Origin of the sequence: uncultured Bradyrhizobium sp. (assembly GCF_936943645.1) — a bacterium.
In the GTDB taxonomy this organism is placed as follows: domain Bacteria; phylum Pseudomonadota; class Alphaproteobacteria; order Rhizobiales; family Xanthobacteraceae; genus Bradyrhizobium.
In genome coordinates, this window is sequence record NZ_CAKZJO010000053.1 from 1 (window position 1) to 57,077 (window position 57,077).

The 57,077-nt window shown below is 65.6% G+C and carries 53 protein-coding genes and 2 pseudogenes; 24 read left to right on the forward strand and 31 right to left on the reverse strand.

Annotated elements, in window-relative coordinates:
• From Q0743_RS11970 to Q0743_RS12050, 17 genes and pseudogenes are all read left to right on the forward strand, one after another.
• Positions 1–218: pseudogene (locus tag Q0743_RS11970) on the forward strand (ABC transporter substrate-binding protein); the annotation flags it as partial.
• An 81-nt stretch (positions 219–299) separates the two neighbouring features.
• Positions 300–1,085, forward strand: coding sequence for an ABC transporter ATP-binding protein (locus Q0743_RS11975; RefSeq protein ID WP_298241733.1), 786 nt, complete (start codon positions 300–302; stop codon positions 1,083–1,085).
• Positions 1,078–3,288 carry an ABC transporter permease gene (locus tag Q0743_RS11980; RefSeq protein WP_298241734.1) on the forward strand — a complete coding sequence of 737 codons (2,211 nt, stop codon included), beginning with the start codon at positions 1,078–1,080 and terminating at the stop codon, positions 3,286–3,288. Before Q0743_RS11975 ends, Q0743_RS11980 begins: the two co-directional genes overlap by 8 nt.
• A gap of 3 nt (positions 3,289–3,291) precedes the next feature.
• Positions 3,292–4,125: a phosphoenolpyruvate hydrolase family protein gene (locus tag Q0743_RS11985; RefSeq protein WP_298241735.1), complete on the forward strand. Its 834-nt coding sequence runs from the start codon at positions 3,292–3,294 to the stop codon at positions 4,123–4,125.
• Positions 4,126–4,152: 27 nt separating this feature from the next.
• Positions 4,153–7,065, forward strand: a complete 2,913-nt coding sequence (locus tag Q0743_RS11990; RefSeq protein WP_298241736.1) for a flotillin family protein — start codon at positions 4,153–4,155, stop codon at positions 7,063–7,065.
• A gap of 10 nt (positions 7,066–7,075) precedes the next feature.
• Entirely contained in the window at positions 7,076–7,513 is a 438-nt protein-coding gene (locus tag Q0743_RS11995; RefSeq protein WP_018643039.1) for an SRPBCC family protein, read from the forward strand.
• A gap of 2 nt (positions 7,514–7,515) precedes the next feature.
• A complete protein-coding gene (locus tag Q0743_RS12000) occupies positions 7,516–7,971 on the forward strand; it encodes an SRPBCC family protein (RefSeq protein ID WP_298241737.1) in 456 nt (151 codons plus the stop codon).
• Positions 7,962–8,780 carry an FAD binding domain-containing protein gene (locus tag Q0743_RS12005; protein WP_298241738.1) on the forward strand — a complete coding sequence of 273 codons (819 nt, stop codon included), beginning with the start codon at positions 7,962–7,964 and terminating at the stop codon, positions 8,778–8,780. The genes Q0743_RS12000 and Q0743_RS12005 overlap by 10 nt, the downstream gene beginning before the upstream one ends.
• A gap of 5 nt (positions 8,781–8,785) precedes the next feature.
• On the forward strand, positions 8,786–9,262 hold the full coding sequence (locus Q0743_RS12010; protein WP_298241739.1) for a (2Fe-2S)-binding protein: 477 nt from the start codon (positions 8,786–8,788) through the stop codon (positions 9,260–9,262).
• A gap of 12 nt (positions 9,263–9,274) precedes the next feature.
• On the forward strand, positions 9,275–10,870 hold the full coding sequence (locus Q0743_RS12015; RefSeq protein ID WP_298241740.1) for a molybdopterin cofactor-binding domain-containing protein: 1,596 nt from the start codon (positions 9,275–9,277) through the stop codon (positions 10,868–10,870).
• Between the two features lies 1 nt (position 10,871).
• Complete coding sequence (locus Q0743_RS12020; RefSeq protein ID WP_298241741.1) at positions 10,872–11,894, forward strand: molybdopterin cofactor-binding domain-containing protein; 1,023 nt, start codon at positions 10,872–10,874, stop codon at positions 11,892–11,894.
• A 10-nt stretch (positions 11,895–11,904) separates the two neighbouring features.
• A complete protein-coding gene (locus Q0743_RS12025) occupies positions 11,905–12,786 on the forward strand; it encodes a MoxR family ATPase (RefSeq protein ID WP_298241742.1) in 882 nt (293 codons plus the stop codon).
• Positions 12,783–13,904, forward strand: a complete 1,122-nt coding sequence (locus Q0743_RS12030) for a VWA domain-containing protein (RefSeq protein WP_298241743.1) — start codon at positions 12,783–12,785, stop codon at positions 13,902–13,904. Before Q0743_RS12025 ends, Q0743_RS12030 begins: the two co-directional genes overlap by 4 nt.
• Positions 13,901–14,785, forward strand: a complete 885-nt coding sequence (locus Q0743_RS12035) for an amidohydrolase (protein ID WP_298241744.1) — start codon at positions 13,901–13,903, stop codon at positions 14,783–14,785. The genes Q0743_RS12030 and Q0743_RS12035 overlap by 4 nt, the downstream gene beginning before the upstream one ends.
• Before the next feature lie 33 nt (positions 14,786–14,818).
• A complete protein-coding gene (locus Q0743_RS12040) occupies positions 14,819–15,667 on the forward strand; it encodes an N-acyl homoserine lactonase family protein (RefSeq protein WP_298241745.1) in 849 nt (282 codons plus the stop codon).
• A 20-nt stretch (positions 15,668–15,687) separates the two neighbouring features.
• Positions 15,688–17,262, forward strand: coding sequence for an isochorismatase family protein (locus Q0743_RS12045; protein ID WP_298241746.1), 1,575 nt, complete (start codon positions 15,688–15,690; stop codon positions 17,260–17,262).
• A gap of 3 nt (positions 17,263–17,265) precedes the next feature.
• Positions 17,266–17,892 (forward strand): FMN-dependent NADH-azoreductase, encoded by a 627-nt coding sequence (locus tag Q0743_RS12050; protein ID WP_298241747.1) that lies wholly within the window; start codon positions 17,266–17,268, stop codon positions 17,890–17,892.
• An 87-nt stretch (positions 17,893–17,979) separates the two neighbouring features.
• Here Q0743_RS12050 and Q0743_RS12055 read toward each other — a convergent pair whose 3' ends face one another.
• The 10 genes from Q0743_RS12055 to Q0743_RS12100 all read right to left on the reverse strand — a co-directional run bounded on the left by Q0743_RS12055 (position 17,980) and on the right by Q0743_RS12100 (position 28,853).
• Complete coding sequence (locus Q0743_RS12055) at positions 17,980–19,479, reverse strand: tripartite tricarboxylate transporter permease (RefSeq protein ID WP_298241748.1); 1,500 nt, start codon at positions 19,477–19,479, stop codon at positions 17,980–17,982.
• A 12-nt stretch (positions 19,480–19,491) separates the two neighbouring features.
• Positions 19,492–19,959: a tripartite tricarboxylate transporter TctB family protein gene (locus Q0743_RS12060; protein WP_298241749.1), complete on the reverse strand. Its 468-nt coding sequence runs from the start codon at positions 19,957–19,959 to the stop codon at positions 19,492–19,494.
• The gene (locus Q0743_RS12065) at positions 19,956–20,750 is read right to left on the reverse strand and encodes a carboxymuconolactone decarboxylase family protein (protein WP_298241750.1); all 795 of its coding nucleotides are present in this window, start codon (positions 20,748–20,750) and stop codon (positions 19,956–19,958) included. The genes Q0743_RS12060 and Q0743_RS12065 overlap by 4 nt, the downstream gene beginning before the upstream one ends.
• A 13-nt stretch (positions 20,751–20,763) precedes the next feature.
• Positions 20,764–21,537, reverse strand: coding sequence for an SDR family NAD(P)-dependent oxidoreductase (locus Q0743_RS12070; RefSeq protein WP_298241751.1), 774 nt, complete (start codon positions 21,535–21,537; stop codon positions 20,764–20,766).
• A 56-nt stretch (positions 21,538–21,593) separates the two neighbouring features.
• On the reverse strand, positions 21,594–22,619 hold the full coding sequence (locus tag Q0743_RS12075; RefSeq protein WP_298241752.1) for an acyl-CoA dehydrogenase family protein: 1,026 nt from the start codon (positions 22,617–22,619) through the stop codon (positions 21,594–21,596).
• Between the two features lie 32 nt (positions 22,620–22,651).
• Positions 22,652–23,428, reverse strand: coding sequence for an SDR family NAD(P)-dependent oxidoreductase (locus tag Q0743_RS12080; RefSeq protein WP_298241753.1), 777 nt, complete (start codon positions 23,426–23,428; stop codon positions 22,652–22,654).
• Positions 23,428–24,639 carry an acyl-CoA dehydrogenase gene (locus tag Q0743_RS12085; protein ID WP_298241754.1) on the reverse strand — a complete coding sequence of 404 codons (1,212 nt, stop codon included), beginning with the start codon at positions 24,637–24,639 and terminating at the stop codon, positions 23,428–23,430. Before Q0743_RS12085 ends, Q0743_RS12080 begins: the two co-directional genes overlap by 1 nt.
• A 33-nt stretch (positions 24,640–24,672) precedes the next feature.
• Positions 24,673–25,890, reverse strand: a complete 1,218-nt coding sequence (locus tag Q0743_RS12090; protein ID WP_298241755.1) for an ABC transporter substrate-binding protein — start codon at positions 25,888–25,890, stop codon at positions 24,673–24,675.
• A gap of 61 nt (positions 25,891–25,951) precedes the next feature.
• Entirely contained in the window at positions 25,952–28,081 is a 2,130-nt protein-coding gene (locus Q0743_RS12095; protein WP_298241756.1) for an acetate--CoA ligase family protein, read from the reverse strand.
• 1 nt (position 28,082) lies between these two features.
• A complete protein-coding gene (locus Q0743_RS12100; RefSeq protein ID WP_298241757.1) occupies positions 28,083–28,853 on the reverse strand; it encodes an enoyl-CoA hydratase/isomerase family protein in 771 nt (256 codons plus the stop codon).
• A gap of 188 nt (positions 28,854–29,041) precedes the next feature.
• Between Q0743_RS12100 and Q0743_RS12105 the strand changes: the two genes are divergently transcribed.
• Entirely contained in the window at positions 29,042–30,019 is a 978-nt protein-coding gene (locus Q0743_RS12105) for a tripartite tricarboxylate transporter substrate binding protein (protein ID WP_298241758.1), read from the forward strand.
• A gap of 21 nt (positions 30,020–30,040) precedes the next feature.
• Here the strand turns inward: Q0743_RS12105 and Q0743_RS12110 are convergent, their stop codons facing one another.
• Positions 30,041–30,715, reverse strand: coding sequence for a TetR/AcrR family transcriptional regulator (locus Q0743_RS12110; RefSeq protein WP_298241759.1), 675 nt, complete (start codon positions 30,713–30,715; stop codon positions 30,041–30,043).
• Positions 30,716–30,814: 99 nt separating this feature from the next.
• On the opposite strand from Q0743_RS12110, the gene Q0743_RS12115 reads away from it, so the two are divergent.
• Complete coding sequence (locus Q0743_RS12115) at positions 30,815–31,699, forward strand: SMP-30/gluconolactonase/LRE family protein (protein WP_298241760.1); 885 nt, start codon at positions 30,815–30,817, stop codon at positions 31,697–31,699.
• Between the two features lie 7 nt (positions 31,700–31,706).
• Here the strand turns inward: Q0743_RS12115 and Q0743_RS12120 are convergent, their stop codons facing one another.
• Entirely contained in the window at positions 31,707–32,624 is a 918-nt protein-coding gene (locus Q0743_RS12120; protein ID WP_298241761.1) for a LysR family transcriptional regulator, read from the reverse strand.
• Positions 32,625–32,744: 120 nt separating this feature from the next.
• Here Q0743_RS12120 and Q0743_RS12125 point away from each other — a divergent pair, with 120 nt between their 5' ends.
• The 4 genes from Q0743_RS12125 to Q0743_RS12140 all read left to right on the forward strand — a co-directional run bounded on the left by Q0743_RS12125 (position 32,745) and on the right by Q0743_RS12140 (position 35,738).
• Complete coding sequence (locus Q0743_RS12125; protein ID WP_298241762.1) at positions 32,745–33,824, forward strand: LLM class flavin-dependent oxidoreductase; 1,080 nt, start codon at positions 32,745–32,747, stop codon at positions 33,822–33,824.
• 42 nt (positions 33,825–33,866) lie between these two features.
• Complete coding sequence (locus Q0743_RS12130; protein ID WP_298241763.1) at positions 33,867–34,370, forward strand: flavin reductase family protein; 504 nt, start codon at positions 33,867–33,869, stop codon at positions 34,368–34,370.
• A 67-nt stretch (positions 34,371–34,437) separates the two neighbouring features.
• Entirely contained in the window at positions 34,438–34,731 is a 294-nt protein-coding gene (locus Q0743_RS12135; RefSeq protein ID WP_298241764.1) for a hypothetical protein, read from the forward strand.
• Between the two features lie 182 nt (positions 34,732–34,913).
• A complete protein-coding gene (locus Q0743_RS12140) occupies positions 34,914–35,738 on the forward strand; it encodes a metallophosphoesterase (protein WP_298241765.1) in 825 nt (274 codons plus the stop codon).
• Positions 35,739–35,783: 45 nt separating this feature from the next.
• Here the strand turns inward: Q0743_RS12140 and Q0743_RS12145 are convergent, their stop codons facing one another.
• The 17 genes and pseudogenes from Q0743_RS12145 to dctA all read right to left on the reverse strand — a co-directional run bounded on the left by Q0743_RS12145 (position 35,784) and on the right by dctA (position 53,655).
• Positions 35,784–36,161 carry an NUDIX hydrolase gene (locus Q0743_RS12145; protein WP_298241766.1) on the reverse strand — a complete coding sequence of 126 codons (378 nt, stop codon included), beginning with the start codon at positions 36,159–36,161 and terminating at the stop codon, positions 35,784–35,786.
• 3 nt (positions 36,162–36,164) lie between these two features.
• The gene (locus Q0743_RS12150; RefSeq protein WP_298241767.1) at positions 36,165–37,184 is read right to left on the reverse strand and encodes an alcohol dehydrogenase catalytic domain-containing protein; all 1,020 of its coding nucleotides are present in this window, start codon (positions 37,182–37,184) and stop codon (positions 36,165–36,167) included.
• Between the two features lie 149 nt (positions 37,185–37,333).
• Positions 37,334–38,281, reverse strand: coding sequence for a sugar-binding transcriptional regulator (locus Q0743_RS12155; RefSeq protein WP_298241768.1), 948 nt, complete (start codon positions 38,279–38,281; stop codon positions 37,334–37,336).
• A gap of 97 nt (positions 38,282–38,378) precedes the next feature.
• Positions 38,379–39,908: an alkaline phosphatase D family protein gene (locus tag Q0743_RS12160; RefSeq protein WP_298241769.1), complete on the reverse strand. Its 1,530-nt coding sequence runs from the start codon at positions 39,906–39,908 to the stop codon at positions 38,379–38,381.
• Positions 39,905–40,666 carry a glycerophosphodiester phosphodiesterase family protein gene (locus Q0743_RS12165; protein WP_298241770.1) on the reverse strand — a complete coding sequence of 254 codons (762 nt, stop codon included), beginning with the start codon at positions 40,664–40,666 and terminating at the stop codon, positions 39,905–39,907. The genes Q0743_RS12160 and Q0743_RS12165 overlap by 4 nt, the downstream gene beginning before the upstream one ends.
• Positions 40,667–40,675: 9 nt before the next feature.
• On the reverse strand, positions 40,676–41,596 hold the full coding sequence (locus Q0743_RS12170) for an ABC transporter permease subunit (protein ID WP_298241771.1): 921 nt from the start codon (positions 41,594–41,596) through the stop codon (positions 40,676–40,678).
• Positions 41,597–41,600: 4 nt separating this feature from the next.
• On the reverse strand, positions 41,601–42,641 hold the full coding sequence (locus Q0743_RS12175) for an ABC transporter permease subunit (RefSeq protein ID WP_298241772.1): 1,041 nt from the start codon (positions 42,639–42,641) through the stop codon (positions 41,601–41,603).
• Positions 42,638–43,921 carry an extracellular solute-binding protein gene (locus Q0743_RS12180; RefSeq protein WP_298241986.1) on the reverse strand — a complete coding sequence of 428 codons (1,284 nt, stop codon included), beginning with the start codon at positions 43,919–43,921 and terminating at the stop codon, positions 42,638–42,640. Before Q0743_RS12180 ends, Q0743_RS12175 begins: the two co-directional genes overlap by 4 nt.
• 151 nt (positions 43,922–44,072) lie before the next feature.
• Positions 44,073–45,692, reverse strand: coding sequence for an FGGY-family carbohydrate kinase (locus tag Q0743_RS12185; protein ID WP_298241773.1), 1,620 nt, complete (start codon positions 45,690–45,692; stop codon positions 44,073–44,075).
• Positions 45,693–45,714: 22 nt separating this feature from the next.
• Entirely contained in the window at positions 45,715–46,443 is a 729-nt protein-coding gene (locus Q0743_RS12190; protein WP_298241774.1) for an SDR family oxidoreductase, read from the reverse strand.
• A gap of 28 nt (positions 46,444–46,471) precedes the next feature.
• Positions 46,472–47,728 (reverse strand): sugar ABC transporter permease, encoded by a 1,257-nt coding sequence (locus Q0743_RS12195; protein WP_298241775.1) that lies wholly within the window; start codon positions 47,726–47,728, stop codon positions 46,472–46,474.
• A pseudogene (locus Q0743_RS12200) lies at positions 47,725–48,536 on the reverse strand (ATP-binding cassette domain-containing protein). Before Q0743_RS12200 ends, Q0743_RS12195 begins: the two are co-directional and overlap by 4 nt.
• A gap of 60 nt (positions 48,537–48,596) precedes the next feature.
• Positions 48,597–49,670 carry a sugar ABC transporter substrate-binding protein gene (locus Q0743_RS12205; protein WP_298241776.1) on the reverse strand — a complete coding sequence of 358 codons (1,074 nt, stop codon included), beginning with the start codon at positions 49,668–49,670 and terminating at the stop codon, positions 48,597–48,599.
• Between the two features lie 176 nt (positions 49,671–49,846).
• Positions 49,847–50,731, reverse strand: a complete 885-nt coding sequence (locus Q0743_RS12210; RefSeq protein WP_298241777.1) for an AraC family transcriptional regulator — start codon at positions 50,729–50,731, stop codon at positions 49,847–49,849.
• A 186-nt stretch (positions 50,732–50,917) separates the two neighbouring features.
• Positions 50,918–51,757 carry a bifunctional allantoicase/(S)-ureidoglycine aminohydrolase gene (locus Q0743_RS12215; protein WP_298241987.1) on the reverse strand — a complete coding sequence of 280 codons (840 nt, stop codon included), beginning with the start codon at positions 51,755–51,757 and terminating at the stop codon, positions 50,918–50,920.
• 34 nt (positions 51,758–51,791) lie between these two features.
• Positions 51,792–52,292 (reverse strand): ureidoglycolate lyase, encoded by a 501-nt coding sequence (locus Q0743_RS12220; protein WP_298241988.1) that lies wholly within the window; start codon positions 52,290–52,292, stop codon positions 51,792–51,794.
• A gap of 28 nt (positions 52,293–52,320) precedes the next feature.
• Positions 52,321–53,655 (reverse strand): C4-dicarboxylate transporter DctA, encoded by a 1,335-nt coding sequence (dctA, locus tag Q0743_RS12225; protein ID WP_298241989.1) that lies wholly within the window; start codon positions 53,653–53,655, stop codon positions 52,321–52,323.
• A gap of 215 nt (positions 53,656–53,870) precedes the next feature.
• On the opposite strand from dctA, the gene Q0743_RS12230 reads away from it, so the two are divergent.
• Complete coding sequence (locus Q0743_RS12230) at positions 53,871–54,767, forward strand: LysR substrate-binding domain-containing protein (protein WP_298241778.1); 897 nt, start codon at positions 53,871–53,873, stop codon at positions 54,765–54,767.
• Positions 54,768–55,770: 1,003 nt separating this feature from the next.
• Here Q0743_RS12230 and Q0743_RS12235 read toward each other — a convergent pair.
• Both Q0743_RS12235 and Q0743_RS12240 read right to left on the reverse strand, forming a co-directional pair.
• Complete coding sequence (locus tag Q0743_RS12235; protein ID WP_298241779.1) at positions 55,771–56,313, reverse strand: cytochrome c; 543 nt, start codon at positions 56,311–56,313, stop codon at positions 55,771–55,773.
• A 133-nt stretch (positions 56,314–56,446) separates the two neighbouring features.
• Positions 56,447–57,049: a Crp/Fnr family transcriptional regulator gene (locus Q0743_RS12240; protein ID WP_298241780.1), complete on the reverse strand. Its 603-nt coding sequence runs from the start codon at positions 57,047–57,049 to the stop codon at positions 56,447–56,449.
• Positions 57,050–57,077 lie beyond the last annotated feature (28 nt).

Sequence of the window (57,077 nt, forward strand, 5' to 3'; positions counted from 1 at the left end):
GCCTCTCCTTCGACACGCCGACCGGCAAGGTCTCGCTCGACAAGAACCGCGAGGCGATTGCCGATATCTTCCTCACCGAAGTCAGTGCGGCTCCGGACGGCACGCTGCTCAACAAGCTCGTCAAGGTCGTGCCACAGGTCAACCAGACGCTCGGCATTCCCGAAAAGGATTTCCTGGCGCTCGGCACGGTCGGCCGCGACAATCCGAGCTGCCCGTAATCCGCATAAGCAATTCCAGGAAAAGTGCGTAGCGGTATTCCGTCCGGAATTGCGTCAACAAGGAAGCCAAGGACGTCGCCAGTGGTCGAAAGCAATATTGTACCGCGTTTGCAGGATACCGGCGCCTATGCGCTGGAACTCAGCGACATCGCGCGTCATTTCGGGGCACTGGTGGCGCTCTCGGGCATCAATATGAGGATCGCGGCTGGCGAGCGGCGCGCGGTCCTCGGCTCAAACGGCGCGGGCAAGACCACGCTGTTCAACGCCATTACCGGCGATTTCCTGCCGACCCGAGGCTCGATCCGCTTCTTCGGCGAGGATATCACCGACATGCCGCCGCATGAGCGCATCCGCCGGGGCCTGCGCCGCACCTACCAGATCTCGCAGCTGTTCGGCGGTCTCACCGTGCTGGAAAACATCTTTCTTTCCTGCCGCGGCGTCTCGCGCAAGCGCTTCGCGCTGACCCGGCCGGGCGAGCGCGACGTCAACATGGCGCAGGCGATATCCATCCTGCATGCCGTGCATCTCGAACCCTATGGCGACACGCTGGTGCGCGAACTCAGCCACGGCCAGCAGCGCCAGCTCGAAATCGCCATGGCGCTGGCCGGCGCGCCGCGCTTCATCCTGTTCGACGAGCCCGCCGCCGGCCTGTCGCCCACTGAGCGCCGCGACCTGATCGCCATCCTCAATGCACTGCCGAAACATATCGGCTATATCATCATCGAGCACGATCTCGACGTCGCGCTGCGCGTCTCCGAATATGTGTCGATGATGCACAATGGCCGTCTCTTCAAGGAAGGCACGCCGCGCGAGATCGAGAACGACCCTGAAGTGCAGGAAATCTATCTCGGGGGCAAGCATGGCTGAGCGCGGTGCCAAACATGTGCTCCGTATCGACGACCTGCAGGTCTATTATGGCGAAAGCCATGCGCTGCAGGGCGTGTCGCTTTCGCTCGAAGCCGGCGTGCTTTCGGTCGTCGGCCGCAACGGCATGGGCAAGACCACGCTCTGCAACACGATCACCGGCCTGAAGCGCGCCCGCGGCGGCTCGATCCGCTTCAATGGCCGCGAGATTTCCAGCCTCGAGCCGCACGAAATCCATCGCCTCGGCGTGGCCTATGTGCCGCAGGGCCGCCGGCTCTGGCGCTCGCTCAGCGTCGACGAGCATTTGCGGCTGGCCGGCGGAATGCGCAGCGGAGCCTGGACGGCCGAGCGCATCTACGACACCTTCCCGCGCCTTGCCGAGCGCAAGGATCATGGCGGCGGCCAGCTCTCCGGCGGCGAGCAGCAGATGCTGGCGATCTCGCGCGCGCTGCTCACCAATCCGAATCTGTTGATCATGGACGAGCCGACCGAGGGCCTCGCGCCCGTCATCGTGGCGCAGGTCGAGGAGATGCTGCTGCGACTCGGCGAGGACGAGGACATGTCCGTGCTCGTGATCGAGCAGAACATCGGTGTCGCCACCGCGGTCTCTCGCAACGTCGCGATCATGGTGAACGGCCGCATCAACCGCATCATCGACTCCGCCCGCCTCGCCGCCGACCGCGACCTGCAGCAGCGCCTGCTCGGCGTCGGCCTTCACGCCGAGCTCGAGCCTGACATCGGCGCCGCCGAGTCCGGCCCGGAGACAAGAAAGCCCGCGCCGGCGCCGCGCCGCGACGGCCCGATCCGCATTTACGTCTCCAACCCGACGCTCCCGACAAGGTGGTCGCAGCCGGTGCCGATCGCCCGCATCGAGGCCGCAGCCCGCACTCTATCGACGCAGGTCTCGCGGCTCGACGAGACGGCCCGGCGCAAGCGCGAGCCGGCCGCGGCGCAGCCCGCCGGCCCGCCCGTCGTGCTGGTCGTCGGCACGCTCGACACCAAGGGCCTCGAGCTGCGCTTCATCCGCGACATCATCGCCGAAAGCGGCCTGCGCACCCGGTTGGTCGACGTCTCGACCAGCGGCAAGCATTCCAGCTGCGATGTCTCCGCGCAGGAGATCGCGCTGAACCACGGTCGCGGCGGCTCCGCCGTGTTCGGCCCCGATCGCGGCGTCGCGGTGACGGCGATGGCCGATGCGTTCGCCAGCTGGTTGCGGCGCCAGGGCAATGTCGCCGGCGTGATCTCGGCGGGCGGCTCGGGCGCGGCGTCGCTGGTTGCCCCGGGGATGCGCACCCTCCCCGTCGGCGTGCCCAAGCTGATCGTCTCCTCCGTCGCCTCCGGCGACGTCGGGCCCTATGTCGGCCCTGCCGACATCACGATGATGCACTCCGTCACCGACGTGCAGGGCCTGAACTCGATCTCGCGCGCTGTGCTGGCCAACGGCGCCAATGCGCTGGCCGGCATGGTCAAGGCGCGGCTCGATGCCCGTGCCGCGACGGCGCGCGAGGCCGACGGCCTGCCTGCGGTCGGGATCACCATGTTCGGCGTGACGACACCCGCCGTGCAGAACATCGCCGCCGACCTGCGCGACGATTTCGAATGCCTGGTCTTCCACGCCACCGGCGTCGGTGGCCGTTCCATGGAAAAACTCGTCGAGTCCGGCCAGCTCGCCGGAATCATAGACCTCACCACGACAGAGGTCTGCGATCTCCTGATGGGTGGCGTGTTTCCGGCGACGGAGGACCGCTTCGGTGCGATCATCCGCACGCGCATCCCCTATGTCGGCTCGGTCGGCGCCCTCGACATGGTCAATTTCGGCGCGCCCGAGACCATTCCCGAGCGCTACCGAGGCCGCAAATTCCACGTCCACAATCCGCAGGTGACGTTGATGCGGACCACCGTGGAAGAGAACGAGCGCATGGGCCGCTGGATTGGCGAGCGGCTCAACCAGATGGACGGCCCGGTGCGCTTCTTCCTGCCCGAGGGCGGCGTCTCCGCACTCGACGCGCGGGGCCAGCCGTTCTGGGACCCGGATGCCGACGCCGCGCTGTTCCGCACGCTGGAGCGCACCGTGCGGCAGACCGGCAACCGCCAGCTCATCCGCACCCCCAAGAACATCAACGATCCCGACTTCGCCGCCGCCATCGTCAGTGCATTCCGAACCCTGCTCGGCCGCACCGGCGCGCGGCGGAGACAAGCGAGGTGACCGATGGCCAGGTTTGAACGCGCAGCCCTCCTGAAGAAGTTCCGCGACATGGCGCGGCGCGGCGAGCCGATCGTCGGCGGCGGCGCCGGCACGGGCCTGTCGGCCAAATGCGAGGAGGCCGGCGGCGTCGATCTCATCGTGATCTACAATTCCGGTCGCTATCGGATGGCCGGCCGCGGCTCGCTCGCGGGCCTGATGGCTTACGGCGATGCCAACGCCATCGTGCTCGAGATGGCGAACGAAGTATTGCCCGTGGTGGCCCGGACCCCGGTGCTTGCGGGCGTCAACGGCACCGATCCGTTTCGGGACATGGACGTGTTTCTCGACCAGCTCAAAGCGCTGGGTTTCGCAGGCGTGCAGAACTTCCCGACCGTCGGGCTCATCGACGGCATCTTCCGCGCCAATCTGGAAGAGACCGGCATGTCCTACGCGCTGGAGATCGACATGATCGCCAAGGCGCACGACAAGGACATGCTGACGACACCCTACGTCTTCAGCGAGAAGGAGGCCGCCGCGATGGCGATCGCCGGCGCCGATATCATCGTCTGTCACATGGGCCTGACGACAGGTGGATCGATCGGCGCGCAGACCGCGCCGAAGCTGAAGGACTGTCCGGCGCGGATCGACACATGGGCTTCGGCTGCGCTCAGCGTCAATCCTGAGATCCTGGTGCTGGCGCATGGCGGCCCGATCGCGGATCCCACCGATGCCGATTTCATCATGAAGAACACCCGCCATTGCCACGGCTTCTACGGCGCGTCCTCGATGGAGCGGCTTCCCGTGGAGCGGGCGCTGACTGAACAGGTACGTCAATTCAAGGCGATCGGCGCGCGATAACGCCTGATAGGTTCGAGGGAGGGAAAGATGTCAGGGATGCTGGTCGGTGAATTGATCCTCTGGCTGATCGTCGCGATCGTCGTGATCGTCGTCGGCGTCTACATCGTGAACTGGCTCTATCATCGCTCCTCCAAGGAGACGTCGTTCGTCCGGACCGGCTTCCTCGGCGAGCGCGTGGTGATCAATGGCGGCGCCTTCGTGCTGCCGTTCATCCACGACTACACGCCGGTCAACATGAACGTGCTGCCCATGGGCATCGTGCGCTCCAGGCAGGACGCCGTGATCACCCGCGACCGCATGCGCGTCGACATCGAGGCCGACTTCTACGTCCGGGTGCAGCCGACCCGTGAGGCCGTCTCGATCGCGGCAGCGACGCTCGGCCGCCGCACCATGGAGCCCGGTCAGCTCCATGCGCTGCTGGCAGGCAAGTTCATCTCCGCGATCCGCTCGGTCGCCTCCGAGATGACCATGGAGGAGATGCACGAGCGCCGCGGCGACTATGTCGCGCGGGTCAAGACCAATGCGGCGGAGGCACTTGCGCAGAACGGCCTCGAGCTCGAATCCGTCGCGATCACCGATCTCGACCAGACCGACCTCGAGTTCTTCAATCCCTCGAACCGCTTCGACGCCGAAGGCCTGACCCAATTGATGCAGGACATCGAGGCCAAGCGGAAATTGCGCAATGACATCGAGCAGGACTCGATGATCAAGATCCGCACCCGCAACCTGGAAGCCGAGCGGCAGGCGCTCGAGATCGAGCGCGAGAGCGAGACCGCGCGCCTGGAGCAGGAGCGCGACATCGAGATGCGCCGCGCCCTCCAGCGGACGGAAGTCGCCCGCGAGCGCGCCCTGCGCGAGACCGAGGCCGAGCAGGCGCAGATCTCCGCCCGCGAGGCGATCGAGCGCGCCCGCATCGCCAATGACCAGGCGATCGCCGAAGCCCGCATCGCCTCGGAGCGCGAGACCCGCCAGAAGGAGATCGAGCGCACCCGCACCATTGAGGAGAAGGAGCTGCTGGCGCGCGAGGAGATCGAAAAAACAAGGATCGCCAACCAGCGTTCGATCGACACCACGCGGATTGCGTCCGAACGGGAGGTGCGCCAGCGCGAGATCGAGCGGATGCGCACCGTCGAGGAAGCCGAGATCGCCGCCCGCGAGGCGATCGAAAAGGCCCGGATCCAGCAGGACCGCGTCGTCACCGACGCGCGCATCGCCAACGAAGAGGAGACGCGGCGCCGCGAGATCGAGCGCACGCGCGCCGTGGACGAGGCCGAGATCGCCGCGCGCGAGGCGACCGAAAAGGCCCGCATCGCCCAGACGCTGATTGTCAACGTTGAACGCATCTCCTCCGACGAGCGCACCCGCGCGCTGGAGATCCAGCAGGTCCGCACCATCCAGGAGGCGGAGATCGAGGCGCAGCGCGCGGTCGAGGCCGCCCGCATCGGCCGCGAGCGAACGCTCGCCGCCGAGCGCATCGCCGCCGAACAGAACACGCGGCAACTGGAGATCGAGCGCAACCAGACGCTTGATGTCGCCGGCATCGCCGCGCGCGAGACCACGGAGGCCAGCCGCATCGCCCAGGAGGAGCGCGTGCGCTCGCTGGAAATCGCCCGCAACCGCGCCGTCGAGGAAGCCGACATCGCCTCCCGCGAGGCCATCGAGGCGGCACGTATCGCCCAGGAGAGAGCGGTCGCAGCCGAGCGGATCCAGGCTGAACGCGATACGCGTTCGCTGGAAATCGAACGCACTGGCATTCTGGAAGCGGCGGAGTTGAAGCGACGCGACGCCATCGAACGCCAGCGCATCGTGGTCGATCTGGCCCTCGAAGCCGAGCGGATCAATTCGTCCAAGAAGCGCGAGGTGCTCAATATCGAGCAGAAGAAGGCGATCGAGATCGCCGATGAAGACCGCGTCATCGCGTTGTCGACCAAGAAGTCCGAGCGGATCGATGCCGACCGCCAGGTCCGGCAGGCCGAGATCGTCGCGCGCAAGGAGGTCGAGACCACCGACGTCTCGCGTGAGCAGGCACTGGAGGCCGCCCGGATCGAGCGGCGGCGTGCCATCGAACAGCTCGAGGTTGCTCGTGTCCAGTCGCTGCAGGAGGCCGAGATCGCCTCCCGCGAGGAGGTCGAGCGCGCGCGCATCGCATCCGACCGCGGGCTCGACGAGGCCCGCATCGGCCGCGAGCGCGAGCTGCGCAAGCTCGAGGTCAACCGCGAGAAGGAGGTCGAGACGGTCCTGATGGAGAAGGCCATCGCCATCCATCAGAAATCGCTGGAGGAGTCCGCCGCCCGCGCCGCCGCTGAGGAAGCCCGGATACGGGCCACGGAGGCGGCCGAACGCGTCGTCACCGCGCGCGAGAGCGAAATTGCAAAACGGCGCAAGACGGTGGAGGTGTTGCTCGCCGAGAAGCAGGCTGAGGAGACCCGGATTGCGGCCGAGGCCGAACGCGTGCGCGCCGCCGTGGAGGCCGAGGCGCAGCGGATGCTCAACGAGGCCGAGAACGTGCTGACCGACCAGGCGCGTTACTCGCTGTTCCGCAGAAAGCTGCTCGACCGGATCGAGGGCATCGTGCGCGAGAGCGTGAAGCCGATGGAGAAGATCGAGGGCATCCGCATCCTCCAGGTCGACGGCCTCAACGGCAACGGGAATGGTGGCAATGGCGGCCGCAGCGCCACGGACGAGGTCATCGACTCCGCCCTGCGTTATCGCGTCCAGGCGCCGCTGATCGACTCCATCCTGTCCGATATCGGCGTCGAAGGCGGCAGCCTCGCCAAGATGCCGGGCCTGATCCGCGAAGCGCGCGACATGCAGGGCATCAAGGACTCCGCGCGTAAGAGCGGAGGTGGCGGAGGTAGCGGCGACAAGCCGGCCGCCTCCCCGCCTGCGGCCGAAGGTGGCGAGCCGCCGGCCGAGCGCGGGCCGCGGAAGAAGAGCTGAGGTCTGAGCCATGGCCCGCGTCTACGTCTCAACCGTCGTCAATGCCCGCAACGACCGCGTCTGGGCGCGCGTGCGCGATTTCAACGGCCTACCGAACTGGCATCCGGCGATCGCCGAAAGCCGCATCGAGGGCGGCGAGCCCTCGGACAAGATCGGCTGTGTCAGGGATTTCCGCCTGCGCAACGGCGACCGCATCCGCGAGAAGCTGTTGGGCCTCTCCGACTACGACATGTTCTGCACCTATTCGATCTTGGAATCCCCTATGGGCGTCGAGAACTATGTCGCAACCTTGCGGCTGACTCCCGTCACCGACGGCGACCAGACCTTCATGGAATGGACTGCCGAATTCGACTGCGCTCCGGAGCGAGAGACCGAATTGGTCAGCAATATCGGCGGCGGCGTATTCCAGGGCGGGTTCGACGCACTGAAACGCGTGTTCGGAGGTTAACCGTGCCGCATATCGTCAAGAGCACGATCCTGGACGCACCGACCGACGCAGTATGGACCGTTCTGCGCGACTTCAACGGGCACGATCGCTGGCATCCGGCTGTTGCGACCTCCTCGATCGAACGCGCGCAGTCTTCCGACAAGATCGGTTGCGTCAGGCGGTTCAAGCTCAACGACGGCGCCGAGCTGCGCGAGCAATTGCTGGCGTTGTCGGACCTGGAACAGTCCTTCAGCTATTGCCTGCTCGATACGCCGGTTCCCATGTTCAACTACGTCGCCCATGTCCGGCTGCTGCCGGTCACCGACGGCGACCGTACCTTCTGGCACTGGGAATCCCGTTTCACCACCAAGCCTGAGGATAGCGACCGCATGACCCACATGGTCGCCGAAGACATCTATCAGGCCGGTTTCGAGGCGATCCGTCGACATCTGAAGGAGGCCGCATCATCATGGCCGTAACAGTCAAGACGTTTGCAAGCGCCAGCGAGGCGGCCGGGGCGTTGTCTTCGGACCGCAGCGCGCGCTATCTCGGCGGCGGCACGCTGGTGATGCGGGCGCTGAACGAGGGTGACGTTACGATTTCGACCGTCGTTCGCGCTCAGGACCAGGCGCTGACCCGGATCGATGCATCGGGGCCCCGCATCACGCTCGGCGCTGGCGTCACCTTCGCACGCGTTCTCGCCGAACGGGAACTCGGCTTCCTGCATGCCCCTGCCCGGTCGATCGGCGGTCCCGCCGTGCGTAACATGGGCACGGTCGGCGGCAACCTCTTCGCGCCCAGTCCCTATGGCGATTTCACCGTGGCGCTGCTGGCGCTCGACGCCACCGTCGCCGTCGCCGGCGGCTTTGGTTCACGCGACATCCCGATCGAGGAGTTCCTGCAGGCGCGCGAACGTCAGGCCGGAACACTCGTGCTGTCGGTGTCCTGCACCAGGCCAGCGAGCAGCGTGGCGTTCCGCTATCGCAAGATCGCTCGGATCAAGCCGAAGGGCGGCTCTGTCATCACCCTTGCGGCGCATCTGCCGATCAGCGGCGGACGGATTGCGGGCGCCCGGATCGCGCTGGGCTCGATGGCCCCGACACAGATCCGCGCCCGCGCCGCCGAACGCGCGCTGGAGGGCCGCTCGCTGGACGCCGCAACCATCGCGGCCGCCGCATCCGCGGCGACTGAGGGGACATCGCCATCCGATAGCGCGCTCGGCAGCGCCTGGTATCGCCGCGAGATCGTCGGCGTCCATCTGCGGCGCCTGCTGTCGGGACAGGAATAGAGCCCATGTCCAAGATACCTCTGCAATTTCGACACAACGGCCGCGACGTCGCGATCTTCGTCGATGGCGGCACCAATCTGCTGGTCGCGCTGCGCGAGCTGATCGGCGACATGACGCCGAAATTCGGCTGCGGCCAGGGCGGCTGCGGCAGTTGCAGCGTGCTTGTTGACGGCGAACTCCACCTCTCCTGCCTGACATTGGCGGAGACTGTCGCCGGCAGGTCCATCGAGACGCTCGACGGCATGAAGCAGGGCCCCAACCTGCACCCGCTACAGCGCGCCTTCGCCGACAATTTTGCCGCCCAGTGCGGCTATTGCACGCCGGGCATGCTGATGGCCGCCAAGGCGCTGCTCGACCGCAACCCCTCGCCGAGCCGCGACGAGGTCATCGAGGCGATCTCCGGCAACATCTGCCGGTGCACCGGCTACGAGCCGATTATCAACGCCATCCTCGCCGCCGCCGGCGGCCAGGTCAGCGCGTAAGGGACCGCGACCATGCTGGAACTGCGCAAGGACATTTTCGCCGACGAGCGCGACGACAATCTGAAGGAGATCGGCAAGGGCACCCAGCGCCAGGACATGCTCGGCCATGTCACGGGCACCTCGAGCTACTTCAACGACCACAAGCTGCAAGGCATGCTGCATCTGAAGGTCGTGCGCTCGACCCAGGCGCATGCAAGGATCCGCCGCATCGATACCACGGAGGCCGAGCGCTCGGCCGGCGTGCGCCGGATCATCCGCGGCACCGACGTGCCGGTCAATCTCAACACGCTGCTCAGCCTGATCAATTTCGGCAAGGACGACGAGCCGTCGCTGGCGGTGGACAAGGTCCACTACAAGGGCGAGCCGATCCTTGCCATCGTCGCCGACAGCGAGCGCGAGGCGTTCGAGGCCATCGCGAAGGTCAAGGTCGACTACGAGCCGCTCCCGGCCGTGTTCGACGTCGAGGACGCGCTGAAGCCCGGCGCGCCCGTGGTCAACGAGACCTATCCGAAGAACGCCTTCATCTATCACGACGTCTACGATCATCAGCGCCTGCGCTTCGGCGACGCCGATGCCGCGCTCGCCGCCGCCGATCACGTTCTCGAACAGCGCTACCAGATGTCGCCGATCGAGCACGCGCCCACGGAGACCAACGGGGCCATTGCAGCGCCCGACACCAACGGCCGCTACGTTGTTTACACCTCGACCCAGGCGTTGTTCTTCTCGGTCGACACCTGCGCCAAGATCTTGGACGTGCCCTCGAACACGTTCCACTTCATCGGCGGTACCGTGGGTGGTGGTTTCGGCGGCAAGGTGGACACGCTGACCGAGCCACTCGCCATCCTCGGCGCGATGCTGACCGGGCGCCCCGTCCGATACGTGTTCGGGCGCGAGGAGGAAATGCAGTACGGCCCGCCGCGTGGCGCCGAGCGCATCTACATCAAGGACGGCGTCATGCGCGATGGCCGCATCGTCGCACGCAAGATCCGCGCCTTTTTCGACAGCGGCGCCTATACGCGGCTGTCGAGCTATGCCGCGGTGAAGTGCGCCGCGCATCTGCCGGGCCCCTACACCATCCCGAACGTCTATGGCGACGTCTATTGCGTCTTCACCAATCGCACACCTGCGACCGCGATGCGCGGCTTCGGCGTCACGGCGATGGATTTTGCCATCGAGTGCCAGATGGACAAGCTCGCCAACCTCGTCGGCATGGACCCGATGGAGTTTCGCATCCTCAACGCCTATCGCGACGGCGACATGAAGGCACACCGGCGCGAGGCCAAGAACACCGCGCTGATCGAATGCGTCCAGGTCGCGGCCGAGAAGGCCAAATGGCCGATCCGCGACGAGTTCAGGCGCGCCTCCTCGCGCAAGGACGGCGGCGGCAGCCGTGCAGTCATCCCGCCAACGCCGGCGGACTCGTCGCGCACGGGGCCGACCGCGCCGGTCCAGCAGCGCACCAGTTACGACCGGCTTCCGCCCACCGTCACCCGTGAACCGCCGCGCGATCCGCCCCCACCCGCGCCGTCGCCTCCCCCGCCACGCCCGGCCGCGCCGTCCCACGGTGCGACGCGGTTCTCTTCCGTGTTCGGGACAAGGAGGCGCTGACATGACCAGGCACCGCGGACGCGGCATGGCATCGATCAACTATCCCATCGGCATGAACCTCGGCGGCGATCCGAGCCAAGCGCTGGTGCATTCCAACCCCAGCGGCAAGTTCACGGTGGCCTTGTCGTCGATCGACCTCGGCCAGGGCATGAAATCGGTGACGCGGCAGATCTGCGCGGAGACGCTGGGCGTTCCGGTCGAGGACGTCTATGTCGACACGGCCGATTCCGACACCGGCCCGCATTGCATGGGCTCATTCGCCTCGCGCGGCACCCACCGCGTCGGCAACGCCGTGATGGCCGCGGCCCGCGAAGCACGCGGCGTGATGATGGAAGCGGCGGCTGAAGAGCTCGAAGTCAACGCCGCCGATCTCGAAACCGACGGCCGCGGCAACATTCACGTCAAGGGCGCGCCGCACCGTTCGATCTCGACCAAGGATGTCGCGATTGCCGCGCAGTTCAAGCAAGGCAAGACCATCTCGGGCCGCGGCATCTTTCTCGTTCCCCTCTCCAACGTCGATCCGGAGACCGGTGAGATGTCGCCGGCAACCTGTTACGCCCATGCCAGCCTCGTTGCCGAAGTCGAGGTTGACGACGAGACCGGCGATGTCGCGATGGTCCGGATGGATTCCGCCTATGAGCTCGGCCGCGCGCTCAACCCGCGGCTGGTCGAGCAGCAGTTGGTCGGCGGCGCCTGGATGGGCGTCAGCCACGCGCTCTACGAGACGCCGGAGCCCTATTATCCCGACCCCGTCCACGGCCCCCGCGACTTCGTCGAATATCTGATGCCCGGCCCCGGCGACATCTGCCCGCACGACATTGCCGTGCTGGAACGCCCTGCGCCTGACGGGCCCTTCGGGGCCAAAGGCCCCGGTGAGATGTGCGCCAACCCGGTGCTACCGGCCGTTGCGAATGCGATCTTCAACGCCGTCGGCGTCCGCATCGACGATCTGCCGATTACGCCGGAAAAAGTGCTGCGCGCGATCAAGGCCCAGGGCGGCGCGCGGCCGCAGGCACGGCGCTAGAGGAACGGAAGTGGCGGTTCGCAGCAACATCGTCGGCATCGACAGCCCGGAGGCGCTGGAGAAGGCGCTGCGCGCGGCCTACTACCTCGCCGACGAAGGCCTTGCGACATCAGCCTATCTCAGCCTCGCGCTCGGCAAGCCCTTGCTGCTGGAGGGCGCGCCCGGCGTCGGCAAGACGGAAGCCGCCAAAGCCATCGCTGCCGTGCTCGGCCGCCGCCTGATCCGCCTGCAATGTTACGAGGGTATCGACGCCTCTGCCGCGCTCTATGAGTGGAACTACCCGCGGCAGATGCTGGCAATTCGCCAGGCGGGCGACGAGAGCATCGACATCTATGGCGAGACCTTCCTGATCGAACGTCCCATGCTGGCCGCGCTCCGCGCGCCCGATTCCACCGTGCTGCTGATCGACGAGATCGACCGCGCCGATCAGGAGTTCGAGGCCTTCCTGCTCGAATTCCTTTCCGACTTCCAGATCTCGATTCCCGAGCGCGGCACGGTTCGCGCGGCCGAACGTCCCGTCGTGGTGCTGACCTCGAACCGGACCCGCGACTTGCACGAGGCCCTGCGCCGCCGCTGCGTCTATCACTGGATCGACTATCCCAGCGCCGAGCGTGAGGCGCGGATCATCATGATGCGCGCATCCAGCGTCGCCGAGGCCACCGCCCGCGCCGTCGTCGCGGCGGTCGAGAAGCTGCGGCGCGAGCCCCTGAGCAAGGCGCCCGGCATCGCCGAGGCCGTCGACTGGGCCGAGGCCGCAACGCTCCTGCACAAGGGCGGCGCACGCTGGCCGGATGCGTTCAAGCGCTCGATCGGCGTTGCGCTGAAGGACGAAGAGGATCTGCACTTCATCTCGCCGCGGCTCGATGCCATGCTCGCGGAGGCGACGGCATGACCATCGAGCCGCAGCTTCCGCGCGCCGCGCGCATTTTCGTTGCCTTCGTTCCCTTGCTGCGCGCGAACGGCTTTGCTGTGGCTCCGGAGCAAACCACGACGTTCCTGGCGGCGATCGAGCTGCTCGGCCCCCGCACGATCGAGCACATCCGGCAGGCCGCGCTGGCGACGCTGGCGCCGCCGCCCGAGCGCCGCGCCACCTTCGACCGACTGTTCGACCTTCATTTTCGCGGCAGCGAGGCGATCGAGCACGCCGAAGATGGAGAGGACGACGAGACGGTCCGTCTCCAGGAGGAAGGCCGCGGCGACGAGGAGCCCCTGCTCTCCGATGACGCCAGCGAGTCCGGCCTCACCGCGACGCGCACCGAGGCGCTGGTCGAGCGCCGCTTCGCCCAGATTTCCACGACCGATGCGCTGCGTCGCCTGGCACGCGAGGCCCCGCGGCGCCTGCCGCGGCGGCGCGGCCATCGCCGCATGCGCGCCCGCCGCGGGCCGTTTGCCGATCTGCGTCGCACCTTGCGTGACAGCGTCCGCAGCGACGGCGAGATGCTGCGGCTCGGCCACATGAAGCGGCGCCAGCGCCCGCGCAAGATGCTGCTGCTGATCGACGTGTCCGGCTCGATGAAGAGCCGCACCGAGGAGAACATGAAGCTCGCGCATGCGCTGGTGCAGGCGGCGCCCAATGTCGAGGTGTTCACCTTCGGCACGCGGCTGACCCGCATCACGCGTCCATTGCGGCTGAAGCGCCGCGAGCAGGCCATGAACGCCGCCGCGCATCTGGTCAGCGACTGGGACGGAGGGACCCGCATCGGCGACGCGCTCCAAGCCTTCCTCGCGGTGCCCCGCTTCGGCGGCTATGCCCGCGGTGCCGCCGTGGTCATCGTGTCCGACGGACTCGAACGCGGCGAGACCGATGCGCTTCGCGACGCCGTCGCGAAACTGTCGCGGCGGGCCTGGCGCCTGAGCTGGCTGACGCCGCTGGCGACAAGCGCCGGATTCCGTCCGCAGACCGAGGCGCTCGTCGCCATCGAGCGCTTCGTCGATGACCTCATGGATGGCGGTTCGAGCGCATCGATCGTCGCACATATTCTGGCGTTGGGACGAAGGAGAGCGGCGTGACCGATATTGTCGACGGCCATCATCACATCTGGCGGCAGGCCGACCTGCCCTGGCTGACCGGTCCCATGCAGCCCCGCATCTTCGGACCGTACGAGCCGATCCGGCGCGACTATCCGATTGCCGAATATCTCGAAGACCTCAAGGGCACCGGCGTCACCCGCTCGGTCTATGTGCAGACCAACTGGGCCAACGACCGTTTCGAGGACGAGGCCGCGTGGGTGCAGCGGACCGCCGAGGAATACGGCTGGCCGCACGCGATCGTCGCTTATGCCAATTTTGCCGTGGACGACGTCCGCCCACAGCTCGATCGGCTGAAGCGCTATTCCCTGGTGCGGGGCGTGCGCATGCAGCTGCACTGGCACGAGAACCCGCTGTATCGTTTCGCCACCCGGCCGGACCTCTGCGCCGATCCAACGATCCGCCGCAACATCGCGCGTCTCGCCGGCTATGGCTGGAGCTTCGACCTGCAGGTGTTCACCCCGCAGATGGCGGACGCTGCAGCGCTTGCCGAAGCCTGCCCCGACGTGACCTTCATCCTCCAGCATGCCGGCATGCTGGAGGATCTCTCGCCTGCCGGCCGCGCCGCCTGGCGCGGCGGCATGGCCCGGCTCGCGGCCTGCCCGAATGTGGTCTCGAAGCTCTCCGGGCTCGGCACCTTCATCCATCGCAACGATCCCGCGCACATCGCCGCCGTGCTCGCGGATACCGTCGCGATCTTCGGCGCCGAGCGCTGCCTGTTCGGCTCCAACTTTCCGATCGAGAAGTTGTGGACCAGCTATCGGGAACTCGTGGAGGCTTTTCGCAGCGCCGCCGCGCCGTTCAGTGCGGAACAGCAGGACGCCATCTTCAGGGCGACGGCGAGGCGCGTTTATCGGCTTTGACAGACAAGAAAGCGAAATGAGGGAGGGAAAGGAATGGCGCTGGAGATCAAGATCCTGGACTACGGCGATATCGAGCTGGAATCGAGCTTTCTGGTGCTCGGCCGCGACTGCGGCCGTACCCGCCGCGTCCTCACCCTCGGCTTTCTGATCCTCGGGGGGAAATATCCGGTCGTGGTCGACACCGGCTACCGCTCCAACCAGATCATGGAAACGCTGGGCATGCGGGGCTTGCAGTACCACGAGAACATGATCGAGAATCAGCTCGCGCGCCACGGCGTGCGCATGGGTGACGTCCGCTTCGTCTGCCACACACATCTGCACATCGACCATGCCGGCAAGGACGATCTGTTCCCGATGAACACGACCGTCGTGCTCAACCGCAAGGAGCTCGAATATTCCGTCTCCGGCCTGATGCATCCGCAATATCCCGCCCCCGACATCAAGCACCTGATCGACCGGCTGCACACCAAGAGCGCGCTGCGCTTTCTTGACCTGGAAATCACCGGTCCTATCGAGCTGATGCCCGGCGTCTACTGCGACGCCGCCAATGCGCACACTGAGGGCTCGATGAACGTCATCGTCGAGACCGCCGATGGCATTGCGACCATCTGCGGCGACGTGATCTACGATTTCAACGACCAGATCGTAACGCCTTTCAACGAGATCCATGATTGGGAGCCGCGCACGACGGGCAACCACGGCACCAGCAAGCGGGCGGAGAAGGCCTCGATCAAGAAGCTCCTCAGCAATTCGCGCTATCTACTGCCGGTGCATGATCGTCCCGCCAAGATCGAAGGCGGCACCGTCGTCGGACGCCTGCACGATCAGGTCCCCGGCCCGATCGTGCAATCGCTGCCCGCGCGCAACTGGTTCCCGGCATAATTTGACGCGAGGATCGACCGATGACGCACGTCACCTTGCGAAGCGAATTCGAAACCTTGATCGACCCCTATGCGCCGGTCGCGCAGGTCGGCACCGGCTTCGACTTCACGGAGGGGCCGATCTGGCATCCGGTCGATCACTATCTGCTGTTCTCGGACATGCCGGGCGACGTGCGCCGGCGCTGGGATGCGCGGCGCGGCGTCGTGGAGGTCAAGCGCCCCTCCAACAAATGCAACGGCATGACCTATGATGCCGAGCTCAACCTGATCGTCTGCGAGCACGCGACGTCGTCGCTGATCCGCGAACGGCCGGACGGGCGGCGCGAGGTGCTGGCCTCGCATTTTGGGGGACAGGAGCTGAACAGCCCGAATGACGTCTGCGTGCATTCCTCCGGCGCGATCTATTTCTCGGACCCATGGTACGGCCGCATGCCGGTCTACGGCGTCGAGCGGCCACGCCAGCTCGGCTTCCAGGGCGTCTATCGCCTCGTGCCCGGCGGCGAGCCTAAGCTCGTGGTCGAGCGAAGTCTGTTCGATCAGCCGAACGGGTTGTGCTTCTCGCCGGACGAGAAGCTGCTTTATGTCAACGACACCGTGCAGGCGCTGATCCGCGTCTTCGACGTCAACGCCGACGGCACGCTGTCGAATGCGCGGGTGTTCGCAAGCGGCATTCGCTCCGAGCTCGAAGCCGGCCTGCCCGACGGCATGAAGTGCGATCAGCACGGCAATATCTGGGTCACCGCGCCCGGCGGCGTCTGGGTCTATTCGTCGCGCGGCGAGCTGCTCGGCAAGGTCCGCCTGCCCGAGATGGTCGCCAACCTCGCCTGGGGCGGGCCGGATTTCCGCACGCTGTATCTAACCTCGACCCATTCGGTCTATGCGATCCCGACCAAGGTCGGCCCGCGGCATGAACCTTATATGAGTGGACGGCGAAGCGCAGGCGGCCAGGCGGCCAGCGCCGCGCCGGCGGCGCCCATCCTCGCTGACGGCGACATGCGGCTTGATCCGCAGCGCTGCGCCATGATCATCCAGGACCTGCAGAACGACGTCATCATCGACGGCGGCGCCTTCGCCGAGTCCGGCGCGCCTGGACATGCAAAGCAACAGCATGTCGTCGAGAATGTCCGGCGCCTGGCAGAGACCGCGCGGGCCCGCGGCGTCGCCATCATCCATGTCTGGTTCGTCGTGGAGCCCGGCGCGCCCGGCGTGACGCTGAACGCACCGTTGTTCGAGGGCCTCGTCGACAGCAAGGCGATGGTGCGCGGAAGCTGGGGTGCGGCGCCGGTCGCCGGCCTGGAGCCACGGCCCGGTGACTTCGTCGTCGAGAAGATGCGCATGAGCGCCTGGGAAGGCACCCGGCTGGAGACGATCCTCAAAGCGACCGGCCGCGACATGCTCATCAACACCGGCGCCTGGACCAACATGTCGGTCGAGCATACGGCGCGGACAGGGGCCGACAAGGGCTATTTCATGATCGTGCCCGAGGATTGCTGCTCGACCATGAATGCCGACTGGCATAACGCTTCGATCAATTTCGCCATGCAGAACGTTGCGGTGGTGACCAGGGCCGATGCCGTGATTAGAGCATTGGGATGAGCCGTGGCGAAGCTTCTGCATTTGTCCTGTTCGCCCCGCGCCGAGTCCGAGTCGAACGCCGGCGCAAGCGTGTTTCTCGACAGCTTCCGCAAGGCCCGGCCGGATTGGGACGTCGATATCGTGGACATCTGGCGCGAGCGCATGCCGGAATTCACCGGCCCTCTCATCGAGGCCAAATATGCGCGCATGAACGCTCAGGCCTTCAACGAGGCGCAACGTGACAGCTTTGCGGAAGCCGAGCGAATGGCAGTGCGTTTTGCGTTGGCCGATCGGGTGCTGATCTCCACGCCGATGTGGAATTTTGGCATTCCCTACAAGCTCAAGCAATGGTTCGACATCATCGTCCAGCCCGGGCTTACCTTCCGGTTCGATCCTTCGCTGGGCTATCTCCCGCTGCTGAAGGATCGGCCGACGCTCGTCATCCTCGCCAGCGGCAGCGATTTTTCCACCGGCATGAATCGCGGACGCATCGACATGGCGACGCCCTACTTGCGCGAAATCCTGCGCTTTGTCGGCATCCGCAATGTCAGCTTCGTGCCCGTCGGCCCGACCACCGGGCCGCAACAGCCGATCGAGGCTGCGCGTGAGAGGGCCCATTATCGTCTTGCTGCATTGGCCGCGACCTTCTGAAGCTGGAATCGATTTGGGAATCCAAGTCGGCGCGGTTCCGACCGCCATGCCAACGGGATTGAACATCGGCATGGATACGCCGCCATGTCACTCCTGGAGCGCCTCCTCGCGCCGCGCGCGGATCGTGGGCAACATGATCAGGAGGATCGCGACGACGGCGGCGGCCAGGAGGCCGGCCGAGATCGGCGACGTCAGCAGCGCGGTGGCATCGCCCCGCGACAGCACCATGGCGCGGCGGAAATTCTCCTCGATCGCCGGGCCGAGAACCAGGCCGAGCAACAGCGGTGCCGCCGGCAGTTGCAGCTTGATCAAGGCGTAGCCGAACACGCAGAACACCGCCGCCTCATAGACCTCGAATGTTCCGCTATTGATCGAATAGACGCCGATCGAGCAGAACACCATGATCGCCGGGAACAGATAGCGATAGGGGATGGTGAGCAGCTTGACCCAGAGGCCGACCAGCGGAAGGTTGAGGATCAGCAGCATGAGATTGCCGACCCACATCGAGGCGATCAGGCCCCAGAACAAGGTCGGATTCTTCGTCATCACCTCCGGACCCGGATGGATGTTGTGGATGTTCATGGCACCGACCATCAGGGCCATCACGACGTTGGAGGGAACGCCCAGCGTCAGCAGCGGGATGAACGAGGTCTGCGCACCGGCGTTGTTCGCGGACTCCGGGCCGGCGACGCCCTCGATGGCGCCTTTGCCGAACTGCTCGGGATGCCGCGACAGCTTCTTCTCCAGCGTATAGGACGCAAAGGACGACAGCACCGCGCCGCCGCCGGGCAGCACGCCCAGCAAGGTGCCGAGCGCCGTGCCGCGCAGCATCGCCGGCACCATCCGCCGGAAATCCTCGCGGGTCGGAAACAGATTGGTGATCTTCTGCGTCACCAGTGACAGCTTGTCGTCCTGCTCGAGATTCTTGACGATCTCGGCAAAGCCGAAGATGCCCATCGCCAGCGGCACGAAATCGAGCCCGTCGAACAGCTGCGGAATGCCGAAGGCAAAGCGCTGGCTGCCGCTATTGAGATCCGTGCCGACGAGACTCAGGAGCATGCCGAGCACGACCATGCCGATGCCCTCGATGAACGGGCCGCTCGACAGCACCGAGGCCAGGATCAGGCCGAGGATCATCAGCGCGAAGAATTCCTTGGGGCCGAACAGCAGCGCGGTTGCGGTCAGCGGGCCCGCGAGCGCCGCCAAGGCCAGCGTCGCGACGCATCCAGCGAAGAAGGAGCCGATGGCGGCGGTCGCGAGCGCCACGCCGGCGCGGCCCTGCTTCGCCATCTGGTAGCCGTCGATCGTGGTCACGACGGACGAGGACTCGCCGGGGAGATTGACCACGATGGCCGTGGTCGAACCGCCATATTGTGCGCCGTAATAGATGCCGGCGAGCATGATCAGCGCGGCGTCCGGCTGCAGCGCATAGGTGATCGGCAGCAGCATCGCGATGGTCGCGAGCGGACCGAGGCCCGGAAGCACGCCGATCAGGGTACCGAGCAAGCAGCCGAAGAAGGCGTAGAGCAGATTGGTGGGCTGGGCCGCCGTGGCAAAGCCGATCGCCAGATTATGAAAGAGATCCATCGGCCGGCTCGTTCAGTTGAGAAGGGACGGCCAGACAGGCAATGGCAGCCCGAGACCATAGACGAAGACGGCAAGGCACAACACGATCAGCACCGCGGCATTGGTCAGCGCTCCGATCCAGGTGAATTCGGAACTCGCCCTGCTCGACACCACGATCAGCACGAACAGCGCGCCGACCAGGCCGAGCGGAAACAAGAGGGCCCCGAACAGGACCACCGAACCGGTGATCCAGGCGAGCCCCTTGAGGTCCCATTTGCGCAGGGTCTGCCGGTCCGCGGCCGGCTTCATCGCGCCGAACATCACGACAAGTCCGATGGCGGCGAGCACGATTGCCAGCAGGCGCGGGAAATAGCCCGGCCCCATCTTCGCCGCCGTGCCTGCGGGATACTGCAGTGCCGTCACGAAGAAGAAGATAGCAAAGGCGAGGAACAGGGCGCCGGACGCAAAGGCCCTGTGATTGCGGATCGCCAATCCCCTCATTCCGGTCCTCCGTTTTCATCCAAGCCGGCCTTCGCGGAGCGCTCTTCGAGCGCTTCCATCAGAACCGGCACGCCGATCGCGCAGGCATGGACGCCGAGATGCGCGGTCATCTGGAGAACCTGGCGGATCTTCCGCTGGTCGATCCCGAGCCGCAGCGCCCTCTTGATCTGCACACGCAGCCCTTGCGGATTGAGCGCGGTGAAGCAGGCACTGAGGGCGAGCGAGATCAGGCACTGCGAGCGCTGGTCGAGACCTTCGCCTGCGCGTCGGTCCGCCAGGAGGTCGAGCAGGACGGCGAAATAGCCGGGATCGGAGCGCAGCCATTGCTCGCAGAATTCCGGCCAGTCGCCGAACTGCGCGACGTAGACGTCGCGTAGCGCGCGCTGCTCTGTCGTAAGCTCGGAATGATCGGCCTGAATTCCGGCCCCCGCCAGTTCCTCGGTGAGGATGCCGATGCCGACGTTGCAACCGTCCAGCCCTTGAACCGTCGCGAGGCGAAAGACGTCGATGATCTCCCGCGCCGTGGCGCCCTCCTGCAGCGCGAGGCGCAGGTGAAGCGCGAGGCCGGAGCGGAACAGATGCGTCGCCGATCCGTCGAGCGCGACGTAGATCAGCTCGCACATCTTGCGAGACAGCGGCCCCTTCTCTGCGGCATAGCCCGCGTACCGGCCGTAGGCCTGAAGAAACGCGGGATCAAAACGCAACAGGCCTTCCGTCCAAGGCCGCCAATAGCCGCGCGCCCTGACATAGGCCTCTTTCAGCACCTGCTGTTCCGGCGTCAGATCGGACATCGCGATTGTCCCATCAGGCAATGTTGGTCACGACGATGCCGCCATCCACGGTGAGCACCTGGGCCGTGATGAAGCCGCTCTCGTCTCCGGCGAGGAAGCAGATCGCCTTGGCGATGTCGTCGACCGTCCCGAGCCTGCCGAGCGGCGTTCGCGCGACACGGCGTGCGTCGAGCTCGGCATTGCGGTTGCGCATCGTTCCCTCGGTCGGGATCGCCGAGGGCGCCACCGCATTGACGCGGATGTTGCGCTCGCCGAGCTCGGCTGCAGCTGCGCGGGTGACGCCCATGACGCCGGCCTTGATGCCGCTGTAGACGATGCTGTTCTTGGCCGAGATCAGGCCCGCGACAGACGCGACGTTGACGATGGCGCCGCCACGCTGCGCATCCATGACCTCCGCGGCGGCCTGGATTCCCCAGATGATCGCCTTGAAGCCGATGTTGAGCATGCGATCGACGGTTTCCGGCGCAATGTCCGGAACGGATTGATAGCGGACCCAGGCCGCGTTGTTGACGAGGATGTCGAGACGCCCCTGCTGCTGCGCCAATCCGAGCACGGCCTGCCGCATGCCGTCGCGGCTGGAGACGTCCTGCGTGACCGCGACCGCATTGCCGCCTGCGGCCTTGATGGCGCCCACCGTGCCTTCCACGAATTCCGGCTTCAGATCGTTGACGCCGACGATCGCGCCGCGCGCCGCGAGCTTGAGCGCGGTCGCACGGCCGATGCCGTTTCCGGCGCCGGTGACGAGTGCGACGCGGCCCGCGAGCGTCCGATCCCTGTTTTCGGTCATGGCAATCTCCTTCAAGCTCTCGTCCTTCAAGCTCTTGTCCTTCAAGCTCTCGTCGCTCAAGTTCCTGCCTCGGCGAACGGAGCAACTTCCGATACGTAACGGCGGCCGAGCGTGCTGATCAGGCCGCTGGCATCACCCTGTGCCTGCAGCGTGCGGATGCGGCGCAGATGGCGATGCACCGGCACGTCCCACGTAAAGCCCATGCCGCCATGGATCTGCAGCGCGCCTTCGCTGATCGAGCTGCCATAGGTCACCGCTGCCAGGAACGCGGCATCGCGCTGCAACGGACCGCCGCCCTCGGACAGGCTGCGCGTGATCGCATGACGAATGCTCTCGAGCCCGAGCTTCTGGCGCGCCAGCGCATGGCGGATCGCCTGGTTGTAGGACAGCGCATGGCCGAACTGCCGGCGCGTCGATGCGTGCTCCTGCGCGAGCGCCAGACACGCCTCGGCCGATCCCAGGATCGCCGCGGCGCGCAGCACGTTGGCGTCCGAATTGAGCGGGTCCCACGTGCCCGCGGGCAGAATCGAGCCGACGGAAACCTCGACCTTCTCCAGCCGCACCGTATGCTCCGGCACCGTCAGATCGAGGCCGGCGGCCTCCTCCACCACGACACCGTCGGCATCGATCGGGACCAGCGCCGCGGCGCCGCCGCTCATTCGCACCAGGATGTAATCGGCGCACGCTGCGCAGGGCGCGCGTGCCACCGTGCCGCTCAGCACCAGCAGCCCGCCTTCGCGCGCGGCGACGGCCTCGCCCCGCCAGCCGATCGTCGCCAATGTCTTGCCGGACACGATCGCGGCGGCAAGTCGCGTCAGCGACGACTGGAATGACCGGGCGACGAGGATGGTCTCCAGCAGCGGAAAGGTCAGCAATCCGGAATGGGCAGCCGCGATCACCGGCACCGCGAAGCCGAGCGGCAGGGCCAGCCCCCCCACCTGCTCATCCGCGATCACGCCGAGCAGTCCGTCGCCGGCCAGATTTTGCGCCTGCGCGCGTGCGTCCAGGCCCGCACATGCGGTGACCGCGCGTGCCGCGGTTGCCGCGAACTCGTCGGGCTGAAGTCCTTCGGCCATGCTCATCATCGTCCTCTTCGAAACCCTTCAATCGTCCACTAGGCCAGATATCCGCCGTCCACCGGCAGGATGGCGCCGTTGACATAGGACGCCATCGCAGACGCCAGAAAGACCACCGGCCCCGCGATCTCGTCCGGCTGTCCCACCCGCTTCATCGGCGTGCGCGCCATCAGGCCGGACAGCCGCGCGGGATTGTCGCGGGTGAACTCGCTCATCTCGGTCGCGATGATGCCCGGCGCGACGGCGTTGACCCGGATGCCGTCGGGCGCGAGGTCGCGGGCGAGCGCCTGCGTGAACAGCCTCACCGCCCCCTTGGACGGCGAATAGCCGAGCGCCCCGTTCATGCCGCCAAAGGCCGCAACGGAGGCGACGTTTATAATAGTCCCTCGCGTCTTGCGCAGCGCCGGAATGAAGGCGTGGACCACGTTGAAGGTTCCGTTGACGTTGACGTCGAACACCTGCCGCCAGTTCTCGGGGGCGCGCGGGCTGTCAATCGGCTCGCGAATAATGATGCCGGCATTGTTGACGAGGACGTCCGCCGGGCCGATCTCTTCGTCCACGCGCCTGGCCACGTCATTGCACGCCGCAGCGTCGGTGACGTCGAGCGAACAGGCGAGCGCCTCCTTGCCTGCATCCCTGATCTCGCGCGCGGCCGACTCTGCCTTGTCCTGCCGCAGATCGGTCACGACGACCCTGGCTCCAGCGGCGGCAACGCCCAGGGCGATGGCACGGCCGATGCCCTGTCCCGCGCCCGTCACGACGACGAGGCGATTCTGGAGCAGGCCCGCTGGGAGGCTCTGGCCGCCGGACCCCATCACTTGCCCCGCGACAGCTGGAGAATACGATCGGCAATGATACCGAGCTGGATCTCGGTCGTCCCGGCATAGATCGTTTCGGCGCGCGCCTGGAGATAGATCGCCTCGAACCGTCGTCGCGCCACCGTGATCGCCGCCTTCTGCGGCAGGGACGCCTGCGAGAGCAGCTCGAGCGCGAGCGCCGCAAAACGCTGATGCGACTCGCTCCAATAGAGTTTCGCAAGACTGCCGCGCGCGCCGATCTTGTCACCCTTGACCAGCGCCTCGACCGCGGTCTCGACATGCGCTTTCAGCACCTCGATCTCGACCGCGACCTCGCCGAGCCTGACCGCGTAGTGCCGGTCCGCGACCATCGCCGACAGCGCCGGGTCCGCCTTGCAGGACGAGATCAGATGACGCAGCTCATTCTCGAACCGCCAGGCGCGATACATACGGTTGGTCGCCCGCTCGATCTCCAGCACGCGGATGGCTGCGGCCCAGCCTTCGTCGGGCGCTCCGATCGCATCCTGCTGGGCCACCTCGACCTCGTCGAAGAACACCTCGCAAAAGCTCTCGCGGCCGTCGATCGACTTGATGGTGCGCACGCGCACGCCTTCGGCATCGAGCGGCACCGCGAACATCGCAAGGCCGCGATGGCGATCCTCCAGTGCCCCGGTGCGGGCGAGCACGAGACAGCGCTGCGACCGGTAGGCGCCGCTGGTCCAGATCTTCTGACCGTTGATCCGCCAACCGTCACCGTCCCGCGTCGCGCGCGTACGCAGGCCCGCGAGGTCGGAGCCCGCTTCGGGCTCGGAAAAGCCCTGGCACCAGATGTTGCGCATCTCGAGGATCGCCGGCAGGAAGCGCCGCTTCTGCTCCTCCGTGCCGACGGCCAGAATGATCGGACCGGCGAGCTCCTTGCCGATCGAGTTGACGCTCTCCGGCATCGCAAGCCGGCCGATCTCCTGATTGGCGATGAGATGTTCGCGCAAGGAGCGGCCGTGCCCGCCATAGGCCTTCGGCCAGGTGATGCCGGTGAGGCCGGCGCGGTACATCGCCGCCTCCCAGGCGACGGACTGCTGGAGCGTGGGCGGCGCGAAGGCGGCGCTGTCACTGCGGAAGCTGGCAGGCAGATTGGCGTGAAGCCAGCGATGCATCGCATTGCGATAGGCCTCGCCGGTCAGGTTCTCGCTTGCGGTGGATTGCGCCGATACCGCTTCAACTACACTCATTGCCTGCTTCCCGTTCTCGCCACGTCCGCCGACTCACTGCGACTTGAGCAGATCGCAGGCACTCTCCGAGGCCGGCCGCCACGCATCCTCGGGCGCGATCGTGCCGGTAATCTCGTAATAGTCGTAGGTGTATTTGGATTCCGCCGGTGTCTTGATCCGCGCGACATAGAGCGGGCGCATCACCTGGCCGTCGGCCCGGATCGCGACATTCTTCATCTCGAAATCGTTGACCGGCGTGTTCTTCATCTGCCGCATCACGGCATCACCATCGTCGGAACCGGTCGCGGCCACCGCCTTCAGGTAATGCGTGATGGCGCTGTAGGTGGCCGACTTGCCCTCGTTGAGCAGCTGACCATTGGTCGCCTCGGCATAACGTTTGGCGAAGGCCCTGCTCTCCGGGGTCATGTCCCAATAGAACGGCGTCGTCAGCCGCACGTTCTGCAGATCCTTGAGGCCGATCCCGTGGGTCTGGCTGATCATGAGACCGAGCGGGACGAGCAATTGCGACTTGGTCAGGCCAAACTCCTGCGCCTGCTTGATCGCATTGGCGAAGTCCGCCCCCGAATTGGCGAGCGCGATCGCCTTGGCGCCGCTGGCCTGCGCCGTCAGCAGGAACGAGGAGAGATCCGACGCATTCAGCGGATGCAGCACCGACCCCACCACCTTGCCGCCGCCCGCTTCGATGAACTTCGTCGCATCCGCCTGCCAGGCCTTGCCGAAGGCGTAGTCGACCGTCAGGAAGAACCAGCTGTCGACGCCCTGCGCGAGCAGCGCTTTCACCGTGGCCTTCGGCTGGGCATAGGTGTCGACCACCCATTGCGTGGTCATCGGCGAGCATTTGTCGTTGGTGAAGAACGAGCCTGCCGTGCCGGCCAGCATGTAGGGCTTCTTGCGGTTCTTCATGATGTCCTGCACGGCCAGCGCGATCGACGAGGCCGAGCAGCCGACGATGGCATCGACGCCCTCATTGTCGAGCCAGCGCATCGCGATTGCGACGCCGACATCGGGCTTGTTCTGGTCGTCGGCGATCACGAGCTCGATCTTCTTGCCGCCAACCGCTCCGCCGAAATCGGCGACCGCAAGCTTGGCCGCGGCCACCGAGCCGAGGCCGCAATTGTCGGCATAGGGACCGTTCTGGTCGTTCATGATGCCGATCTTGATCACGTCGCCGGAGATGCCCTGTGCCGACAGCGGTACATTCGTCAGCAGCAAGGCCATGATGCCGAGCGCCGCGATCGTCAATCTTCTCATGTCATCCTCCCGTTCTCAGCGTTTCCTCTGGGTCCGCTTCTGCGGCCTCTTGTGATTTAGTTCAGTGGCTGGGGATCGGCCGCTCACCGTGCGGGATCAGCAGCGCGTCGAGCGCCACGGCTCCCTCGCCCCTGGCGCGGAGCAGCAGCGGGTTGACGTCGATCTCCGCAATGGTTTCGGCATGGGCAGCGGCAAAGCGCGACAATGCGGCGACGGCCCGGGCCGCGGCTTCGAGGTCGGCGCGCGGCCGCCCCCGCGCACCGTCGAGCACCGCGAAGGCCTTCAGCGATCTCAGCATCGCCATCGCCTGCGTCTCGCTGACCGGCGCCATCTGCACGGCAGTGTCCTGGAGGATCTCCGCGAAAATGCCGCCGAGGCCGACCATCACCACGGGTCCGAACACCGGATCGATGCGGCTGCCAAGGATCAGCTCGGCGACACCTTTGGCCATCGGCGCCACGATCACGCCGTCGATCGCCGCGTTGGGGGCCCTGGTAGCGACGCGATCGCGCATCTGGGCATAGGCGCGCCGAACCTCGGCTTCCGAGCCGACGCCGACGACCACGCCGCCAACCTCCGTCTTGTGCGGCAGATCGGGCGAAGCGATCTTCAACACCACGGGGTAGCCGATCTCGGTGGCCGCGCGTGCCGCCGCATCCGCATCCTGGACGAGATGTTCGGCCAGCACCGGCACGCCAGCTTCGGCGAGCGCGCGCTTGGCACCGATCTCATGACGGAAGGCGTCGGTTGCAAGCGGCCCTGCCTTCGCAACGGTCTCCGGCCTGTCCTGCGGACGCTGCGTCGCAGCCTGCAACCGCACCAGCGCGGCGACGGTCGCGCAACAGCCGTCGAAACTTGCGATCGTCGGAAAGCCCAGCGCGTGCAGCTCGCTCAGTGCGTCATCCGGCCCGTCCACGCACAGGACGATGGGACGCGCCGGAAACTGCGCGCGCATGTTGCGCAGCGTGTCCATGTAGATCGAGCGCAGGCGCGGCAGATGCAGCGAGAACGGCAGCGGCAAGATCACCGTATCAGCCCGCTCGTCCGCCACGACGGCCGTCATGATCTTCTCCAGAAGATCCGGGCGGCTCGACATCTGCGCGGTGGCGTCGACCGGATTGCGGGCCGACGCAAACGGCACCAGCTCCAGAATTTTCCGCTGCGTCTCCTCGCCGAGCTCGGGCAGCGTCAGCCCGACCGACTGCGCGGCGTCCGCGAGCAGGACGCCGAAGCCGCCCGACGCCGTGAGGATGGCGATGCCCGGCCCCTTCGGCAGCCGGTCCGGCAGCAGGATCGATGCGGCATGGCCGAGATCGATCAGCTCGTCGAGGCTGCGCACGCGCACCGCGCCGCAGCGCGCAAACAGCGCGTCGAACACGGCATCCGATCCCGCCATGGCTCCGGTGTGCGAGGCTGCGGCGGCCTGGCCTGCCGCGGACGTCCCGATCTTCATGGCAATGACCGGCTTGCCGGCGTCGCGCGCCTGTTCCAGCGCAGCGATCAGGCGGCCGGCATCGCGGCAGGCTTCGAGGCAGCACAGGATCACCTTGGTGGCGGGATCACGCGCCATCCAGGCGATGCCGTCGGCGATGTCGATGTCGCACTCGTTGCCCGTGGTAATGAAACGACTGACACCGACCCCGCGCTCACTGGCAAGGCGCATCGTGTAGCTGCCGAGATTGCCGCTCTGCGAGACGATGCCGAGCGACCCGGCGGCCGGCATGCCGTACTCGAGCACGATCGAGAACGTCGCGATGCTCTTCTCGGCGACGCTGACCGCACCGAGACAGTTCGGCCCCAGCAGGCGCATGCCGCTGCTGCGCGCGGCAACGCACAGCCGCTCCTGCATGGCGCGCCCCTGCTCACCGAGCTCGGCAAAGCCCGAGGAGAACACGACGACGCTGCGAACGCCGCGAGCGGCGCATTGCTCCACCGCCTCGCCCGCGCGTTCCGCGTCCACCGCGATGATCGCAAGGTCCGGCGCCTCCGGCACCTCGGCGACGGAAGCATAGGCCTGCAGCCCCTGCACCATCGCGGCCTTGGGATTGACCGGGTAGATCCGGCCCGCATAGCCGTGCCGGCGCAATAGATCGACCGGCCGGCCGCCGATCTTGGTCGCCTCCTGCGAGGCGCCGATGATCGCGATCGAGCGCGGCGACATCAGCGCGTCGAGACCTTCTCCCGGCCGCATCTCAGCGCCCCTTGAACACCGGTGCGCGCTTCTCCAGGAACGCCATCCGCGCCTCCTTGGCGTCCTCCGTCTTGGACAGCGCCATGGTGATGTTCTGCTCGAAGCGGTAGGCATCGCGCGGCGGCATCAGCTCGACCATGTTGGCCGCGTTCTTGGCGTACTCCATCGCGATCGGGCTCTTCGAGGCGATCTCCCGGGCGATCTTCATCGCTTCGGGGATCAGGTTCTCCTTGGTGGTGCAGGCCTCGATGATGCCGAGGCGGTAGAGCTCGGCGGCCGGCACGCGGTAGCCGGTGAAGAACATGCGGCGCATCAGCGAGCGGCCGAACAGCGTGTTCAGCATGGCAGCACCGCCGGCGAGGCCCACGTTGATCTCGGGCATGCCGAACACGGCCTCCTCGCAGGCGTAGAAGATGTCGCAGGACGCCATCAGGCCGACGCCGGCACCCAGCGCGACGCCGTTGATCGCCGCGATGACCGGCTTGGCGCATTCGCGAATGCAATTGCCGGTCTCACGGGTGATGCGGTTGTGGCTGTGAAACGCGCCGATCTTGGTCGGGTCCGGCCGGTCCTTCAGATCCGCGCCGCTGCAAAACACCTTTCCCGCGCCGGTCAGGATCGCGACCCTGACGTCGGCCCGTTCGGAAATCTCGTCGAACACGGCGACGATGCGGTCGCGCATGGCGCGATCGAGCGCGTTCACCGGAGGCCGGTTCAGCGTCACCAGCGCGATGTTGTCGGACACTTCGAGGGTGACGATATCTGCTGACATGGGCTTCCTCCTGGGCTTCTGCTTGTCTTGCTTGTGATCGTATTGCCATTCCTGACCGATCGGTCAGCTTTTTGTGCTGATAACACCAAGCAGGCGGACTTGCAATATCCTGCCAACCTCCTATTGACCGACCGACCGGTCAGTCGATAGATTCAAGGCAAGCAAGAACGACCTTGAGGAGGACTCCCATGCCCAGGATCAACCGACGCCAGGCGACAGCTCTGATCGCCGGTGCCCTCGCCGCTCCGCTCGGTGCGCCCGCGATCGTCAGAGCGCGCGCATCGCAAACCTTCATCATCGTGCCTTATGCGCCCGGCGGCTCGATCGACAGCCTGATGCGATCGATCGCGAAGGCCATGGCGGAAACCCTGGACCAGCCGGTGCTGGTCGACAACAAGCCCGGGGCCAACGGCATCGTCGGATCGCAATATGTGGCACGTGCGCCGAAGGACGGATCGGTCCTGCTCGCCGGCGGCACCGGGCCGATCTCGCTGAACGTGCTGCTGCGCAAGAGCCTGCCATACAAGCTGGAGGACTTCGCCTCCGTCGCCATGCTCTGCAACGGGCCGCTGTCGCTGACCGTGAACGCGCGCACGCCGGCCACTGACGTCAAGAGCTTCGTCGCCTACGCCAGGGGCCGCGACAAGCCGCTGTTCTACGCCACGCTCGGTCCAGGCAGTGTCACCCATCTGTTCGGAATCATGATGGGCAAGTCGATGGGATTTGCCGTCACCGAGGTCGCCTATCGCAACAATCCCGCCTCCATCATGGAAACGCTGTCGGGAGAATGCGATCTCAACTTCGCAACCCCCGCCGCCGTGATCGAGCATGCGCGCAGCGGTCAGCTGCGCATCCTCGCCCTCTCCGCGGAAAAGCGGATGGCGAGTTTCCCCGACATCCCGACGCTGGCCGAATCCGGCTATCCCAACCTCACGGCCTCGTTCTGGACCGCGCTTCACGCGCCCGCAGGCACGCCGCCCGACGTCATCGCGCGGCTGAACGCGGCCGCGAACGCCGCGATGCAGAAGCCGGACATCGCAAAGCAGCTCGAGACCGACGGACTGATGGTCGATACCGGTGCGCCGGAACGGCTCGATGCCCAGTTGACCAAGGATGCGGCGCTATGGGGGCCGGTGATCAAGGCGCAGAACATCGTTCTGGAATGAGGGGCGGTCGCCGATCGCCGGTCAGCGCGACTTACGCCGGCCTGTCTTGGACGGCTCCGCCGACGGAAGCGCGACAAGCTCGCCGCTTCGCAGACCGTTGAAGATCATGTCGAAGAAGATCTCCGCGATCTGCTCGGGGGTCGCCGATTTGTTGGGATTGTACCAGCGATGCATCCAGTTGAGCGAAGACAGGATCAATCGCCCGGTCATGGGAACATCGACCTTGCGGATCTCGCCGGCGTCGATCGCCTCCTGGATCAGGCCGCGCAGGAAATTCTCGAAACGGTCGCGGCGCGTCAGCCGTTCCTTGTGCCTGCTTCGGTCGGGATCGTTCCAGAAGGCGGTGGTGGATGCGATCCAGGCCCAGCGGTAACGGCGGAAATACTCCGCCGTGGCGACCATGAAGGCGCGGATCTTCTGCGACGGCGCGCCGTCGGGAATGCGGTCGCGCACGAACAGATAGAGCTCGAGCGTGGAGCCGACCGCGACGCGCGCGTAGATCTCGTCCTTGTTGGAGAAGTGATGGTAGAGCAGCGATTTGGAGATGCCGCAGGCGAGCGCGATGTCGCGCATCGAGGTGCCCTCGAACCCCTTGCTGGCGAACAACCGCCCGGCCTCGGCCAGGATCTGCAGCACGCGGTCCGAAGCCTCGGCCTGGTTCGCAACGCCATCCTTCATCGTTGACAGTTCGGTCATGAACTCCGCAATCCATCGGTCGGCCCGGGGGCTATCTGGAATGAAACTAGGTTTTCACCGACCGATCGGTCAAGCCCGGCGATTACCGCGCGAGGAACCATGAGCGAGATCCGAATCAGGCGCATCGGCGCGACCAGGGACCGGCTCGGCGAGAGCCCGGTGTGGGACGAGCGCCGGCAGCGCCTTGTCTGGATCGACGCGCTCGCCGGAACGATCCACAGGCTGGATCCCCTCACGGGCGTCATCGAGCAGTTCAGCGTCCCCGCGCCGGTCGGCTCCCTGGCCCTGCGGAGCGACGGCGGCGCCATCCTGGCGCTGCGCAACGGATTTGCGCACTACGATTTCGATCGGCGCTTCCTGACGGAGGGCCCGTCGATCGGGCTCGACCATCCGAATGTGCGGCTGAACGACGGCAAGGCCGATCCTCACGGCCGCTTCCTCGCAGGCACGATGCACGGTGATCGCGCTCCGGACGAGACACCGCTCGGCGGTCTTTACCGGCTGGGCGCATCGGGCGCTCCGGAACTGCTGGAGACCGACCTCGCCGTGAGCAACGGACCGTGCTTCAGCCCGGACGGCCGCACCTTCTATCTTGCCGACAGCGCAAGGCGGATCATCTGGGCCTATGATTACAGCGCGGATGGGCCCCTCGCGAACAAGCGCGTCTTCGTCGACACGGAGGCGATGGGGTCCGGCTCCGACGGTGCAACGATCGATTCCGACGGCCATCTCTGGTCGGTGCTCGTGCGCATCGGCAAAATCGCGCGATTTGCACCTGACGGAACGATGGTGCGGACCATCGACATGCCGATCCGTCATCCCACCAGCGTAAGCTTCGGCGGCCCCGATCTCGACGTTCTCTACGTGACCTCGATCTCGCGCAGCCACGCACTCGGTGATGATCATCCCGATGCCGGCAGCTTGTTCGCCGTCGAAGGCCTCGGGGTTCGCGGGCTGCCGGCGCTTCGGTTCGCGCCGGACTGACCTGCACCTATTGCGCGGATCTCTTGACCTGCTTCGGCACGTGTTCCGCCATATAGTCCACGAAGACCCTGATCTTCTCCGGCAGATAGCTGCTCTGGAGGAACGCCGCATAAATCCCTTCGTCGAAGGTCGAATTCGTCACCCGGAAGCCCGGCAGCAGACGGAGGAGGCGTTTGCTCTTCAACTCCTCTGCCACGGTGTAGTCGTCGAGCAGAGCGATGCCATGCCCGGCGATGGCGAGATCGCACAACACCACACCGTTGTTGCTGCCAAAGGACGAGGGCACGACGATCTCGCGCAGCCGGTTCCTGCGCATGAACTTCCAGACCACGTCTTCCGGACCCATCCAGTAGGTCAGGCAATTGTGGCGCGTGATGTCCTCCGGCTCGCGCAGCTTCGGCATCCGGCCGACGTAGTCCGGCGACGCCACCAAAATCCGCTCGCTCCTCAACAGTCTTCGCTGCATGAGGCCGGGGTCCGTCGGCGCCTGGATCTGAAAGTCGATGTCGAACTCATCTTCGCGAAGCTGAGGCCGTCGCTCCGACAGGCGCAGCTCCACCTTCAGCTCCGGATAGAGCTTCTGGAAGCCGGGAATCAGCGGCGTAAGCACCTTGATGCCGAACAGCGTCCGCGAATGCACCCGCAGCGTCCCGCGCGGCGCGGTCTGCAGCGCGAGCGCGGCGGCTTCGGCATCCTCGATGCCGTGCAGCACCTGCTCGGTGCGCTGAAAGAATATCTTGCCGGCATCGGTCAGGCCGAGATGGCGCGTGCTGCGGTTCAGCAGCTGGACGCCGAGCTGCGCCTCGAGCTCGCCGACATAGCGCGACACCGACGCCGGCGAGAGCCCGACGCGGCGCCCGGCCGCCGAAAAACTGCCCTCGCGGACGGCGCTGACGAACAATTCCATGGCCTGGAGGCGATTCATCGATCTTTTCAGATTTTGCAAAAGACATGCTCAGATTACGCCAATTGTTCGAAAATGCTCAAGCCCATAACTTCATGAGAACGCGTCGCAAGAGCGACCGATTGTGGGAGGAAGCAACCGATGGAATTCGGCGTATTCATTCTGGCGCAGCAGCGCGGCTATCATCAAAGCTCGCAACAGGTCATCAACAACGCCGTCGAGCAGACGGTTGCCGCCGAACACGCGGGTTTCGACACGGCGTGGTACGCCGAGCATCATTTCAACAATTACAGCCTCTGCCCCTCGCCGCTGATGATGGTCGCCCATTGCGCCGGCCTGACCAAGCGCATCCGCCTCGGCACCGCGGTCTGCGTGCTGCCGCTGTATCATCCCGCCCGCCTGCTCGGCGAAATCGGTTTTGCCGACACCGTCTCGAACGGGCGTCTCGATCTCGGCATCGGCTCGGGCTATCAGAAGTTCGAGTTCGACCGTTTCGGGGTCGACCTCGACCATTCGCATGCGCTGTTCGCCGAATTCTACGACGTGCTCCACGCCGGCATGAAGGAGCGCATCTTCTCCTATTCCGGCGAGCACCTGAAGATGCCGCCGACCGCCATCGCGGTGCGCACCGTGCAGACGCCGATGCCGCCGATCTGGGTCACCTCCGGTCACGGCGAGACGCTCGGCCGCGCCATTCGCGACAACCACAATCTGTTCGTCACCGCGCTCCTCAACGGCCTCGATGCCATCAAGGCGCTGCGCGAACGCCTCGAAGGGATCGCGGCCAAGGAAGGCCGCTCCATCGACGACACCCGGTTCGGCTTCCTGCGCTGCGCCTATGCCAGCGACAATGACAGCGAGATCCAGTCCTATCTGGACAGTGCGCGCTTTCAGCGCCGGCTGTCCGAGAGCCTGAAGTTCCGTCGCGCCCAGAGCGATGACGGCTACCTGATCAAGGAGGAAGCCGGACCGAACGACATGAGCCTCGAGACGATGCGAAGCAATCTGCCCGTCGGCGGCGTCAACCAGGTCATCGACCGCATGCTGGAGGAGATCAGCATCCTGAAGCCGACCCATATCGCGCTGCAGACCCAGCTCGGCGATTTCGATCAGCGCACGATGCTGCGCCAGATCGAGCTGTGGGGCAGCAGGATCATTCCCGCGATCCGGAAGGAGCTGAAGTCGGGCCGCAAGGTCGCGGACGAAGCGGTTTCGGCATAGGCGGCAAGACGCGCGCTGCGGAGCTCCGTCATGGGATGTCAGATGCCTCAAATGCCCGATGTCCGCTCGGTCGAAGCCGCCGAGTTTCGGCTGGCGATGCGCAACCTCGCGAGCGGCGTCGCCATCGTGGCGACGGGAGCGGACGCAACACGGCGTGGGTTGACGGTCAGCTCCGTCACCTCGCTGTGCCTGGATCCACCGAGCCTGCTCGTCGGCGTCAATTCGAGCTCCGAAACCCATGCCGGCATCCTCGCCAACGGCCGCTTCGGGGTCAGCCTGCTTGGTGCTGGGCAGGAGGATCTGGCGTTGCGTTTTGCCGGCAGCGTCAAGGGCGTCGAGCGCTTCGCAACGGCGCAATGGGAGCAAGGCACGCTCGACGTTCCGCTCCTCGAGCGGGCGATCGGCGCCCTGGAATGCGTACTGCATCATCACCAGGTGGTCGGCACGCATGGCCTCTTCATCGGCAGGATCGTGGCGACGCGGGGCGGTCACGGCGATCCGCTCGTCAATTTTCAGGGGGCTCTGCACGCGCTGCCGCGCGGGTAGCTGGATTTGCCGGGCGAGATCCGGCAATACCGTCCTTATCGGCGGGGATCGCAACAGGAGCGACAGCATGATCATCGAATGCTTCGACGGAGGTGTTGTCCGGCTTTCCGAGCCGTCCGACTTTCGCAGGTTCAAGCTGGTGATGCATGCAGAGACATCGATGGATGGTCAGCCCTGGAAGGGAATCATGCTGGTCGGCGACCGCGATGCGCTCGTCTCGATCGATCTGGTCCCGACCTTGGAGGGCCGGCCTGACGATGCGGACTGGCACCAGCGCTACACCGAGATGCTGGCGAAAGCCCGCGAGCATGGCTGGATCGACAAGAACGCCATTCGCGCGCATATCGAAAGACCGGCCTAGATCTGCTGCTTCCAAGCCCGCATGCGGCGTGCGAGCAGAGCGAAAGACACTTCGAACGGCACCGGTGTCGCTGCACGACATTTGTGACCTGAAGTGACCATGTGTATACTCGACCAAAATGGCATGGTCCGCTCGAGCGACGTCGGCGCACGGCGCGACACGCGGCCCGCAGCAGAGGCGTCATGGTCCGAGTCCTTCAGATTTCCGATACGCATCTCAGCCCGGATAAGTCGCACTTCGAGCCGAATTGGGCGCCGCTTGCGCGCTGGATCGCGGACCAAAAGCCGGATCTTGTCATCCATACCGGCGACGTGACGGTCGACGCAGCCGATCAGGAGGCTGACGCGGCCTATTGCGCGCGCCAGCTGGCTTCGCTTGGCGTCCCCATCGTCACGGTTCCCGGAAACCACGATGTCGGCGAAGTCGGCCACCCGCACCAGCCGGTGAATGAGGAGCGGCTCGCCCGCTTCCGGCGCCATTTCGGTGACGACCGCTGGCTGCGGGACGTGGCCGGCTGGCGCCTGATCGGGCTCAATTCGATGATCATCGGCGGCGGCCCGGGGGATGCGGAACAGAGCGAATGGCTCGAGGCCGCGATGGCCGATGCTGCAGGACGCCGCATCGCCTGGTTCATGCATCGCCCCCTCTTCATCGAGACTCCGGACGAAGCGGATACCGGTTACTGGTCAGTCAAGCCGGGACCGCGCCGCGCTCTTCTCGATCTGCTGCAGCGCTATCGGGTCGAGATCGTGGCCAGCGGCCATCTGCATCGCTGGCACGAGATGCGCCTGAACGGCACGCACTATATCTGGGGACCGGCGGCAGGCTTTCTGGTCGGCGAGAAGCTGGCGCCACCGATGGGCGGAGCCGCGCGGCTCGGCGCAGTGGTCTACGATATCGACGGCGAGACCATCGACGTCTCCATTCGTCCGGTGCCCGGCCTCACCGACTACTGGATCGACGACGTCGTGCACGAAGTCTACCCGCCGCGCGAGGCCAAGGCGTGACCTGCACCGAACGGATCGCCTGAGGCCAACGACCGACCGGAAGCCTCACCTCGGAAACAGCTTGTCGCGGATGTAGCGCGACGTCGCCGTCAATCTGGCGCCGCGCGGCTTGCGCCAGACCGCACGGTCGATCTCCTTCTTGTCACCGACCTTCAGGCGTCCCGACACCTTCTTGGCCAGGAAGATCGCATCGCTCATCCGTCGGCCGGTCCCGCCCTTCTTCGCTTTCACTTCCTTCCAGAGTTTCAGGGGACCGAGCTTCAGCTTGGGAAGCTCTTCCTTGATCTCGCGGCGAAGGCAGCGCCTGTCGCTCTCACCTGTCCGCCTTCGTCCTCCCGGAAACATCCAGAGCCCGTCGCGCCTGCGCCTCACCATCAGGACGCGCCCTTTTCTCACGACGACCAGTTTGGATGATTGCGCCATGGTTTACGGGCAAATGATCGCCTTGATGATGCCGTCGCGCCGCGCGACCTGCTGCTCGAACGCGGCAGGCGTCTGGTCGAGCGAGAAGCTATGGGTCGCCAGCGGTGCCAGCTTGACCTGCCCCGACTGCGCGAGGGCAATGGCGCGCGGGTAGACCTCCGGCATGCGGCGTGAAAACTTGATCGACAGGCCCTTCCGGCGCGATTCCGCGCCGCTGAGGATGTACTGGTTGTTCTCGGGAATGCCGACGAGAACGACCCGGCCGCCGATACGCGCACAGCGCGCGGCGTGCTCGAAACCGTGCGAGGAGTCGGTCGCCTCGATCACCAGATCGACACCGCGGCCATCGGTGGCGTCGGCAACCTCGGCATAGCTGCGGCAGGCAACATCCGCCCCGAGGTCGCACGCCAGCGCCGTGCGCTGCTCGACCGGGTCGATCGCGATGATCTTGCCGCTGCCTGCGAGCCGCGCCAGTTGCACGAGCAGCAGTCCCACCGGACCGCAGCCGAGCACCGCCACCGTCTCCTGAAGCCGCGGACGCGCCAGATCCATGGCATGGATCGCGACGCCTAGCGTCTCCAGAATCGCCGCGCCGGCGGGGTCGATGCTTTCGGGCACCACATGCACGGCCGATTTCGGCACGCAGACGAATTCGGCCATGGCGCCGTTGTGAGGAGCGTAACCCAGGAACTTCACGTTCGGGCAGAGATTGGTGTGCCCGCGATGACACCACTCGCAATGGCCGCACGGAATGGACGGATCGACCGCCACCAGCGCGTCGGCCGAGAACCCCGCCTTGCGGGCCGAGTCCGGCGTCAGGACGCCCGAGAATTCGTGCCCCAGGACGAACGGCCTGACTTGCGTCGGGCCCGTCGTCCCGCCCTCGAGGTAGGAGTGCAGGTCGCTGCCGCAGACACCGACGGCCTTGACGCGGATGATGAGCTCGTCATCCGCGAGCGGCCTCGGCTCGGGAATATCGAGGACACGGATATCACGAATGTCCTGGAGCACCGCAGCGCGCATGTCGTCGCCATCCTTCTGAGCAATTGTCTCAGATATATTACATATGTAATCGGCGGGTGACAAATGCTTTCACGCGCCGTTGGCGCGCATGCGCGGGCCATCGCGCCCTCGATGCCCGAGGCGCGGTCCTGTCCCTTGCGAGAGTGCGGCTATTTCTGCTTGTCGATCAGTTTCAGCGCGGCGAGCGCGGTGTTCTCGTCCGTCACCAGCACCTTGCCGATCCGGCCCCGCAGCACAGCCGCGATGATCGGCGCCTTGTTGAGCCCCCCTGCGATCAGCATCGAGGTCGGCACGCGCGCCAGCTTTTCGAGCGGCATCGCGATGGCGCGGCTGTTGATGCCGTGATCGATGGGCCGGCCGGCCTTGTCGAGAAATTGCGCCAGGACGTCGCCGACGGCACCCGCCGCCCGCAGTTGCTCGGCACGCACGTCCGGCGGCAGTCCATGCCGCATCAACAGCGAGCGCGGCGTCATGTCTCCCATGCTCAGCAGCGCCAGATCGATCTTGTCGACGCTGTTCAGCACCTCCTGATAGACCTCCTGGGCCAGGAAGGTGTCGCGCGAGCGTCGGCTGCTGACGAAAATCGGCGCCGCCAGATAGCTGCACTGGGCGTGCAGCCGGTGCGCGAGCTCGCCCGCGATCTCGAACGTGTTGAGCTCGAGCCCGCGCGACAGGCCGCCCATCATCGAGACGATGGACAGATCGGGATAGTCCGCCGGCGTGACGTAACGGATCGTCTCGCGCAAGGTCGCGCCCCAGCCGATCCCGATGATGCGCGGGCGCTTCTGCTCGAGGAACTTCGACAGATACGCTCCCGCCGCCATCCCGATCAGGCTGCCGGTCTGCTCGGGATTCTCCGGGCTCGGGATGACGACGGCGTCCTCGAGGCCGCATTCCCGGCGCAGGCGGTGCTCCAGCTCCGTGCAGCTCGCAAAGGCGGAGTTGAGGCGGATATTGACGATGCCGGTCTGCCGGGCATCCGACAGCATTCGGTTGACGCGGGCGCGGGTCAGCCCCAGCCGCTCGCCGATCTCGGCCTGGGTCAGGTTCTCCATGTAATAGAGCCAGGCCACCCGCAGGATAGTTTGGTCAGTCACGGCGCAGCCCCCAGCAGCGGCCTCGAAACACAGTCAGACGTCGGAGCATTTGAGGCGATCTTTCCCTGGCCGTCAAATCGGCGCCATGTGGAGTACGTCATGCGGCCTTCGCGCCCGGCACGCCGTCCTCGACTACAAAGCTCGTCAGCCGGCGCACGGCGCTGCCGGCGTCCTTGACGTCGTCGAGCACCTCGAACCCCACGGTGCAATGCCGGGCGTCGAGCTCGACGGTCGCATAGCCGCGCTTGTCGCCACGCGCATAGAGCAGGTGCGGATTCTCCGCCAGCGCCTTGCGCACGCCGGCTTCGCTGGGCCCGTCCGAGGTGATGGAGGTGCCGACGAACTCGGTCGCAATGGTCGGTCCGTTCGGCCGGGTGAAGTCTTGCTTCAGATCGGCGGTGAAGAACGCGTGGCGGTCGCCGCCGATCACGATCGGATTGCGCCGTCGTTGCGCCACGAGCGAATCAAGCAACCGGCGGCGGGCATTGGGATAGCCGTCCCAGCCGTCCATCCAGAAGCGCGCGCCGTCGTCCCCTTCCCGCTTGTCCTGCGCCATCAGGGTCTGCTGCGCGACGATGGTCCAGCGGCCGCGGCAGTCGCGCAGGCGCGCATCGAGCCATTGTTCTTGCGCACGGCCCAACATCGTCCGCGCTTCGTCGGTCCGGTCCGCGCAGTCCTTGACCCAGGTCGGTCGCCCGCCCCCGACGCAGGCCGACGGCGAGCGATATTGCCGATCGTCGAGCAGCAGCACGTCGAGCATCTCGCCGAACCGATAGTGCTCATAGATCGTGGCATCTGCACCGCGTGGCCGCGCCGAGGGCGGCAGCGGCATGTGCTCGTAATAGGCCTGATAGGCTGCCGCACGAATCTTCAGGAACCGAGCGGCATCGCGCACGGTGTAGGAGCGATCATTGGCATAATCGTCCATCACCTCGTGGTCGTCCCAGATCGACAGCCAGGGAAAGGCGGCGTGCGCCGCCTGCAAATCGCGATCGCTCTTGTAGAGCGCGTAGCGGTTGCGGAATTCCTCGAGCGTCGTCGGAATTCCGACGCCGTGCTGGCGGACGTGGCGCGATCCCCAGGATTTCTCGTAGATGTAATCGCCGAGATGCACGACGAGGTCGAGATCGCGCGCGGCCATGTCGCGATAGGCGCTGAAATAGCCCTGCTCGTATTGCTGGCAGGATGCGAAGGCAAAACGGAATGTCCGCACCGCACCGGCCGGGGCGGTACGCGTGCGCCCGATCGGGCTGAGCGCCGGGCCGGCGCGGAAGCGATACCAATAGACGCGATCCGGCAGCAGGCCGATCGCCTCGGCATGCACGGAATGCGCGAGCTCTGCCGTCGTTCGCACGACGCCGCGGGAGACGACGTGCGCGAAGGCCTCGTCTTCGGCCACCTGCCATTCGACCTCGATCGATGCATCCTGCATGCCGCCGCCCTCGAGCGGCTGCGGCGCAAGCCGTGTCCACAGGACGACGCGGTCCTCGCGCGGGCATCCGGAGGCGACACCGAGCGTGAACGGATCCGCGCCAAATGAGACCGGCGCTCCCCGCACGAAGCCGGCGGGTGCAGCGAAGGCTGCGCTCGCAAGCGTCCCCACGAGAAAGCGGCGGCGGGGAATCACGGCTGCGCTGCGGCGGTTTTCAGCCTGCGACGGATGCTCGCAGCAAGATCCGGCCGGTCGGTCGTGATCTGCCGCACCGGCTGAGCGAGCCAATAGGCGATCTCCTCCGGCTCGTTGGTCACCCACACGCCGAGGCGCTCGGTGCCGAGCACCTTCAGAGCGAGCGGCATTGCGAGCCCCAGCGGCGATTTTTCGACCGCGACGATGCAACCGGGAATGGCGGCCAGTTGCGTCAGCGCGGACTCCATTCCGCCCATCATCTCCGCCGAGCGGCGATCGAGCGAGATCAGGACCCGCGCCTCCGGCAACAGCCTCCGCACGGTTTCAATCACCCCCGGCACGAAGCAGGTGATGACGGCACGCCGCTCCAGGCCCCGGCGCTTGACCTCGTCGATCAGCCGCGCCTCCAGTCCGGGATAGGCATAGCCGAGTGCATCCGTCTTGATCTCGATATGCAGCTCGTGCGTGGTGTCGCTGAACACATCCAGCACCTCGCCCAGGGTCGGGATGCAGTCGTCGCCGGTATCGCGAAGACGCATCGCCGTCAATTGCCGCAGGCTGCGCTCGCCGACCGGCCCGCTCTCGAACGTGGTGCGGTCGAGCAGCGGATCATGAATCACGACGATACCGCCATCCGTGCTCTGATGGACGTCGAACTCGACCGCATCGACGTCCTCCCTGCACAGGTTGTGGAAGCCCGTCAGGCTGTTCTCGGGCCAAAGATTGCGGCCGCCGCGATGCCCGGCGATGAAAACCATGATCGATTCCTATTTGCTGCTGTCGACGAGACCCTTGATGAACCAGCGCTGCAACAGCAGGACGACCAGCACCGGCGGCAACATGGTGAGGAGCGCGCCGCTCATCGCGATATTCCAGGCCGGCTCGCTGTCGGACCGGGGAATCAGGCCCTTCAGCGCGATGACCGCCGTTGCCATGTCCTTATCGGTCGTGAACAGCAACGGCCAGAGATATTGATTCCAGCCGAACAGGAACAGGATGATGGCGAGCGCCACCATGTTCGGCACCGACAGCGGCAGCAGGATGCTCCAGAAGAAATGCAGCGGCGATGCACCATCCAGCCGCGCCGCCTCGCAGAGTTCGTCCGGGATGGTCAGGAAGAACTGGCGAAACAGGAACGTGGCCGTGGCCGAGGCGATCAACGGCAGGATCAACCCGGGATAGGTATTGACCATGTTCCATTCGAGCGCGATCGCGACCTCGTGCCCACTGATCCAGCGCCAAAGATCGGCAACATGCGAGGTCTCCAGCAGCCATTGCAGCGGCAGCGCTGCATTGGCCACGGCCTCGAAGGTCGGCACGATCCGAACCTCGATCGGCAGCATCAGCGACATGAAGATGAGCCAGAACGCGAGCATCCGATAGCGGAAGCGAAAATAGGTGATGGCAAAGGCCGAAAGCAGCGACACCGCGATCTTGCCGGCCGTGATGCCGAGCGCCACGACGACCGAATTAAGGAAAGTGCGGCTGAAATTGCCCTTGGCCCATGCCAGCTGTAGATTGTCGAGGAACTGGCTCCCCGGCAGCCATGGCAGCGGCACCTTCTGAACCTCGGCCACCGTCAGCGAGCCCGCCACGAAAGCGAAATACAGCGGCACGCATACCGTCAGTGCGCCCGCGATCAGGATCGCGTGGCAGACCATGTTGAGGACCGGTGAGCGTTCCACCATCTGGCTAGACCCCGTAATTGACCTTGCGGTCGAAGTAGCGGAATTGCAGCAGCGTGCAGATCAGCGCAAAGCTCATCAACAGGACCGACTGGGCGGCCGACGAGCCGAGATCGAGATTGACGAAGCCGTCGACGAAGACCTTGTAGACCAGAATGTTGGTCGCCCCGGCCGGACCACCTTTGGTCACGGCATCGATGATAGCGAAGGTTTCGAAGAAGCCGTAGATGAAGTTCATCACCGTGAGGAAGAAGATCGTGGGCCCGAGCATCGGCAGCGCGATCGAGACGAAGCGGCGGATCGGCCCCGCGCCGTCCACGGCGGCGGCCTCCATCAGCGACACCGGCACCGCGAGCAAGCCCACGACGAGGAAGATGTAGTCGTAGCAGATGTGCTTCCATGACGCAGCGAGCGTCACCAGGATCAGCGCATCGTTCGGATTGAGGTTGGGGTCCCACGAAATGCCGAAGCCGTGCAGCACCTGGGCGAGCGGGCCGACCGCCGGATTGAACAGGAAGGCCCACAGGATGCCGGCAATCGCGGGCGCGATGGCATAGGGCAACAGGATGATGGTGCGATAGGCCGAGCGTCCCCGGACAATCCTGTCGGTCGCGAACGCCAGCACGAGCGCGCTGCCCAATGTGAGCACGTTCTGCATCACCGTGAACCAGAACGTCACCGCGATCGACTGGCGATAATCGCTGCTCGCAAGCAGCGACTTGAAATTGTCGAACCACACGAACTGGACGTTGTTGCCGAAGGGATCGCTGAGCAGCACCGACTGCATCAGCGCCCGCAGCGACGGGATGAAGAAGAAGAACAGCAGGATCAGCAGTTGCGGCAGCAACAGCAGCGTCGGCAGGCCGGGCCCCTCGCCGAAATTCGCGCGCTTCAGTCCGGCCTCCTGATCGCGCCGCGCAGCCCTGCCCGATGCGCGCGCACTGCCGGCGGCCGCCGCCGGCACGGCCTTGGATCCAGCGCTCCCGTGCTTCCTCTGAAGCACGGGCGCGCGCGCATCACGCCAGGGGATCGACAGGCGCAGCGTCATGGACGCTCGGTTTCCGGAGTCTTCCCGGCATTGAGCTTCTCGAACTGCCGCAGGATCTCGTTGCCCCGCTTGACGGCGTCATCCATCGCCTGCTGCGGCTGCTTCTGACCGGCGAACACCGCCTCCACCTCCTGGCGCTGGGCCAGCATGGTCTGCACGAAATTACCGAAGCGGAAACCACGCGAGTTCTCGTTCGGCGTACCACGCGAGAGCTGCAGCACCGCGATCTCCCGGGTCGGATGATCCTTGTAATAGCCGCGCTCGCGCGCGAGTGCATAGGCGCGGTTGGTGGCGGGAACGTAGCCGGTGGCGCCGTGCCACCAGACCTGGGTTTCCGGCTGCGCGACGAAATCCAGGAAGGCCGCGACGGCCTCGTATCGCTCCGGCGTGTGGCCCTTCATGACCCAGATGGCCCCGCCCCCGATGGTGCTGTTGAGCGGCGGATTGATATCGCTTTCATGCGGCAGGAAGGTGGCGCTCCAGTTGATGGTCGCGTTGCGCTCGATGTTGCCGTGCGATGCGGTCGAATTGACGAAGGTCGAGCATCGTCCCGACGTGAACAACTGTTCGGGACTGAAGCCCTGACCTGCGATCTGCATCACGCCGTCATCGAGCCATTTCTTGAGCCGCGCGACTTGCGAGACCACCTTCGTCTTGTTGTAGACGAACTCGGTGCCGAGCCCGTCGAATCCGTTGGCCAACGTGCCATAGGGCTGGTTGTTGATGGCGCTGTAGTTCTCGAGCAGGCTCCAGTAGAAATCCCCGGGCAGCACCGTGCCGCACTCGCTGACCCCCTTGGACTTGATGGCGTAGAGCTGCTTCTCCAGCTCCTGCCAGGTATCGGCCGGCTTGTCGAAGCCCGCCTTCTGGAAGTGGTCCTTGTTGTACCAGAAGATCGGCGTCGACGAGTTGAAGGGCATCGCCGACATCCGTCCCTTGTAACTCCAGAAGCTTGCCACCGGCTTGATGAAGTCGGAGAAGTCGATCTTGTAACCCTTCTGCTCCACGAGGTCCTGCACGGGAACAACGGCCCCTGACAGCAACATTGTCATGTAGCCGCGCTCGGCGATCTGCACCATCTCCGGCGGCCGCTTGGCCCGATAGGCGGCGATCACCCCGTTGGTCACCTCGTCATAATTGCCCTTGGCGACCGCGATGACGGTGTACTTGTCCTGCGAGGCGTTGAACTTCTCGACCAGCTCGTTGAGCCGATCGCCGAGGACGCCGCTCATGGCGTGCCACCATTGGACCTCGACCCGCGCCTGCGCCGGGCCAATCATGGCCAACGCGCCGAACAAGGCCGCGATGAATGCGACTTTCCTACCCATGGGCAGCCCTCCCTCGCCGGGCAAGAGGCCCGGCCTATACATTTGTATTTTTATAATGACATATGTGTCGCGATGATGAAAGGGGGGCTGAACCCCGGAAGAGCTAGCCCCTGATGGTTCGGCCGACTTGCTGCAGGGCCTCGAAGGCTGCGAAGCGCCGATCGGCCCAGCCGGCCAGAGCAGTCTGCGGTTGATGGATGTCTCCCAACACCGACATCGCCTGCATGGCGTCGCCGAGATCGGCGTGGTCGCCTGAGGCAACCGATCCAAGCATGGCGGAGCCGAGCAGGACCGCCTCCGGGGACGCGGACGCCGCAACCGTCGAACCCGTCATGTCGGCGAGCACCTGTCGCACCAGGGGGCTCTTTGCGGCACCGCCGCTGACGACGATCGTATCGACCGCGATGCCCTTGTCATGCTGGGCGCGAACGATCTGGCGGGCGCCGCAGCCGAGGCCGCACAGCCCCGCCAGATAGAGCGCCAGCAGGCTCTCCAGATCGGACCGCAGATCGAGCCCGGCAATCAATGCGCGTGCCTCCGGATCCGCGAACGGCGCGCGATTGCCGAGGAATTCCGGGACGACATGAATCCCGCCGACCAATTGCGGCAACATGGCCGCACCACCGCGGGCTTCTGTTTCGGCCGCAAGCCAATCGGCGAGTGTCTGCTGCTTCCGGCTGGCAGCCTGCGTTGCCTGCGCGGAGTACGGATGCATCTGCAACAGGTGCTCGATCGCAGCACCGGCCGCCGACTGCCCGCCTTCGTTGAGCCAAAGCCCGGGCACCATGGCGGAGTAATAGGGTCCCCACACGCCGGGGACGAAGGCCGGATCCGGCGTGGTCGTCATGGTGCAGGCGGACGTTCCGAACACATAGGCCATCCGTGTCAGCACCGTGCCCGCCGCACCGCGTGCCCCCACCGTCCCGACGCCGCCGGCATGTGCATCGATGAGGCCCGCGGCGACCGGCGTCCCCGTCGCGAGCCCAAGATCAGCCGCGGCCTCCCCCGTCAGGCCCGACGCCAGCCTGGTTCCGCCGGGCACGATCTCGGTGCCGATCCGGCGAAACTGCTCGTCCGCGAGCACGCCGAGCCCGACCTTACGGAAGAATTGATCGTCCCAGCGGTTTTCGTGGCCGAGATAGGTCCACTTGCATGTCACGGTGCAGATCGATCGGGACAAGCTTCCCGTCGAGCGCCAGGTGAGGAAGTCGGTGAGGTCCATGAACTGCCATGCACGGGAGAACGTGTCGGGCATGTTCTCGGCGAGCCACAGCAATTTCGGCGTCTCCATCTCCGGCGAGATCGTGCCGCCGACATAGTCGAGAACTTTCTCACCGGTCTGGTTGATCCTGCGCGCCTGATCGGCGGCGCGATGATCCATCCAGACGATGACGTTGCGCGCGGGATCGCCCGATGGGCCGACGGGCAGCGGCGTGCCGCCCTCGCCCAGCACCACCAATGAACAGGTCGCGTCGAAGCCGATGCCCGCAATGCTGTCCGGCGCGATGCCGGCCTGCGCCACCGCGCCGCGCACGCTGCGGCATACGGCACGCCAGATGTCCTCGCTCGACTGCTCGACGACGTCGCCGGCCTCGCGCCACAGCGCGACGGGCGCGCTGTCACTTTCACGCAGCCTGCCGGTGCGGTCGAATACACCGGCGCGGGCGCTGCCGGTGCCGACATCGATGCCGAGAAAATGGCGGTTATCGGATTGCTTGGTCATCTGGATCGCCGATCGGAAGCTGCTACAGGTCGTTGCTCTGCGGCAGAATGACGAGGTCGCGGATGGTGACGTTCCTCGGACGGGTCAACATGAAGAGCACGGCTTCTGCGACTTCCACCGGCTGCATCAAGCCACCGGCCGCCATCTCTTCCTCGATCTTCGCTTTGGGCCAGTCCTTGAGCAGCGCGGTCACGACCGGTCCGGGGGCGACGGCACCGACGCGCAAGCCATGTTTGGCGACCTGCCTGCGCAACGTGTGCACGAAGGCCTGCACCGCGTGCTTGGACGCGGTGTAGATCGGCTCCCAGACGACCGGAACGAGACCCGCGATCGAACTGGTCACGATGATGTCGCCGCTCCTGCGCTCGACCATGTGCGGTAGCACCGCGTGGATCGAGCGGAACAGCGCATTGACGTTCAGATTGAGCATCCGGTCCCAGGCATCGGGATCGCCGCCAAGCACCTCGCCGCCGACATAGGCGCCGGCATTGGCATGGAAGATGTCCAGTCGGCCCGCCCTCTCCAGCACCTGCGGCATCATGGTTGCCATGCTCGCGGGATCAGTGAGGTCGACGCGTAGCGGAATCGCATTCGCGCCCAGTTCGGCGCAAGCGAGGCTCAGCGCCTCCTCGGCCCGGTCGATCAGCACCACTTGCGCGCCCGCGCCGATCAACGTCCTGGCGCATTCGAGCCCGATGCCCGATGCGGCGCCGGTGATCGCGGCAACTTTTCCTGCAAGGTCCTGGGCCACGGCTTGTCCTTCTTCTTGTGAAACTTATTCAAGCTCGGCCATGGGACAGGCGTGAGCGCCTTGCCAGCGAATCGACGATGACCGCAATGGCAAGGACCGCGCCCGTGATCATGTACCGTAGCGACGATGAGAGATCGAGCAGCGTCAGGCCGCTCGCGATGGACTGGATGACGATGACGCCGAGCAACGCGGAATAGGCACTGCCGCGGCCGCCGAACAGGCTCGTGCCGCCGATGACCGCAGCTGCGATCGCGTTGAGGTTCACATCGCCCGTCCCGGCCTGCTGGCTGGACGATGCCAGCCGCGCCGCGGCCAGAATGCCGCCGGCTGCTGCAAGCGTGGCGCACAGCATGAATGCCGACGCGTAGACCCGGCGCACGTTGATGCCGGCGCGGCGTGCCGCCTCGCGGTTGCCGCCGACGGCAGACATCGAGCGGCCCCATTTGGTACGCGTCAATGCGTAGTTCATGACCACGCAGAGGCCGACGAACAGACCGAACATCCAGGGAATGCCACGCCCGAGATTGAGATAATAGACGACGAATTCGAGCACGATGGTGACCAGCAGCGCCTTCAACACCATGCGGCCCAGCGAGCTGGCCGACAGCCCCGCCGCCCGCCGTCGCGCGGCCGTCCGGTAGTCGGTCGCGAATACGATCAGGCTCGCCACCGCCGCCAGCGCGTAGGACACGATCGGCGGCATGACGAGCATCTGCCCGAAATTGACCAGCGGTGATCCGTACGGAAGATTGATCGAGCCGGAAGAGCCGAGCAGATACAGCTGCAGGCCGAGCCACGCCAGCAGACCAGCCAGCGTCGAGACGAAGCTCGGCATCCCCAGACGATTGAACAGGAACGCATAGAGCGCACCAATGGCGGCGCCCAGCAGCAACGCCGTGACGATGGCGACCGCGACCGGCCAATCCTGACCGACCCAGAGCACGCCGACGAGCGCCGAGGAAAACCCGCTCACCGACCCCACCGACAGATCGATCTCGCCGACCATCAGGATGCAGACGATGCCGAGCGCGATCACGCCCACGGTCGAGCAGTCGAATAGCAGATTGACCAGATTGTCCGGCGCGAGAAAGACGGGATTGAGGCTCTCGAAGACCGTGCAGATGACGACGAGCCCAACGACCACCGGCAGCGAGCCGAGGTCGCCCGACCGCACGCGATCCACGAAAGCGCCGATGACGCTTCCGGCCGTGTCCGCGTGCTTGACCCGCTCGTCGCTGCGGTCCAGCGGCCGGCGCGTCGAAACCTGTTGCGTGTCGTCGGTCATCGCCCAAGCTCCGGCGACTGCTGGGCGCGGCGCCGGCTGGCGCGGCGCGAGACCGCGTTTTCATCGGCACCGGTGATCGCGGTGACGAGATCCTGGTTGGACGCGTCGGGCTCGAATTCACCGTTGTTGCGGCCGAGGCGCAGCACCACGATCCGGTCGGCGACGGCGCGGACGTCCTCCATGTTGTGGCTGATCATGATGACGCCGAGGCCGCGGGCGCGAACTCGACGAGGTCGAGCACCTCCGCGGTCTGGGCGACGCCAAGCGCGGCGGTCGGCTCGTCGAGCAGGATGAGCTTCGGTTCGGTCAGCAGGGAACGCGCGATCGCGACCGTCTGGCGCTGTCCGCCGGACAGCGATGCCACGGGCTCGCGCACGCTCGGGATCCGCGCCGACAATTCGTTGAGCAAGGTCCAGGCGCGAAGCTCCATGGAGACCTCGTCGAGTTGCATCGGATTGAGCTCGCGGCCAAGGAAGATATTGGCGACCACGTCGAGGTTCTCGCAGAGCGCCAGATCCTGGAACACCGTGGCGATGCCGAGGCCGAGTGCAGTGGCGGGATCGGACAGCACGACCTGCTCGCCACCGAATGCGATCGTTCCAGAGCTCGGTTGGTGCACGCCGGCCAGGATCTTCACGAGCGTGGATTTTCCGGCACCGTTGTCACCCACGAGCGCCACGACTTCGCCGGCATGGACGTCGAGATCGACGTTGGTCAGGGCGGACACGGCGCCGAAATGCTTGGAGATCCCGCGAAGGCTCAAGACCGGCTTGCGCTGGGTGGGATCGACATCCGAGATCGTGGTCATGTGCCAGTCCGCCCTTTCGTCGTCCGTCCCGGCCGCCGCGTACGGCCGGGACGGAAGCAGTTACTGCGTGATGCCGAGCTTCTTGCAGCCGGCGGCATATCGGCCGGTGCAGAGCTGATCGGCCGTCTGGATTTTCTTGTCGATGATCTCCGCCTTCAGGTTTTCCCGCGTGACGACCGCCGGCACGAACAGCTTCGATGGCGCATTGAACAGCGTCGCTTCCGCCTTGGGCGTCTCGCCCGAGAGGATCTTGACCGCGACCTGAGCTGCCGCCGCGGCGACGATCTCGCTGGGCTTGGAGATCGTGTTGTACTGGTCGCCGGCGATGACGAGCTGAAGCGCGGCGATCGTCGCGTCGTTGCCCGTCACCGGCGGCACCGGATCGACGCCGGCGGCCTTGAAGGCGGCGATTGCGCCACCGCCGGTGCCGTCATTGGCGGCCACCACGCCGAGGATCTTCTTGCCGAAGCGGGTGACCTGGCCGCTGGCCCATTGCTGCGCCTTCGGCGGCGCCCAGTCCGGCGTGTCGTATTCGGCGAGAATGGGATAGCCGCTCTTGTCGAGACCGGCGTGGATGCCCTTCTTGATCAGCCCGGCCGCCGCATCGGTCGGTGAGCCGTTGATTTCGAGCACGCCTTCGCCCTCCTTCGCCGTGACGTTGGCGGCCTTGAGATGCTTGACGAGCGACTCGGAGATCGCTTTGCCGATGGCTTCATTGTCGAACGACACGTAGAAGTCGACCTTGGCGTCGGGGACCGGCCGGTCATAGGCGATGACCTTGATGCCCTGAGACTGGGCCATCTTGACCAGGGAGGCGGCGGCAGTGGAGTCGACTGGGTCGAGCACGATCACCTTGGCGCCCTGCGAGATCGCCGCGTTGAACTGCTGCTGCTGCCGCGCGGCATCGGCACTGGCGTTCTGGTAGATCACCTTGCAGCTCGCGCAGAGCTTCTTCATCTCCGCCGCAAAGCCCGGATAATCGTGTTGTTCGTAGCGGGTGGAGGCCTGGTCCGGCATCAGGAAGGCGACGGTCGCATCCTTCACTTCAGCGGCGAACGAGAGCGTCGCGGTCGTGCCGAGCAGCGACAGGGCCAGGGCAAGCGTGCCGGCATGTTTCGGGGAGAAGCTTTTCATTCGGATTTCCTTTCCAGACCTGGAGTGCTGTGGTTGATCCCTGAAGATGAGCCTTCGGCTTCCGTCGTCGGCGAAGCCGCGCGAATTCCTGGACAAGCGATTGCTGCCGCGGGCTGCCATCGGCATGCCCACGTCGTTCTTCCCGGTGTGGTCGTCCTCCTTTGCTAATTCGCCGGCTAGGCAGCGCGGGCCGTATTGCTGTTTTGCGCGAGCAATCGCCTGAAGCGCGAAGGCGGCATGCCTTTCTCGGCCAAAAACTGCCGGTTGAAGTTGGAAAGATTGTTGAAGCCGACCTCGAAGCAGATGTCGGTGATGGACGCCTGCTCGTCGCTCATCAGGATCTGACAGGCGAGATTGATGCGCAGCCGCTTGACGTACTGCACCAGCGACATGCCGGTGTGCCGACGGAACGAGCGCGAGAATGCGCTCTGCGACTGGCCGGCGATCGCCGCGAGCTCGGCCTCGCCGAAAGGCTGCGTCAGGTTCTGGCGGATGAAGGCGAGCGCCTTGTTCATCCCTGCCGACATGTAGCCGGACGGGTCGGGCAGATAGTTCGGACTGGAGAGCGGACGTGCGTTTCGGGCGCGGGAGAGTGTTCCCAGGATCATCAGGAACAGCTCGATCCGGCGCACGCCATTCGCCGTCACGATCTCCTCCATCAGAGGGGCGACCTTGTCGCTGGTGCTGCGGGTGAACAGCGCGCCGCGCCGCGAGAATTCCAGCAGCGCGGCAAGGCCCGAAAGCTCGGGCATGACCTTCATGAGGTCGCCGATGAACTCTTCGCAGAACTGCAGGACGCGTCCGCGCAGGGGGATGGTGCTCCCCGCCGGCAGATCGCTGACCCAATTGTGCGGCAGGTTGGGGCCGGTGAGCACGAGATTGCCCGGCTCGAACTCGCCGATGAAGTCGCCGACGAAATAGCGACCGCTGGTCGCGACGACCTGGTGCAGCTCGTATTCGGGGTGAAAATGCCAGCGGACCGTGTGGAAGGGATAGCCGTGCGACCACGCCTTGAACGATTCGCCGCGCCGTATCTGGACGACTTCCAGGTCCGGTTCCATATCCGCTCCCTTCAGGCCGGTGCGGTTTACGATGATCCGCCCCTGTTCCCTTATCGGCTGAATTTGCTCAGCGCTTCCTCTCTTTTTAGGGATCGTAACGACCGGTATCCGGGCCCGCCACCACGATTTCAATGTGCAACTGATACTTTTTTGACGCCTGCTCAGGCCGTGAAAACGCCCTCGAAGCTAGAACAGCGGAGCGCCCTGCCGCAGGTTCATGTGCCGGTTGACGTCCTTGTAGAGAAGGTAGCGAAACCGGCCGGGACCTCCAGCGTAGCACGCCTGCGGGCAGAAGGCGCGCAGCCACATGTAGTCGCCGGCCTCGACCTCCACCCAATCGCGGTTGAGACGGTAGACCGCCTTGCCCTCGAGCACGTAGAGCCCGTGCTCCATGACGTGCGTCTCCATGAAGGGGATCGTCGCGCCCGGCTCGAAGGTCACGATATTGACGTGCATGTCGTGGCGCATGTCGGCGGGATCGACGAAGCGCGTCGTCGCCCATCTCCCCTCGGTGCCCGGCATCGATACCGGCGCGACCGAGTCCGCGTTGGTCACGATCACCTCGGGGTCGGCCAACCCCGGCACGCGCTGGTACAGTTTACGGATCCAGTGAACCTGCGCGGGGCCCGGCCCGCGATTGCGAAGGCTCCAGGCGCAGCCGGGCGGCAGATAGGCGAAGCTGCCGGCTCTCAGCTCACGCTCTCCATCTGCCAGCTTGAGAACGAGCTTGCCGCCCACCACGAACAAAGCTCCCTCGGCATCCTTGTCCGGCTCGGGACTGTCACTTCCCCCGGCCGGCGCGATATCCATGAGGTAGTGGGAGAACGTCTCGGCGAAGCCGGACAGCGGTCGCGCCAGCACCCAGACGCGCGTACCATCCCAGTGCGGCAAGTAGCTGGTGACGATATCGCTTTGAACGCCGCTGGGGATGACGGCGTATGCGTTGGTGAAGACCGCGCGGCCGCTCAGCAGGTCCGTCTGCGGCGGCAGGCCACCCTGGGGTACGTGATAGTTGCGCGACGTCATCATCAAGCCTCGTGAAAGTTATCGACCGAACGTATCAGCGCGCGGCTGACGGAAAGCCTAGCTGCATCTGCTCGCTCAGCCAATATTCTTCGAGATTGTCGCCGCCCCCCTTGCGGTCGACGACGAGGAACGGGCTCCTCTCTGCGAGAACCAGCAGCGGATGGTGCCAGCAATTGCGGGCATAGTTGACGCCCTGATGGCCCTTGGCCGCGAAGGCGCGATAGCTCGCGGAGATGGCGGGATCGGCGCACACGACCACCAGCCAGTCCGCTCCGTTCATGGGCATGAACATCTGGCTTCCGAGCGGATGGCGCTCCATCAGACGGATCGCGATCGGCGCCGGACGGACGGAGGCAGAGAACCAGCTGATATTGACCTCACCGCCTTCCGCGGCGACGTCGATATTGGCGAGCCCGTTGAAGCGCTCGGCATAGCCCTGGTTGATCGAGATGGGCGTCATCCCCGCGGTCTCGACGACGTCTCCGAAAGGGGCGAAGGCCTCTTTTGTCAAAGGCTCGATCGAAAGCGTCGTCACCATCTCCAACCTCAAGAGCTTCCCGCGTTCAGAGCGTTTGCAGACCCGCGACGGGCGCATCCGCGTCGACGGGATTGGCCCGCAGACTCTCGACTGACGGATCGATCTCGCCGTTCAGAATACGCCGCGCCTGGGCGTGATCAAGGTCCCCCTCCCAGGAGGCGACGACGACCGTCGCGACGCAGTTTCCGACATAATTGCCGAGCGCGCGAGCGATACCGATGAACCAGTCCACCGACAGGATCAGCACCAGTCCGATCGCCGGGATGGCCGGAATGGCAGCCAGCGTCGCCGCGAGGACGACGATGGCCGAGCCCGGAACGCCATGAGCGCCTTTGGAGGTGAGCAAGGCGACGCCGAGGATGGCCAGGAGATCGCCCGTGGCAAGCGGCGTATTCGTCGCCTGAGCGATGAAGACGGCCGCCAGGGTCAAATAGATCGAGAACGCATCCAGATTGAAGGAGTAGCCGGTCGGGATCACCAAACCAACGGTCGATCGCTTGATTCCGAGCAGCTCGAGCTTTCGCATGGTCTGCGGCAGCACGCTGTCGCCCGCCGCCGTTCCGAGCACGATCATCAGCTCTTCGCGCAAGTACGCCAGCAGCTTGAACAGGCTGAAGCCGGAGATCCGCATGATCGTCCCCAGGACCACCACCACGAACAGCACCACCGCCAGGTAGAACAGGGCTACGAGGCCGCCGAGCTGCTTGAGCGAACCGATGCCGTATTTCCCGACGGTGAAGGCGATCGCACCGAAGACGCCGATGGGCGCCAGGCGGACGACGAAGTTCATCATCTTGAAGATGATTTCATTCACGCGCTCGACGAATTCGACCACCGGCTTGGCGCGCTCGCCGCACAGCGACACGGCACAGCCGAACATGATCGAGACGATCAGGACCTGCAGCACGTCGCCGGAGCTGAACGCTCCGACCAGCGTCGAGGGGATCAGCTTCATCAGGAATTCGGAGACGCCGCCGCCGGCAACCTGGGCGGCCGTCTGGCTGAAGCCGCTGAGCACCTTGGCATCCAGCGTCTTCGGGTCGATGTTCATTCCGGCGCCGGGCTGGAAGTAGTAGGCAAGCGCGATGCCGAACACCAGGGCGATGGTGGTGACGATCTCGAAATAGAGCAGCGATCGGATGCCGACCCTGCCAACCTTCGAGAGGTCGCCGGCCGCCGAAATGCCCTGCACGACGACGCAGAACACGATCACCGGCACCAGCATCTTGATCAGCTTGATGAAGCCGTCACCCAGCGGTTTCATCTGCACCGCGGTGTCGGGATAGCCGACGCCGAACGCGATGCCGACGGCAAGGGCAACGACGACCTGGAAGAAGAGTGACTTGAAGATTTTCGGCATGACGAAACTGGACATGGCTTTCCTCGCTCGCTGGGCTTCCGTCTGGCTTGGTCGGCCGGAGCCTTTTACCATTCTTGTCGTTGGCGGCGACGTGAGGTCGTCGCGTACGGAGCCGTTCGTCGCGGCAGGACGCTGGAAGGCTCCGTCGGTCATTCGTTGACCAGGTGCGACATCAAGTCCAATATATAGACCGACACGATTGATAGGTTTTCGCTATGGATCTCCGACAGCTCCGTTATTTCATCGCGGTGGCCGAAGAGCGCAGCTTCACCCTCGCCGCCCGGCGGCTGAACCTCTCGCAGCCGCCGCTGAGCCAGCATATCCAGGCCCTCGAGGCGGAGCTCGGGACCCAGCTGCTCTACCGGACCAGCCGTAAGGTCGAGCTGACGCAGGCGGGTGAAGCCATGCTGCTGCGGGGGCGCACAATCCTGCACCAGGTCAAGGCCGCGGAGGACGAGGCGCGGTCGATCGGCGCCGGCCTGATCGGTACGCTCGATGTCGGAGCAACCGGCTCCATCCTGCGCGGCCGTCTCGCCGAGCTGCTCGCGGCCTACCGGCAGGTCGCACCGCTGGTGAAGATGACCGTGCACGAGCAGGCGCCTGCGCTGCAGATCGCCGCGCTTCTCGGCCGCACCACCAACATCTGTCTCATTCGCGGCATCCCCGCCGAGCGTGAGCTGACCAGCAAGCTGGCCTGGCGGGAAGAGGTCGTTCTCGCAATGCCCCGAACCCATCGTCTGGCCCGCCGCAAGCGCATCGCCCTCGGCGACCTCGCCTCCGAGGAGCACGTCGTGCTGGATCCGGACAGCTCCGATTTCGCACGCTATTTGCAGACCTGCTGTGTCGATGCCGGCTTCCTGCCGAAAGTGTCCCAGCAGGTGGTCGACGCCCAGTCGATCCCGAGCTTGATCGCCGCGGGTTTCGGCGTGGCGCTCGTGCCGCAGTCGATCGCGCGCTTCACGACCGCCGACATCGTGTTCCGTCCCATCAGGCCCTCGCCGCCCACGGCCGACGTGTTTCTGGTCTTCAGGGCGGACGAGACGTCGATGGTCGTGCATAACTTCATCAAGCTGGCGCTTCGCTATCTGAGCCAGCGGAAGGGTCTGGGATAGGACGAGGATGAAGCGGCGCGTTCCGTCGTCATTGCGAGCGAAGCGAAGCAATCCAGATTCTTTCCGCGGAAGGATTCTCGCAATGACGGAGTGTGTGGCAGCGGCTCGTCCTCCAATCGCCGCTGTCGTTCCCAGCCTTGTACGCAATTGCGCACTCAGTAGATCGCAGCGGCGGTGCCGTAGGGTGGGCAAAGGCGCATAGCGCCGTGCCCACCACCTGTCTGATACGGCTACAGGAGCGTGGGCACGCTACGCTTTGCCCACCCTACGAGGTCGAGGCTGTGGCATGCAGATCAGCTCACAGACACGCCTTCGCGGCCTCGCGGCTTGTTTCGCCCGAGCTTTGCTTGATCTCTCCACCCTCCAATCCAAGAGGGCGCAGGGAAGGCCGGGTGCCGGCTGGCACCCGCGGTCCGCTGCGCGAATGATGCACGCAGAAGAACCGCACAGCAGCATACAGGTGTCGCCGATCACTCGGCCTTCCCTGCGCGATGGCTGGACGGCTTATGCCGTGATCTCCCGGGAGCCGACCATTCCTTCTGGCCTCCCTCGCCCTGCGAATTTGGATGATGCAGTCTGCCCGGTTGGGCTCGCTCGCACCTTCGCAGAACTTGACCGTGGCAACGACGGCCAGGACCACACGGTTTTGCCGTACGCACGGCCCGCCATTTCGCCCGCAGTATTCCCGACTCCGTCGACAGAGCCGGAAACTTACGAGCGAGACGAACCTAGCAGCGCCGTCGTCCGCACGCGGTTACGGACTCACAGGGACTACCCGCCCTGCCCGCACCTCTCATGCCGACGCTGCCGCGTCCACCGCAAGCCCGGCTCGCGAACAAGACGACCTCAAGTCGCCCCTCTTGGGTGAGCCGGGATGGGCAATACCTACGCCGAAACCGAATTTCGGTAAAGTGGAATATTTTTGCGCGCGAGGATTGACAGAGGCCGACACAGGCACTGTTGCACAGCCCCGGGCGCGATCCCACGCGCGCCTCCGCGACGATCATCGCAACCGATAGCTCGAATGGCAGGAGACGCAGTTCTGGGTGACGTGCGACAGGGCCGCCATCGTTCCCGCGCGATCCTGTGTCATCGCGGCCTTGGCGAACCCGCTCGCCGCCGTATGCATCGACAGGCCGATCCCGCGCATCGCCTCGGGCATATAGGCCTCCATCATCTCTTCCATTGTCTCAGGCTTCGGGGATCGATTCCCCGGAGGGCGGCTGACCTGCTGCGGCGACGGCGGCTTGCATCCTGCGGCCGACGGCGAATCCAGCCCCAGGCGCTCGGTGGCGGCTTTCGAGGCCGCGGCGTAGTCGTCCCTGGCCAGGGCATCGACGATCTCGTTCAGCGTCTGCAGGTGATCGCGCATATTGCCGAGGAAATGGGTCTGCATATCAGGCGGAAACTGCACCATCTCGCGCGTGTCCTCGGCGGCGCTGCCATGAGACATGTGGGAGTTCATGGCCTGACCCTGACCCTGGCTTTGTCCAGCCTGCATCTGATGATGCATGCCGGAATGGCTGGAGGTCTCGGCCGACGCCAAGGCCGCCATCGCCAGGATTGCAGTGCCGCACAATGCGGCTTTCGTCCACCACGACAACATGATCGATCCCTTCCGTCGCCAGGCGCCCCTCCTCCTTCTTAAACGGCCGTCCGCCGACGGCGTATGATTGCGATCATACCGCGCCTCTCAAGATGCGGATGTGTCCCTTGCTCCGTTCGATCTCACCGTCGGCGGCCATCCCCGCGAGCGTGCGATAGAGGGCTTCGTGCGCCAGCCCGAGCTCCGCTGCGAGATCCTTCAACGTCCCGGGCAGCGCCACGCTCCGCCCTTTGGCATCGGCGTTGACCGTCAGATAGTGCCTGACACGATCGCGAGCCGAGTGGATGTTGCGGCGTTCGAGCCGGGTTCGCAGCGTCATGACCTGGCGTGCGAGCATCGCCGAGAAAGCCAGCAGCCGCTTCGGGTCGCGTTCCAGTTCGGCGAGCAGAGCTGACTTCGGGTACAACCGCACGGTCGCCTCGCTCGAGGCAATGGCGTCGCAGTGGTAGGCTGACGAGAACAGTGACGCCTCTGCCAGCACGTCGCCGGGCGCGGCAAGCTGCAGAACAGCCTCGCGGCCGGAGCGATCGAGCCGCACCAGCCGTATCTTGCCCTTGACGACCTGGTAAAGTCCGACCGGTCTGGCGCCGGCGCGAAACAGATTCTGCCCCGCCCTCAGCAAGCGCTCCGACGCAGAAGCCGCAATGTTCGCCGAAATCCAATCAATCTGTTGCATGGGTCATCTCGGCTGACGGGAAAGCCCC

Excerpts from the sequence above, each read along its gene's own strand:
- Q0743_RS12195 (WP_298241775.1), bottom strand. The coding sequence starts at position 47,728 with ATGACCGACGACACGCAACAGGTTTCGACGCGCCGGCCGCTGGACCGC.
- Q0743_RS12185 (WP_298241773.1), bottom strand. The coding sequence starts at position 45,692 with ATGACCAAGCAATCCGATAACCGCCATTTTCTCGGCATCGATGTCGGC.
- Q0743_RS12240 (WP_298241780.1), bottom strand. The coding sequence starts at position 57,049 with ATGCAACAGATTGATTGGATTTCGGCGAACATTGCGGCTTCTGCGTCG.
- Q0743_RS12175 (WP_298241772.1), bottom strand. The coding sequence starts at position 42,641 with ATGACGCTGCGCCTGTCGATCCCCTGGCGTGATGCGCGCGCGCCCGTG.
- Q0743_RS12230 (WP_298241778.1), top strand. The coding sequence starts at position 53,871 with ATGGATCTCCGACAGCTCCGTTATTTCATCGCGGTGGCCGAAGAGCGC.
- Q0743_RS12165 (WP_298241770.1), bottom strand. The coding sequence starts at position 40,666 with ATGGTTTTCATCGCCGGGCATCGCGGCGGCCGCAATCTTTGGCCCGAG.
- Q0743_RS12150 (WP_298241767.1), bottom strand. The coding sequence starts at position 37,184 with ATGCGCGCTGCGGTGCTCCAGGACATTCGTGATATCCGTGTCCTCGAT.
- Q0743_RS12135 (WP_298241764.1), top strand. The coding sequence starts at position 34,438 with ATGATCATCGAATGCTTCGACGGAGGTGTTGTCCGGCTTTCCGAGCCG.
- Q0743_RS11995 (WP_018643039.1), top strand. The coding sequence starts at position 7,076 with ATGGCCCGCGTCTACGTCTCAACCGTCGTCAATGCCCGCAACGACCGC.
- Q0743_RS12130 (WP_298241763.1), top strand. The coding sequence starts at position 33,867 with ATGCCTCAAATGCCCGATGTCCGCTCGGTCGAAGCCGCCGAGTTTCGG.
- Q0743_RS11980 (WP_298241734.1), top strand. The coding sequence starts at position 1,078 with ATGGCTGAGCGCGGTGCCAAACATGTGCTCCGTATCGACGACCTGCAG.
- Q0743_RS12125 (WP_298241762.1), top strand. The coding sequence starts at position 32,745 with ATGGAATTCGGCGTATTCATTCTGGCGCAGCAGCGCGGCTATCATCAA.
- Q0743_RS12085 (WP_298241754.1), bottom strand. The coding sequence starts at position 24,639 with ATGAGTGTAGTTGAAGCGGTATCGGCGCAATCCACCGCAAGCGAGAAC.
- Q0743_RS12065 (WP_298241750.1), bottom strand. The coding sequence starts at position 20,750 with ATGTCCGATCTGACGCCGGAACAGCAGGTGCTGAAAGAGGCCTATGTC.
- Q0743_RS12070 (WP_298241751.1), bottom strand. The coding sequence starts at position 21,537 with ATGACCGAAAACAGGGATCGGACGCTCGCGGGCCGCGTCGCACTCGTC.
- Q0743_RS12105 (WP_298241758.1), top strand. The coding sequence starts at position 29,042 with ATGCCCAGGATCAACCGACGCCAGGCGACAGCTCTGATCGCCGGTGCC.
- Q0743_RS12210 (WP_298241777.1), bottom strand. The coding sequence starts at position 50,731 with ATGGAACCGGACCTGGAAGTCGTCCAGATACGGCGCGGCGAATCGTTC.
- Q0743_RS12030 (WP_298241743.1), top strand. The coding sequence starts at position 12,783 with ATGACCATCGAGCCGCAGCTTCCGCGCGCCGCGCGCATTTTCGTTGCC.
- Q0743_RS12015 (WP_298241740.1), top strand. The coding sequence starts at position 9,275 with ATGCTGGAACTGCGCAAGGACATTTTCGCCGACGAGCGCGACGACAAT.
- Q0743_RS12115 (WP_298241760.1), top strand. The coding sequence starts at position 30,815 with ATGAGCGAGATCCGAATCAGGCGCATCGGCGCGACCAGGGACCGGCTC.
- Q0743_RS12055 (WP_298241748.1), bottom strand. The coding sequence starts at position 19,479 with ATGGATCTCTTTCATAATCTGGCGATCGGCTTTGCCACGGCGGCCCAG.
- Q0743_RS12080 (WP_298241753.1), bottom strand. The coding sequence starts at position 23,428 with ATGGGGTCCGGCGGCCAGAGCCTCCCAGCGGGCCTGCTCCAGAATCGC.
- Q0743_RS12005 (WP_298241738.1), top strand. The coding sequence starts at position 7,962 with ATGGCCGTAACAGTCAAGACGTTTGCAAGCGCCAGCGAGGCGGCCGGG.
- Q0743_RS12110 (WP_298241759.1), bottom strand. The coding sequence starts at position 30,715 with ATGACCGAACTGTCAACGATGAAGGATGGCGTTGCGAACCAGGCCGAG.
- Q0743_RS12040 (WP_298241745.1), top strand. The coding sequence starts at position 14,819 with ATGGCGCTGGAGATCAAGATCCTGGACTACGGCGATATCGAGCTGGAA.
- Q0743_RS12215 (WP_298241987.1), bottom strand. The coding sequence starts at position 51,757 with ATGACGTCGCGCAACTATCACGTACCCCAGGGTGGCCTGCCGCCGCAG.
- Q0743_RS12180 (WP_298241986.1), bottom strand. The coding sequence starts at position 43,921 with ATGATTGGCCCGGCGCAGGCGCGGGTCGAGGTCCAATGGTGGCACGCC.
- Q0743_RS12100 (WP_298241757.1), bottom strand. The coding sequence starts at position 28,853 with ATGTCAGCAGATATCGTCACCCTCGAAGTGTCCGACAACATCGCGCTG.
- dctA (WP_298241989.1), bottom strand. The coding sequence starts at position 53,655 with ATGCCGAAAATCTTCAAGTCACTCTTCTTCCAGGTCGTCGTTGCCCTT.
- Q0743_RS12095 (WP_298241756.1), bottom strand. The coding sequence starts at position 28,081 with ATGCGGCCGGGAGAAGGTCTCGACGCGCTGATGTCGCCGCGCTCGATC.
- Q0743_RS12170 (WP_298241771.1), bottom strand. The coding sequence starts at position 41,596 with ATGGTGGAACGCTCACCGGTCCTCAACATGGTCTGCCACGCGATCCTG.
- Q0743_RS11990 (WP_298241736.1), top strand. The coding sequence starts at position 4,153 with ATGTCAGGGATGCTGGTCGGTGAATTGATCCTCTGGCTGATCGTCGCG.
- Q0743_RS12075 (WP_298241752.1), bottom strand. The coding sequence starts at position 22,619 with ATGAGCATGGCCGAAGGACTTCAGCCCGACGAGTTCGCGGCAACCGCG.
- Q0743_RS12090 (WP_298241755.1), bottom strand. The coding sequence starts at position 25,890 with ATGAGAAGATTGACGATCGCGGCGCTCGGCATCATGGCCTTGCTGCTG.
- Q0743_RS12045 (WP_298241746.1), top strand. The coding sequence starts at position 15,688 with ATGACGCACGTCACCTTGCGAAGCGAATTCGAAACCTTGATCGACCCC.
- Q0743_RS12060 (WP_298241749.1), bottom strand. The coding sequence starts at position 19,959 with ATGAGGGGATTGGCGATCCGCAATCACAGGGCCTTTGCGTCCGGCGCC.
- Q0743_RS12140 (WP_298241765.1), top strand. The coding sequence starts at position 34,914 with ATGGTCCGAGTCCTTCAGATTTCCGATACGCATCTCAGCCCGGATAAG.
- Q0743_RS12120 (WP_298241761.1), bottom strand. The coding sequence starts at position 32,624 with ATGAATCGCCTCCAGGCCATGGAATTGTTCGTCAGCGCCGTCCGCGAG.
- Q0743_RS12205 (WP_298241776.1), bottom strand. The coding sequence starts at position 49,670 with ATGAAAAGCTTCTCCCCGAAACATGCCGGCACGCTTGCCCTGGCCCTG.
- Q0743_RS12145 (WP_298241766.1), bottom strand. The coding sequence starts at position 36,161 with ATGGCGCAATCATCCAAACTGGTCGTCGTGAGAAAAGGGCGCGTCCTG.
- Q0743_RS11985 (WP_298241735.1), top strand. The coding sequence starts at position 3,292 with ATGGCCAGGTTTGAACGCGCAGCCCTCCTGAAGAAGTTCCGCGACATG.
- Q0743_RS12010 (WP_298241739.1), top strand. The coding sequence starts at position 8,786 with ATGTCCAAGATACCTCTGCAATTTCGACACAACGGCCGCGACGTCGCG.
- Q0743_RS12020 (WP_298241741.1), top strand. The coding sequence starts at position 10,872 with ATGACCAGGCACCGCGGACGCGGCATGGCATCGATCAACTATCCCATC.